Origin of the sequence: Cupriavidus gilardii (assembly GCF_017598945.1) — a bacterium.
GTDB classification, from domain to species: domain Bacteria; phylum Pseudomonadota; class Gammaproteobacteria; order Burkholderiales; family Burkholderiaceae; genus Cupriavidus; species Cupriavidus gilardii_E.
This window is the reverse complement of the sequence record NZ_JAGFTW010000055.1, coordinates 1-53,469: the sequence shown is the minus strand read 5'-3', so window position 1 is coordinate 53,469 and position 53,469 is coordinate 1. Positions and strand designations below refer to the sequence as shown.

Here is a 53,469-nt window from a genome sequence, read left to right as displayed (position 1 = left end):
GGCGAATTGATGTGAAGGGGTGGGAGGGGTCAGCCGGCAGCCTTTCTCGAGACGGACCGCTACGCGGTGCTCATGGTGGAAAGCCCCCTACTTCGTCGCGCTCTACGCCAAGCACCTGCGTACGGCCAGGATCGGCGGCCGCCCCTCAAATTCCAGGTGTCCTGTTCCGGCCAGAAAGCGACATTCGCCTCCCTATATTCATGTGCTCGCCATGGGCAGCGATTGGGACCTGCCCTTCGTTCAATGGCGGCCTGACGGAGCCACTTAACTCAAACGTTAGATGCTATGAAGATCATCGCCGCATGCCCAGATTGCATTCAAGAAGCATCAAAGGATGGGAAGCCGCCCAAGTTCAATCCCATAGCTGGCGAACTTAATGACAATGGCATGATTCACGTCACTTGCGACCGAGGACACAGCGGAGTCGTCCTATACAACGCCCGCCGATACGAAGTACTCGTGCGATCAGCCGCTCGTGCAGCGCTCGACGGATATACAAACGAAGTCGTAGCTGTTATGTCCTCGGCACTCGAACGCATATACGAGTTCTACATCCGTGTCTCGTCCCGCGCAAAGGGTATCCCGGAGGAAACGGTTGAGGCGGCTTGGAAAAATGTCGCCGCCCAGTCAGAACGCCAATTTGGTGCATTTCAGTTCCTCTATATGCTTGACCAGAGCCGCCCCTTCAAGCTTGAGACACGCATTACCGAGACGCGTAACAAAGTGGTCCACCGAGGTAAAATTGTGCGGGAGGCGGAGGCCCTCGAATTTGCTGAAAACGTCTACAGCGTAATCCAACACCTTCAGACAGAGCTTCAATCGAAGTTTCCCCAATTCGTAGCTGAAGAAGTCGACCGGGAGATGAAAGTCCAGCAGTCGCAAGTTCCAGAGGGTGTTAACCACATCAAATTGTCCACTGTCACCGTGAACGTGGACAAGTCTAAGAACGAGGTCGCCGGAGTCGTGACAAAGTTCATTGAGCATGTTGCAGCCATACATCAGACGCGCGAGCGCGGTTTTCCTGCATAGCATCAAAAATTCGTCCGAGTCGACCACTACTTCGTGATGGTGGTTTTTCTCAGGCGTTAGTTGAATGTCTGCAATGGGTCGAAATCGGTCGCTCCGGAGGGTCCTAACCACGCGTACCGCCGGCCAACGATCATTTAATTCTCAAAGAAGTTTTCCCGACTCCCTAAAGTTTTCCGTGCCCTTGCCGTCAACCCTCGTTGGGGCAAGAAAGACCGCAGTCCGCCTCATCATGCCGCCAGCTCTAATGGCGTCAACAACAAACGGGGAGCGGAGAGAGAAATGCATATCGGAAACTGGTCCATCCGAGCAAGACTCGGGGCATCTTTCGGCGCAGTGCTGCTGGTATCGGCAATCGCCTTGGGAATCGGCGTGACGCAGCTGCGATCCATCGGCGAAGCAGCCCATTCGGTCGACACCGTCGCCAAGAACAGCCCAGCGCTGACCCAATTGGATCAACAAATCACCACCACCACCGAATGGATGATCGGCCTGGGCATTGCAGCCCTGCTCCTTTCAGTGGCATGCGTCCAAGCCCTATCCAGGAGCATCCAGCAACCGCTAGCCGAAGCCGAACTAATCGCCGAGACAGTAGCCGCCGGCGACCTCAGCCAGGAATTCGAAACCGAGCGCACTGGCCCCTTTGGCGCCCTGCTCGGCGGTCTTGGTCGGATGGAAGACATGCTGACTGACCTCATCGCGAGGATCAAGACGTCCACCGACTCCATCACCGAAGCTTCGCACCGGATTGCCGCCGGCAATACCGATCTGTCGCAGCGCACCGAGCAGCAGGCAGCGACGCTGGAGGAAACGGCATCGAGCATGAGCGAACTGACGGCCATGGTGCAGCAGAACACCGAGCGCGCCCGCGAAGCGAACCGCTTTGCGCAGTCGGCGTCGGGCATCGCCGAGCGCGGTGGCGAGGTAATGACCGCGGTGGTCGACACGATGCAAGCGATCGACACGAGTTCGAAGAAGGTCGCCGATATCGTGGACGTCATTCAAGGCATCGCGTTCCAGACCAATATCCTGGCGCTCAATGCCGCCGTGGAGGCGGCTCGGGCAGGAGAACAAGGGCGCGGGTTCGCCGTAGTCGCTGGCGAAGTGCGGACGTTGGCCCAACGCAGTGCCGCCGCGGCACGCGAGATCAAGGCCTTGATCGACGATTCGGTGCAGCAGGTGGGGAGCGGCTCGGATCTGGTGGGCAAGGCGGGTCATACCATGCATGAAATCGTCGGGGCGGTCCGGCATGTCACCACGCTGCTGAGCGAAATCGGCGCCGCGTCGGAAGAGCAAAGCACCGGCATCGCGCAGGTCGCCGTGGCGGTGACGCAGATGGATACGGTGACGCAGCAGAATGCCGCGCTCGTCGAACAGGCCGCCGCCGCGTCGAATGCGCTGGCCGACGAGGCGCGCGAGTTGCAGAGCGTGGTGGCGCGGTTCCGGCTGGAGGCTGGTCCTGCTCCGATGTCATCGTCGCGGGAGCCATCCCTTCGATTGGCCGCGGCCCGATAACCGGCGACCTGGCCTTACAAGCCCAGCCCGAGGCGGATCGCGGACTCGACGGGCGAATAGGCGCCATCCTCGCGCGCGATCTGCAGCGGCTCTCGCGGCAGCAACGGCGGCTGCGCCATGAAGCGTGGCGTCGTGCCGCGGTGCGGCTGGGCGGAATGCACGAGGAAGGGGTGGCACAGGTACACCGTTCCTGCTTCGCCGGTAGCCAGTGCCTCCGGGCGCCCTTCCGTCTCCGGCAACCTGCCGACGATCTCGCGCAAGGTCAGGCCGGCCTCACCGGCCGGCGCCAGCATCCTCGCGACATCGAGATGCGAGCCGATACGGATTCGGGTCGGTGCGTCGCGCTCGCCGACGTCCGAGAACAGGAACAGCATCAGCAGCGCTCTGCCCTTCGAGTGGACGTTGACGCGCCAGTCCATGAAATCCGGTTGTTCCCAGCCGAAACTGACATCGACATGCCAGCCGGCGTCGCCGGGATCGTCTGCCGACGGGAAGCGCACGGGGAATGTGCCCATCGCCATGCAAGGCAACCAGCGCCCTGCCCCAGCCAGTTGATCGAAGGCATGCCGCAGGGTCGGCGTATTGGCGGCCTGCACGAACGGCGGCTGCGAATACATGCCGAGGCGAACCACCGGTTTTGTCCAGCTGGAGGGATCGTCCGGATCGCAGCCGGTATCGCGCCACAGGATCGCCCGCGCTTCGTCGGCCAGCGCGCGGGGAAAAGCGCCGTCGAGTCTGACGAATCCGCGCTCGATGAAATCGCGGACCTGCCCTTCGTCCAGCGCTCCCTCTCGACGATGGTCGCTTTGCATCTGGCTCCCTCCACCCGGTCGTCATGCCATAGCCCGGCATGGTACCGAAACCGGTGATGAGGGATCGACGTCAATTCAAGCGCTGTCCGGATGCCGCATCGAACAGATGCACATGCTCGACCCGTGGCCGGAGCCTGAGCGCGCTGCCGGGACGGGCATCGACCCGCTCGCGGAATGCCGCCACCAGTTGATGCCTGCCGAGTTTCGCGGCGATCAGCGTTTCCGACCCGGTCGGTTCGACCACCACGACACCGGCCTCCAGCGCGTCGCGCTCCTCCAGCGTGAAATGCTCGGGCCGCACGCCATACAGGACCTCATGGCCGTGCGCTGCCTCGGGAGCACGGTCGAGCGGCAGCGGCAGGCGCAGCCCATCGTCGGTCAGGATCGACGGCGCGCCATCGCGCTGCACGCGCCCGCGGAAGAAGTTCATGGCCGGCGAGCCGATAAAGCCGGCGACAAAGGCATTGCGCGGGCGATCGTACAGTTCCAGCGGCACGCCCGATTGCTCGACCACACCATCCTTGAGCACGACGATGCGGTCGGCCATCGTCATGGCCTCGACCTGGTCGTGGGTCACATACAGCGTGGTGGTCCCCAGCCGCTGGTGCAGCGCCTTGATCTCCGTGCGCATCTGCACGCGCAGCTTGGCGTCGAGGTTCGACAGCGGCTCGTCGAACAGGAAGGCTTCGGGCTGGCGCACGATGGCGCGTCCCATCGCCACACGCTGGCGCTGGCCGCCCGACAGGCGGCGCGGCGTGCGGTCGAGTACGGCGGACAGGCCCAGCGTTTCGGCAACGGCCTGCACGCGCCGCTCGATCTCGGCCTTGGGCAGACCCTGCAGCTTCAGAGAAAAGCCCAGGTTCTGCGCCACCGTCATATGCGGATACAGCGCGTAGTTCTGGAACACCATCGCGATATTGCGGTCGCGTGGCGCCACGTCGTTGATCAGCCGGTCGCCCAGGCGGATTTCGCCGCCGCTGATCGGCTCGAGGCCCGCCACCATGCGCAGCAGCGTGGATTTGCCGCAGCCGGACGGGCCGACCAGCGCGACGAACTCGCCGTCGCGGATGTCGATCGACAAGTCGTGGATGACGTCGGTGCTGCCGTAGGCCTTGCGCAGGTGTCGGAGAGAGATGGAAGCCATGAATCCGTCGAAATTGAAAGGCCAGCCAGCCGTCAGTCCTTGACGCCGCCTGCCGTCAGCCCGCGCACCAGATACTTGCGCACCAGCAGCGTGAACGCCACCACCGGCAGCATCACCAGCGTGCCGCCGGCGGCGATCTTGGTCCATTCCCATCCTTCGTATTGCAGGAAATTGACGATGGCGACCGGCGCGGTGACGGCATGGGTCCGGGTCAGGATCAGCGCGTAGAAGAAGTCGTTCCACGAGAAGATGAAGCACAGTACGGCGGTGGCGGCCACGCCCGGCGCTGCGAGCGGCAGCGTGACGCGCCAGAACGCACTCCAGACGCCGCAGCCATCGATCCAGGCGGCCTCTTCCAGCGCGGCCGGTACCGCCTCGAAGAAGCCCTGCATCAGCCAGATCACCACGGCCAGGTTGAAGGTCAGGTAGACCAGCGCCAGTCCCCATACGGTATCGAGCAGGCCGATCCAGCGATACGCGAGAAAGAACGGGATCGTGAAGGCGATCGGCGGCGCCATCCGCGTGATCAGGATCCACAGCGCCACGCGGCCACGCGAGCGAAAGCGCCAGCGGGTCAGCGCATAGGCAGCCGGTACCCCGATCGCGAGCGACAGCACCGTCGACAGCGTGCTGACCACCAGGCTGTTGGCGAACGAGCGGGCAAAGTTGCCCTCCAGCAGCGCGCGGAACGCATCCAGCGTGGGCGCAAACAGCAGGCTGTCGTCGAACGCGCCCTCGGCCGGCCGGAAGGCGATCTGCACCAGCCACAGGAAGGGGAACATCAGCACCAGCAGCAAGGCCAGCGCCACCGCGGCACGTGCATGGCGGCGCAGCCAGCTCAGCGGCCTTGCACGCGACTGCGGCAGCGTTGGCGTATCGGCTCGTGCGCCGCCGCCATGGCGCGGCAATCGCAGCGTGTCAGTCGTCGCGTTCATTGGCATTGCTCCCCTTGAACCGGCTGATCGACCAGCTGATGACAAAGACCGCCGCCAGCATCACCACGGCAATCGCGCTGGCGTAGCCCCAATACGAGAAATTGAAGGCCTGGATAAAGCCATAGAAGTTGGTGACCTCGGTGACCGTGCCCGGACCGCCGTTGGTCAGCACATAGATCAGCGGAAACGCCTTGAAGCTGTCGATCAGCCGGAACAACGCACACACCACCAGCACCGGCCGGATATAGGGCAGCACGATGTAGCGGAACAGCTGCCAGCGGTTGGCGCCATCGATGCGCGCGGCTTCGAGCGGCTCGTCGGGAATCATCTGCAACGCCGCCAGCACCATCAGCATCGTGAACGGGAACCACTGCCACGTCTCGGCAATGCTGATCGCCCACAGCGCAGTATCGGGATTGGCGATCAGCGAGCGCAGCGGCAAGCCGATCTGCTCCAGCGCGCGATGCAGCGGGCTGACGTCGGGCGTGTAGAGGATTTTCCAGATCAGCGCAACCACGATCGGCGGCAGCACCATCGGGATCAGGAAGACCGAACGGATCGCGGCCAGCAAGCGGGAATGCGCGTTCAGCAGCAGCGCAATGGCCAACCCAAGCGCCAATTGCAGCGTCACGCTGGACAGCGACAGCCGCACCTGCACCCACAGCGAACCGGTAAAGCGCGGGTCGTCGAGCAACTGCCGGTAGTTGACCAGCGGATCGTCGAATCGGAACGTTCCCACCGGGTCGAGCAGGTTCAGCGGCGTCAGGCTGATCACCAGCAAGGCCGCCGCGGGAACCAGCGTGATCGCGCCGAGAATCAGCAGCGAAGGCGCGAGGCCGAACAGGAAGGCACGGCGCCGCTCGGCTTCCCAGCCGGGCGGCGACGCAGCGTGCCGGGTAGAAATGGAGCTCGCCATCAGACTGCCACGCCCGCCCGCTTCAGCTCGGCGATCGCCGCAACCTGCGCCTGCTTCATCGCGCTGGCCGCGCTCTGCTGGCCGGAGACGATCAGCTCGATCGCCTTGTTCAGTTGCTGGTCGATCTGCGGATAGACCGAAACCGTGCGGTACTTCATATGGCCCTGCTTGCCGGACAGCTCGATCGAATCGGTGCACAGCCTGGCGATGTCGTAGCCATTGACGACCTGGCGCTTGCGGAACACCTCGGCGTCGATGTCCGAGCGGCGCGACGGCGAACCGTACCCGGCCGCAACCGCGCGACGTGTGATCGTTTTCGAGGTCGCCCACACGATGAACTGCCAGGCGGCTTCCTTGTTCTTGCTGCCGATCGGGATGCCGTAGCCGTGCACCGCAGTCCCCGGGAAACGACCGGCCGGTCCCTTCGGCACCAGGCCCCACGCCGCGGTCTGCGCGGCCTTGCTCGACGCCGGATCGCCGACCTGCGACAGATAGATCTGGCCCAGCGTGCTGAAGTTGCTGCGGCCGGCCTTCAGCGCTTGCACCGCCTGGTCTGGCGTATACGAAACGGCGCCGTCGGGACCGAACTCGCGCAGCAGCCGCGCGAAGTAGTCGGCGGCGGCGATCGCTTCGGGTGTATCCAGCGTCGGATAGAGCTCGTCCGGCGCCTTGCGGAAGACGTCCCCGCCGAAGGCATGCAGATACGGCGGGAAGTTCCAGCCGTAGTGATTGTCGGTGACGAAGCCCGCCACGCGATCCTTGCGGTTGACGGCTTTCAGCGTCTTGACCAGATCGTCGGTGGTATCCGGATAGGCGAGCCCCGCTGCCTTGACCAGATCGAAGCGGGACGAGGCGCTGATGGTCACCTCGGCGGTCCACGGCACGCCGTAGAGCTTGCCGTCGCGGCCCGTCTCCGGCGCGCGGGCGCCAGGCAGGAAGTCGTTGATGTCGAACTCGGCCGGCGTCCGGCCCGGGTCCTTGATGAAATCGTCGAGCGGCGTCAGCCAACCCGACTGGATCCACCGGCTCGAATAGATAAAGGTCACGTTGACCACGTCGAAGCCCGAACCCTTGGTCGACAGCTCCAGATCGACACGCTGGTTGTAGACCGGAAAGGACGGCGTGTCGAAGTTGACCTTGATACCGGTCTGCGCCTCGAACTCGGGCAGCCATTGCCGCAGTAGCTTCTGGTACGGCGCGCTGAAAGCGGAAACGTTTAGCACCACGCCGGCGTACTTCTTTGCACCCTGGGCGAACGCTGGCGCGCCAAACACGGCGCCCGCGCCGAGCGCGGCGCCGGCACGCAGCACCCGGCGGCGGCCCAGGTCGGGCGCCAGCGTGCCATCGTCAGCAGTGACGGCCGATACTGCCGCGGAAACGTCAGACTCGATTGCAGTGGTCATGTCATGTCCTGATGCATTGGCATGAATCACTGCGGCGCGGCGGCAGTCAGATCGACACTGCGGCGGCCATCGACGCCGACCGGCACGTCGCCGCTGACGGTCACGCGTCGCACCACGCGGTGCTGGTCGCCGTAATCGTTCAGCGCGTAGTGCTGCGTGGCGCGGTTGTCCCAGATGGCGACGTCGCCCGGCGACCAGCGCCAGCGCACGGTGTTCTCCAGCCGCACCACGCGGTTTTGCAGCACCTCGAGCAGATGGCGCGATTCGCTGGTGGACAGCCGCGACAGCCGCTTGATGAAATGCCCCAGCAACAGCGCGCGTTCGCCGGTTTCCGGATGGACACGCACGACCGGATGCTCGGCCTCGATGACCTTGCGGGTGAAGACCGCACGATACTTCTTGCGCCCTTCCGCCTCCTGCTCGCTGGCACCGTCGTCGACACGGGTCTCGGCATAGTCGAAGTCGTTGCCGTGGATGGCCCACAGCCGGTCGGCAATTGCTTTCAGCTCGTCCGGCAGCGCATCATAGGCGGCCACGGTGTTGGCCCACACCGTATCGCCACCGACCGGCGGCAATACCACCGCACGCAGAATGCAGACCTTGGGCGGGGCGACCTTGAACGTCACGTCGGTATGCCAGGAATCGGCGCGGCCGCCGTGGCGCGAATCGAGTTCGAGAAAGGTGGTGCCATCCGGAGCGGGCACGGTGGGATGCGATTCGATCTCGCCCCACAGTCGTCCGAACGCCTGGTGCGTGGCGTCGTCCAGATTTTGTTGCCCGCGCAGAAACAGCACGCGATGCCGCAGCAAGGCAGCCTTGAGCGCCTCCAGCGTGCTGGGATCAAGCGTGCCGGACAGGCGCAGTCCGCGCACTTCTGCCCCGATGCGGGGCGAAACCGGAACGATGTCCAGTTGAGTGGACGTGGTGTCGGGGCGATCCTGGATGACGGCGCTCATCGGTTCTCCGTGGCAATGAATGGGACCGAACCATGTTATTGGTCCCATTCCGCCAGGAGAACGAAGTAAAACGTATGTCGATATTCGCGGTGAGAGCGGGTGATAGCGAGCGGCATGCGCGGTGTTGCGGCACCGCGCGTGGCGTTCGCGCGCTACTGCCTAGCGACCGACAAAGCGCGGCACCCGCTTTTCCTTCCACGCAAGCGCGCCTTCCTTGATGTCCTCCGACTGCACCGAGCGCTGCATGTCCACGGCCAGCGCTTCCACGTCCAGCACGCCGCGGGCGATCGCATTCAGATGTTTTTTCATGCCGAACACCGAGATCGGAGCCAACGCCGCGATGGTCGAAGACAGCTGTTCGACGCGCTCGCGCAGCGCACCGGCGGGCAGCAGTTCCGTCAGGAAGCCGCAGCGGTACATCGCCTCGGCATCGATCTTCTCCGCGGTCAGGAACAGATGCTTGGCCGCATTCAGTCCGAGCCGGGACACGTAGCGCTCCATGCCGCGCTGATAGAAATGCAAACCCAGGCGGGCGGCAGGCATGAACATCTCGGTGGCGTGCGTCCCGATCCGGAAGTCGCAGGCGAGCGCGAGATCGGTGCCGCCGCCATAGACGCCACCATGAATCTCGGCAAGCGTCACCGGACGGCAGTCCTCGAGCGCATTGACCAGCGGCTCGAATCCCGCGCCGCGCTGCCCTGCGGCCAGCTTGCCGATATCGAAGCCGCTGCAGAAATACTTGCCGCTGCCGCGCAGGCGCAGCACCAGCACGTCGCTGCCATTGACTGTTTCGACATGCTGGCGCAGCGCGGCGAGGTCGTCCGGCCCGAGCCGATTGGCGACGTCCGGCCGGCTCAGCGTGATGGTGGCGATGCGGTCTTCGATCTCGAGGATGGGGAGCGATCCGGTGTCTGACATGAGCTGACCTTGCGATGGGAAGGGGTGGTCCAGGAAACAGGAAACAGAAGAATGAATGCCGCCTCGCACTTGCCAGCGCGGCGTCGAAGCGATCGATTCGCGCTTGCGCAAAGGCGGGACGGGCCTGCACCCGCCGCCACCAGTCGGCAACGGCCGGGGCAGAGTCCGGCGATAGCGCGTCGGCATCGAGCTCCGCCAGGCGCGCGACGAACGGAACGGCCGCGATATCGGCCAGCGTGTAGCGATCGCCGAGCAGCCATGGGCCGCCATCCGCCAGCATCGCTTCCATCTTCGGCACGATGGCCTTCAGCTGGTCCAGCGCGGCGCGCTTCTCGTCGTCGGTATAGGGCTGCCGCGCGACGCGTAGCCAGGCCTCGCGCCGCTGCGCGGTCGGCACCCGCGCCAGCCGCTCGGCCAACTCGGCGTCGGTCCATTGCGACGCCTGGGTTTGGAACACCAGGCTCCAGTTCAGGATCAGCAGATTCGGCAGCGCGCGCTCGTCGGTCCAGCGAATGAAATTGCGCATCACGGCGCGCCGATAGGGATCATCCGGGCGCAGCGGCGGCTCCGGATGCGTATCGTCGAGGTATTCGCAGATCGTGCTGCTTTCATGCAGCGCCCGCCCGTCGTCGAGCACCAGCCCCGGCACCACGCCGTTGGGATTGACGGCCAGATACGCTGCGGAGTGATGCTCCTGGCGGCGCATGTCGACCGGCAAGCTGTCGTAGGCAATGCCCTTCTCCGCCAGGCACAGGCGCACGCGGCGCGAGGCGCTGGACAGCCAGCTGTGATAGAGCTTCATGCCGGTTCTCCTGGGATACGGTGCGAAATGCCGGTTGGAAGGATCGGTTGGAATGGCCGGTCGAACTACGGAATCAGCACCACGGCGCCGCTGGTCTGCCGCGCCTCAAGCTGGCGGTGGGCCTCGCGCACATCCTCGAATGCGAAGCGCTGGCCGACTTCGAGCCGGACGTGCCCCGCCGACACCGCCTCGGACAGCGCGGCCATGCCCTGGCGCAGCGAGGCGGCATCCGCAATAAAGGTGCGCAGCGTGGGACGGCAGACCATCAGCGACTTTGCATGCAGCAGCTGCAGGTCGAACGCTTCGACGTCGCCCGATGCGGTGCCATAGTTGATCGCCATGCCGAGCGGACGCAGGCACGACAACGACGGCACGAACACGTCCTTGCCGACCGCGTCATAGACGACCGCCACGCCCCTTCCCTCCGTCAATTCCAGCGTGCGGGCGACGAAGTCCTCGCTGCGGTAATCGATCACGTGATGACAGCCATGGGCCAGCGCAATCTCGCGCTTTGCCTCCGAGCCAACGGTACCGATCACGGTGGCGCCCAGCGCGCGCGCCCATTGGCTCAGGATCACGCCCATGCCGCCGGCGGCCGCATGCACCAGCACCGCGTCTCCGTGACGGACCGGCGAAATTCGGCGCAACAGATATTCGGCGGTCAGCCCGCGCAGCAGCGTGGCGCCCGCCACGTCTGCGGGTATCTCGGCGGGCAACGGCACCACGCGCGCCGCGGGAACATTGCGGACGACCTGATAGGCCCCCGGCTGAAAACACCCGACCGCCTGGCCGAGCTCCAGCCCGGTGACGCCCGGTCCTACCGCTTCGATACGGCCGGCACCCTGCGAGCCGAGGATGACCGGAAACGACGTCGGCTGATGCGGGCCATGGCTGCCACGCCGCTGATAGATGTCGGCGAAATTGACGCCGATGGCGCTCTGCCGGATTTGCACCTCACCCTCGCCAGGCGGGGGCACGGCGACTTCGATCCGCTCCAGCACGTCGGGGCCGCCATTTGTTTGTATTTGTATTGCCACCGTATGCATACGAAGCCTTCGTGATGGTGTGTGCCGTATGGACCCGCCGCCGCTCGGCGCCCGCCCTTCGAGCCAAGGAATGTACTTTTTGACATTTCTGGCGGCTCAGTTCAGCGCGAATTCTAGGACACCGCGCCCCGCATCGCATCCATATAACCACCTATTCGTATACATACGATTGTTGTGCGTATACTCGCCACACCAATTCAACGCCCTCCCCCCACGATGACCCAGTCCGATCCCCAACTCCCCCTGCACGGCATCAACGTCCTCGACCTGACCGTGGCCCGAGCGGGCCCGGCCGCGGTACGGCTGCTGTCCGACTGGGGCGCCAATGTCATCCGGCTCGAGCCGCCACCGCCGAAGGACCACGGCTCGGTGACCGGGCAGCGCCGCGGCTCCGACGAGCAGAACCTGCATCGCAACAAGCGCAGCATGTGCGTGGACCTGAAAACCCCGGAGGGCGCGCAGATCCTGGCGCGGCTGCTGGACAAGACCGACGTGGTGGTCGAGAACTTCCGCTCGGTGGTCAAGGCACGGCTGGGGCTGACGTACGAGGCACTGAGCGAGCGCAATCCCCGCGTGATCCTGGCCAGCATCTCGGGCTTCGGCCAGGATGGTCCGTACAGCGAACGGCCGGGCGTCGATCAGATCGTCCAGGGCATGTGCGGCCTGAGCTCGGTGACCGGCGAGCCGGGACGCGGTCCGGTGCGCGTCGGCATCGCGATCTCCGACACCACGGCCGGCATGTTCCTGGGCCAGGGGATTCTGCTGGCGCTGTTCCATCGCGAACGGACCGGCCGCGGCCAATGGGTCCATACGTCGCTGATCGAGGCGATGCTGAACAAGCTGGATTTCCAGGCGGCGCGCTACACGGTCGACGGCGTGGTTCCTTCGCAGCAGGGCAATTCGCATCCGACGCTGGTACCGATGGGCACCTATCGCGCCAGCGATGGCCTGGTCAATATCGCGGCCAGTACCCAGCGGATGTGGGCGAACTTCTGCCAGGCGCTGGAGGCGCACGATCTGCTCGATCATCCCGACTATCGCGACGCGCGTTCGCGCGCGCGCAACCGCGTGAGCCTCGACGAAGCGATCCAGGCCCACACCTCGCGCTTTACCTGCGCCGAGCTGATGGCGCGGCTCAATCCCGCCGGCGTGCCGTGCGGTCCGATTCTCGATATCGGCCAGGCGTTCGAGGACCCGCAGGTGCGGCATCTCGGCATGACCCGTACCGCGCGCCATCCCGTACTGGGCGAACTGGACCTGCTGCGATCGCCGATCAATCTGTCCGCCGCGCCCCACCCCGAGCGCTTTGCACGCGCCGCGCCGGACCCCGGCGAGCAAACCGACGAGCTGCTCGGCGAACTGGGCTACGCACCGGAGCTCATCGCACAGTGGCGCGACAAAGGCGCGATCGCCTGACCGGCAACGCGGGACCGCAGCGTCCGATCGCCAACGAGGACGACAACGACGCCAACGACAACGACAACACGACAAGGAGACATCGATGCACAGCCGTTCCACTGCGACCCTCGCGGCCCTGGCGGCCGCGGGTCTGATCGCGGCCACCGTGCCTGCCGCCGGCCTGGCCCAGGGCTACCCGAACAAGCCGATCCGTCTGGTAATCGGCTACACGCCCGCAGGCGCGGCAGACTTCGTCGCCCGCGTCGTCGGCGAGGCGATGTCCAAGGAGCTGGGGCAGCCGGTTGTGGTCGAGAACAAGCCGGGCGCGGGCAGCACGCTGGCATCCGCATGGCTGGCGCAGGCACCGGCGGACGGCTACACGCTCGGGCTGGCCACCGCGACGATCTACGGCATGGACCAGCATCTGTACAAGGTCAAATACAAGCCCGACAGCTTCACGCCGATCACGCGGTTGACCATCTCGCCGCTGATCCTGGCGGTCAACAAGGACCTGGGGATCAGCGACGTCAAAACGCTGGCCGCCAAGGCCAAGGCAAATCCCGGCAAGTTCAACTACTCGTCGTCGGGCATCGGCGGCTCGCCGCACGTGGCCGGGCTGTCGTTCGCCAATGCGGTCGGCGTCAACATGACGCACGTGCCGTACAAGGGCGGCGCGCCGGCCCTGCAGGCGGTGGCCGCTGGCGAGGTGGAGTTTTCCTTCGGCACCGCGTCGTCGGTGCTGCCGCTGGGCACGCAGGGCGTGGTCAAGATGATCGGTGTCACGACGCCGCAGCGCTCGGCCGTGGCGCCGGGGCTGCCGACCATTGCCGAGCTCGGATTGCCCGGCTTCGACTACACCTTCTGGTTTGGCCTGTTCGGACCGGCGGGACTGCCGAAGGAGGTGACAGACAAGCTCTATGCCGTCGCCACCAAGGTGCTGGCCGATCCCGCCATCCGTACCCGGCTGGTCGACAACGGCAGCGAACCCTCTCCGTCGCGCTCGCCGGCCGAGTTCAAGGAATGGGCGCAGGAGGACGGCAAGAAGGCGCTGCAACGCACGGTACAGGCGGGCGTGAAGATCGAGTGAAGGGTGCGGCCGTCGACCGCCCTTATCGCTGCGCTAGCGCTGCCGTAGCGCTGCCCTACCGCTGCCCTACCGCTGCCCCTTGGCGCCGACCGCTTCGTCCGGCATCGACGCAATCATGTCCGCATAGACATTGCCGCCGGTCGAGATGTGCTCGACCATCGCCCGCGCCGCCGACTCCTCATCGCCGCGCAGGATCGCTTCGAGCACCGCGCCATGCTCCTGCAGCGAGGCGCGGATGCGCGCGGGCTTTTCGAAGCGGTAGTCGCGCATGCCGCGCATGCGGGCCCGCATGGTGCGAATCTGCGCGCTGAGGATGTCGTTGCGACAAGCCTCGTAGATGACCGCGTGGAAGCGATCGTTGGCCTCGCGATAGCGATCGGCGCTGGCTTGCGCCGCAGCCTCCTCGCAGGCCGCGTAGGCCGCGCGCAGGGCTTCCCGTTCGGACTCGGTGATGCGCCGCGCCGCCAGTTGCGCGGCCAGTGCCTCGAGCTGAACCAGGATCTCGCTCATCGCGACGTATTCGCGCAGCGTGATGGCCGATACGATGGCGCCGCGCCGCGGCACCAGATCCACCAGCCCGGCCGACGCCAGCCGGATCAACGCCTCCCGCACCGGCGTACGCGATACCGAGAAACGCGACAGCAATTGCTGTTCGTCGAGTTGCGCGCCGCTGGCCAGCTTGCCGGAAAGGATCTCCTGTTCGATGGTGGCGCGGATCGTTTCCGCCAGACTCGTTCGCTCTTCGGGCATGCGGCAGGGGCATCGGTTTGAGTGGCGCAATTCTACTACGGCGTCCATCGAAAAGCCGTTTTTGCATGCGTTGCGCGGCGTTCTGTGTACGGAGACGATTCCGCACGGTTCATCCACCGGCCAGACACGGACCTGCGCCGAGCGTTTTTACCGTCGCATGCAATTTTTTCGCCGCTGCGCTTCGCGGGTGGCCATCCGACTGGCAGATCGAATCCCTTGGCAGGCTGCCCTGCGCCGCTGCCGCGAAATCATCCCCCTCTGGGCGTGGATATTGCTGAAAGACCGTACCCATCCACCGTCAAGGGAGAATGTGCCATGTCGATTCGTACCGCCACACTGAGTGTCCTCAGTACTGCCGCCTGTTCCCTGCTGCTGTCATCCGCGGTGATGGCACAAGGCACCAGCACCGCGCCCAGGAACACGGCACCGAGCAATATGCCGGCCACCACCGCGACGGATGAGACCACCACACGGGGCACCACCCGCGATGCGGCCCGCGATACCAGCAAGCTGGTGCGCGCCGACCGCAGCTTCCTCGAGAACGCCGCGCAAGGCGGCCTGGCCGAGGTCGAAGGCAGCAAGCTGGCCGAACAGAAAGCGTCCAGCGCCGACGTCAAGTCTTTCGCCGCCCGCATGATCAAGGACCATACCAAAGTCAACGAGGAACTGACCAAGCTCGCTTCGAGCAAGGGCTATACGCCGCCCACCGAACCTTCGGTCGTGCAGCGCACCGAACTGAAGGCACTGAGCGCGCTCGACGGCGAACGCTTCGACAAGATGTACAGCAGCCGGATCGGTGTCGCCGCCCACGAGAACACCGTCAAGCTGTTCAAGGAAGCCGCGCAGAACGCCAAGGATCCGGACATCAAGGCCTTCGCGGCCAAGCATGTGCCCGATCTGGAGGAGCATCTGAAGATGGCGCGCGACCTGAACAAGAAGGTCGGCAACGACAAGTAAGCGCTGCCGGGCGCAGCGAGACCGGGAATTCGCTGGTCTCGCCGCGCCTTACAGCATATGCGCCAGAAACTCCCGCGTGCGCGGGTGTTGCGGTGCGTGGAAGAACTCCGCGGAGGGCGCGCTCTCGACGATGCGGCCCTGATCCATGAAGACGACGCGGTGCGCGACTTCGCGCGCGAAGCCCATTTCGTGCGTGACCACCAGCATCGTCATCTGGTCGTCCGCGAGCTGACGCATGGTGCGCAGCACCTCGCCGGTCAGCTCGGGATCGAGCGCCGAGGTCGGTTCGTCGAACAGCATGATGTCGGGCTCCATCGCCAGCGCACGCGCGATCGCGACACGCTGCTTCTGCCCGCCCGACAGCCGCGACGGGTAGTTGTCGCGCTTCTCCAGCAGGCCGACCTTGCGCAGCAGCGCATCGGCGGTCGGCACGATGGCCTCGCGCGCGATGCCCTTGACCGTCATTGGCGCCTCGATGATGTTCTGCAGCACCGTCATGTGCGGGAACAGATTGAACGACTGGAACACCATGCCCATCTTGCGGCAGATGCGCCGTACCTCGGCATCGGGCACATAGCGGCTGCGCTGGTCTGGGCCGAGCGCGGCCAGCGTCTCGCCTTCGATCTCGATGCTGCCGCCGTCGATCGTCTCCAGATGATTCAGGCAGCGCAGCAGCGTGCTTTTGCCCGAGCCGGAGGGTCCGATGACCGCGACCACCTCGCCCTTGCGCAGCGTCAGCGAAACGCCATGCAGCACGCGGTTGGCGCCGAACGACTTGACGATATCGGTCGCGCGGATCATCACGGGGCGCTCCTGCCCTTCGCTCCCGTTGCTCACGGGATCATTGATCGTGTGCGGCATAGCGTTTTTCCAGGCTTTGGAACATCCAGGTCAGCAGCAGCGTCATCAGCAGATAGAAGGCCGCGGCGACGAGGAAAGGCGTGGTGGTGAAGTCGCGCTGCACGATGCCGCGGGCGGTGCGCAGGATGTCGTTGAGCGCCAGCACGTAGATCAGCGAGGTGTCCTTGACGAGCGTGATGGTCTCGTTGCTGACCGGCGGCAGCACGCGCCGCACCATCTGCGGCAGCACGACGCGGCGCATCGTCTGCAGGTATGTCATGCCGAGCGCCTTGCTCGCTTCGTACTGGCCGCGGTCCACCGACTGGATGCCGGCGCGGAAGATCTCGGCAAAGTAGGCGGCGTAGTTCAGGGCGAAGGCCACCACCGCCGCCGGGAAGTCGGGCAGGCGCACGCCGACGACCGGCAGCAACGGCAGCGCGAAATAGACGAACAGCAGCTGCAGCATCAGCGGCGTGCCGCGCATCAGCCAGATATAGCCGTTGACGGCCACGCTCAGCGGCCGCCATGCCGACAGGCGCGCCAACGCCAGCGCCAGGCCGAGGGGCACCGACAGCGCCAGCGTGATGAAGAACAGCGAGAGCGTGATCCGCGCGCCCTGCGCCATCGGTCCCAGCAGGGAGAGAACGTAGTCCATGGATCGAAACCCGGCGCGCGGGATCCAGAAAAAAGCGGCGCCCCATGAAGGGGCGCGGCAGGCTTACTTGCTTACTTGATCAGATTCGCGCCGAACCACTGCTGCGCGATGCGGGCGGCCGTGCCGTCCTGCTTCATCTCGGCCAGCGTCTTGTCCAGCTGCGACAGCAGTTCGGTGTCATCCTTGCGCAGGCCGACGCCGTAGTCCTCGGTGCCGAAGTTCTCGTCCAGCACGCGGTACTCGCCGGCACGCTTGCTGACCAGATAGCGGCCCACGACCTCGTCGACCACGATGGCGTCCAGGCGCCCTGCCGACAGATCCATCAGCGCGGTCACGTTGTCGCCGAAGGTCTTCAGTTCCTTGATGCTGGCGGCGACCTGCGCCTCCTTGCGGATCGCGTCGACCGCGCTGCTGCCGTCCTGCGCACCGACGATGCGGCCGGCCAGATCGGCCTTGGCCTTGATCGGCGAGGCGCTGCCGACCACGATGATCTGGTGATTGCTCATGTAGGGCGCGGTGAAGCTGATGTTCTTCTTGCGCTCGTCCGTGATGGTCAGGCCGTTCCACAGCACGTCGACGCGCTTGCCGTTCAGCTCGGCCTCCTTCGCGCTCCAGTCGATGGCCTTGAACTCGACCGTCATGCCGAGCCGGCGTGCGGCTTCCTTGGCCATGTCGATATCGAAGCCGACGATTTCATTGTTGGCATCGCGAAAGCCCATCGGCGGGAAGTTGTCGTCCAGGCCGACCACGACGGTCTTGGCCGCCGCCGCGGGGGCGGTGGCGGCGCCGGCCGCCGCAGGCGCTTGTTCGGACTTGCCGCAGGCGGCGAACAGGGCCACGGCGGAGACGATCAGGAGGGCTTTCAGTGATTTCATGATGTGAGAGGCGCGGAGCGAGAGAGATCAGAGATCAGAGCAAAGGCGGGCGATGCCCGGGAGCCATCCGACATCCCGCATCGGCGCGGTGAGATGGCGGCAAACCCGCCATTATACGAAAGACCGATCCGTCCGGAGAATGTGGCGCACAGGCCCACGTCGTCTGTCCGCGTCGTCTATGCTTTAGCAATGTGCTAAATCCTTTAGCAATGCGAATCCGAAAGGTGACGACATGGCCGCACGCTCCATTGCCTCCCTCTCGCTGAGCTTCGGCTTGGTTTCCATCCCGGTCCGGGTCTTTTCGGCGACCGAAAGCAAGTCCGGCATCGGTTTCAACCTGCTGCACAAGGGCTGCGGCTCGCGGCTGCGGCAGCAGTACATATGCCAGCGCGAGGGCGTGGTGGTGGAGCGCTCCGAGATGGTCAAGGGTTACGAGTTCGAGAAGGACAAGTACGTCATCTTTAGTACCGAGGAGCTCGATGCGCTGGAGACCGGCGCGCGCCACACCATCGACATCGTCGCCTTCATGCCGACCGGCGCCATCGATCCGATCTATTTCGACAAGGCCTACTATCTGGCGCCCGACAAGCGCGGCGCCAAGCCATACAGCCTGCTGACCGAGGCAATGCGCAAGACCGGCACCTGCGCGCTGGCCACCTGGGTATGGAAGGGCAAGCAGTACATGGTGCAGGTGCGCGCCAACGACGACGGCCTGGTGCTGCAGCAATTGCTCTATGCGGACGAGGTCCGCTCGATGGCGGACCTGAACGTGGAGCGCACCGACATCCGCCCCGCCGAGCTGACGCTGGCTGAGCAGCTGATCGAGCAGAGCACGGTGGAGGCCTACGACCCCGCGGCCTATCAGGACGAAGAGAAGCAGCGCGTGCTGGCCGAGATCGACAAGAAGATCGAGGGCAAGAAGATCACGGTATCGGAGACGGCCGAGCGGCCGAGCGAAGGCGGTGAGGTGATCGACCTGATGGCGGCGCTGAAGGCGAGCCTGAGCAAATCGCAGGCGGCCGCGAAAAAGCCCGCGAAAGAGGCGGCGCCGCGCAAGGGCGCCAAGCGCGCCACCGCCGAGGCCGCGACCCCGATCCGACGTACTGCCAGGAAATGAGCGCGGCCGGCAAGGACAGCTTCACGCTGAAGGAGATCGAAACCACGTTCGGCGTCTCGCGCGCGACGGTGGCGAGCCTGACGCGCGCGGGTTTGCTCGAACCGGTCAGGGGCAGCCGCGGCGAGCACAAATTCTCGTTCCAGGACGTCGTGCTGATCCGCACGGCCGATTCGCTGAAGAAGGCCAATGTGCCGCCGCGCCGCGTCACGCGCGCATTGCAGCGTTTGAAGGCGTGGTCGCATGACCGCCCGCTGTCGGGCGTGCGGATCGCCGCGGTCGGCAATGGTGTGGTCGTCTCCGAACCGCATCGGCAGTGGGAGGTGGAGACCGGCCAGCTGGTGATGGAATTGCAGCCGAGCCGGTCGAAGCCGGGCGCGGTGCTGTCGATCCAGTCTGCGAGGAAGGCCGACGACCGTACCGACAATGACCACGACGCAGGCACGTGGTTCCAGCTCGGCTGCCAGCTCGAAGCGCAGGACATGCGCAAGGCCGAGCAGGCCTACCGCCGCGCCATCGCGATCGCGCCCGACTACGCCGATGCCTATCTGAATCTCGGCTGTCTGCTGACGGAGGCGGGCCGCCTGCAGGAGGCCGAATCCCTGTATCGCGACGCGGTCGCCGCTATCGGCGACGAACCCCTGCTCCACTTCAATCTCGGCGTCACGCTCGAAGATCTCGAACGATACGAGGACGCGCTGCGCAGCTATCACCGCTGCATCGACATCGCCCCCGATATGGCCGACGCGCATTTCAATGCGGCGCGGCTGCACGAGCAATTGGGCGACGCGCATCGGGCCATTCGGCATTTCAATCAGTATCGGAAGTACTGTCGCTAAGGACCGTCGCCGGGCCTTCGCCGAGGGCCTGTTGCGGACGCTTGCTGCGCCGCAGGGTTGAGACTTCTCGACGGCTATGGGATACTCGGCCTGCTTTCGCCCCGGGTTTTCCGGGCCGATGGAGCAAACGCTCCACCGAAAGCCCGCCATCCGCACCTCTGCGACTGGCCTGACTCCTTCCCTCGAACACGCGACCGAATGCAAATCGTCCTGCGCCGCACCGTCCATTGCCAGCATGCCCTGCATGCTGTGGCGGCACGCGCGTATGGCGACGCTTGCGGCTTTGCCGCGCGCCAGGCCATGGTCGCCCGCACATCCCATATTCCCGCCGTGCTTCTCTCAGCCGTGCGGGGAGTCAGGGACTAAGACCACACCACAGTCCCACCACGATCTCCCTGGCACGGCACATTGCCCGGGGATCGCCGTCGACGATGGCGATCCACTGTTCAACGTGCAAACGGGAGAGCGTATGTCCGCCAAGACCAGAAAATCCACCGCCGTCTATTACCGCGCTTTGCTCGCCATGGCCGGCATTGCTGTGCTTTATCTGGCGGTTGAATTTCTCGTGATGAATCCGCTGTAGGGCGGTTTGGGTGCGATTTCCCTCTCCCCAGCCCTCTCCCGCAAGCGGGAGAGGGAGCCGGCCGTCGCGGCATCGAAGCGTACGCGTCTGCGGATCGCTCCCCTCTCCCGCCTGCGGGAGAGGGGCCGGGGGAGAGGGCAACTCCCACCGCTCACAGCACCACAGCCCCCCCCTTCACCAACCATCGAGGTCCCGATGTCCATGGAACTCACCCAGAATTTCGTCAAGGCGAAGCGCCCCTGCGCGGACGGCTACAAATGGTTTCTGCGCAACCGGCATGACGGCAGCGATTATCAGCGGCTGCTCGATGCGCTGGTCGATGCCGGCCGTGTCGGCGATGCCTGCTGGCTGCTGGACCAGTTCGGCCCCACCGATGCCGTGCTGACGCTCGATGCGCTGAATGCCGGCGCGCTGGTGTTTGCCGGCACGCTGGTCGTGCGCCGCGGCATCGACGTCGATTCGGTGGTCAGGGCCGGCCGCACGATCCGCGTCGGCGGCGGCATCCGGGCCGGCACCGCGATCATCGCCGGCGAGGATATCGACTGCGCCGGCAATCTTTACAGCGGCGGCGCCATCGAAGCAGGCGGCGACATCAAGGCCGCATGGGGCATCGACGCCGCGACATTCCTCGACGCCAAAGGCAACGTGCGCGCCGGCTGGGACATCAGCGCGGGCGAACACATCCACGTCGGCCGCAATCTGCGCGCAGGCGACTGCATCGCGGCGCAGCACGCCATCCGCTGCGGCGGCACGCTGAAGGCCGATGGCGATCTGCAGGGCCATGGCATTTGGGCGAGCCAGGGCATCGAGGCCGGCGGCAGGATCCGCAGCAGCCACCATATCGAAGCAGGCTGGGGCATCAAGGCGACCGGATCGATCGTGGCCGATGGGGCGATCAAGGCCGGCGAAGGCGTGCAGACCGACGAGGACATCGTCGCCGGGCCGGGATACGGCATTCATGCAGGACTGAACGTGCGAATCGATATCTGGGACGTCAGCGCGCGCATCGTGGCCCGCAGCAAGCCGGAGAACCTGGTTAGCGGCGCCTGGCAGACCGGTTGATGGCAGCCATGTCGTTCATGCTGACCCATGCGGCAGTCGGCCTGGCTTCATGGCCGAAGCTCCCGCGACGGCGGCACGCAAGCCGCCCCACTCTCGCCCGCCTGTTGCGCGCCATGGAACTGCGCATCGACGTCGATCACCCGACCGAGTCGCTGGAGTCGGAACTGCAGACGCTGTACGACCGGCTTTACCAGCCCGGCGACTGCCTGTACGACATCGCGGCGACACCGTCCGCCCTGCCTGGTCTGGTCGTGCGATATCGAGAGGCCGATGGCGAGTATTACTTCTATGTCGAAGATACGGTGCGGCGCTGCCTGGCCGGCTATACCGTGTTCAATCGGCTGGTCGAACTGGGCCGCCGTGCCGACCGCCATCTGCGCGCACCGCATTCGAAATACGCCCCGCCCTACCAGCGCCGCGGCCTGGCCTCGGCGATCTATCGCGCGTATCTCGACGCGGGACACTGCCTGATCACCGGCGCGCGTCAATCGCCCGGCGCGCATGCCCTGTGGGAGGCCCTGTCGCGCAACTACGAGCGCGGCTATGTCGATCTGCGCAGCAAGACGCTGTGCTACCTGGGACCGGAGGTCTCCGAGCCAGTGCTCAGCGATCTGCATACCCGGATGGTGCTGCTGGGACGGGGATGGACCATCGCGGCGCTGGGGGCCGCGACGGGCATGGCGTTTTAGCCGTGAACTACGTGTGGTTGTCGGAAGGTTTCAAAAATGCTGCGATCGACGGGGTCGTAGCGACATACCACCTTTAAGAACCGCCTCGTGACAGCCAGCACGGCCGGCGCGTCGCCGGTATACAGTGAGCGCGCAACGCGACAGGACCTTGTGAAGGCGCTCCCAATGCTCTGATCGCCTTATGTGCGCCGCGATCTCTGGGGCGATCCAGGACGAGATCCAAACAAGTCGCCGCGCGAAGAGCTTCGCGCTTACGACAGTATGGCGAGGTCGGCGCGGGATGAAACCCACATGGCCGTACGCATCGAACTCCGGCATTCCCCAAATGGCATCATGGTGACCAACACGGTTCCGAACATCGCGAACAGCGCGCAGCAGTCTTACCAGCCGGTTTCTGAAATCTTCAGAGCCATACTCGGTGCCAAGAGGCGCGTGTGGAAATGCCGTCTGAAGAACCGACTGTTGCAAGGCGGGCGGATGGTTGGTCCGCCCAAGGCCGTTCACCAATTGCTCCCAAAAGCCGAACGAGACCGATGCGACAACGTCATCCTCGCTTACCGTCTTTCCTTTGCGGGAGCGCCGGTCCACAAACTTGTGGATCTCATGCCTGTCTTGAGGCGACATGGAATGAGGCGTCTTTGGTGTTGGAGCGCCAGCGTGTACCGGGCCTGCGAGAGGGAGCATCCATGGCGCCGAATCCGTGTGCGCATAGAACCGAGACAAAGCTCGATGTAATGCATTGCGCAACGTGACCTCAAAATCATTGAGAAGCGGAAGGAGCGCCGCCGCCAATGCTTGGCACCAGGTGTAGCAGCCCAGGAGATCGCTTTGTGAACTGCATTGGAAGAAGCGACTTACGGCTGCCAGCCGCCGCTCTGTCAAATGGACTTGCATGGCACCGTGCGTTGGGATGAGAAGCCACAAAGATATCTGGCTATCCTGGGCACGGATGTTGATTTTAGACGGGCAGTGCCTGTATTATTTCCGCTTGAGACGGGGGTGGTCCGAGTTCGGACGGGCCTCCGTGATTAGAGTCGAAACCCCGCGCAAGCGGGGTTTCGGCTTTCTAGGGGCAGGACTACGCGATCAGCCCTTTGCGCCCATCACGCCGGCAATCGCCTTCGCCACCACCGCCACATTGCCGTGGTTCAGGCCGGCGACGCACATGCGGCCCGAGCGGACCAGATAGACACCGTGCTCGGCGCGCAGCGTATCGACCTGCTCGGCCGACAGGCCGGTATAGGTGAACATGCCGCGCTGGGCGAGATAGCGCGACAGGTCCGCATCGCCGACCAGGCGCTGCAGATTGTCGTGGATCGCCGTGCGCATCGCCGCGATGCGGTCGCGCATGGCGGCCAGCTCGGCTTCCCACGATTGGCGCAGCGCCGGCGTGGTCAGCACCTTGCCGACGATGCGGGCGCCGTGCGTCGGCGGGTTGCTGTAGTTGGCGCGCACCGCGCCGGTCAGCTGACCCAGCACGCGGCCCGCTTCCTCGGCGTTCGCGCAGACCACCGACAGACCGCCGCAGCGCTCGCCGTACAGCGAGAAATTCTTCGAGAAGGAATTGGCGACCAGGCACGGCACGCCCTCACGCACGAGCTCGTGGATCACGAAGGCGTCGTCGTCCAGGCTGGTGCCGAAGCCCTGATAGGCCATGTCGACGAACGGCAGCAGGCCGCGCGACTTCAGCACGGCGATGACTTCGCGCCATTGCGACGCGTTCAGGTCCACGCCGGTCGGGTTGTGGCAGCAGGCGTGCAGCAGCACCACATGGCCCTTCGGCACCTGACGCAGCGCGTCGATCATCGCGTCGAAGCGCAAGCCGCCGGTGGCGTCGTCGTAGTAGGGATAGCTGTTGACCTGGAAGCCGGCGCGTTCGAACACCACGCGGTGGTTGTCCCAGCTCGGATCGCTGATCCACAGCTGCGCGTCGGGGAAATAGCGCTTCAGAAAATCGGCGCCGACGCGCAGCGCGCCCGAGCCGCCCAGCGTTTGAATCGTCGCGACGCGGCCCTCGGCCAGCGCCGCGCTGTTCTCGCCGAACACCAGCCGCTGCACGGCCTGGCGATAGCCGGGAATGCCTGCCATCGGCAGATACGGGCGCGGCCCCTGATCCGCGATCAGCGCGGCTTCGGCCTCGCGCACCGCTGCCATCAGCGGCAAGCGGCCTTCGTCGTCGAAGCAGACGCCGATCGTCAGATTGACCTTGTCCTGACGCGGATCTTGCGCGAAGTTCTCGTTCAGGGACAGGATGGGGTCGCCGGGATAGGCGTCGATATGAGCAAACATGAAAACCTCAGGCCAGATTGAGACCGATGCAAAATCGAATGGGATGTCCGGGGAGATGACATGCGGCGTTGCGAGCGGCGTTTCGCGCCGCATCGCCTCGCCTTGGCTGCCTCAGCGCACCGGTGCGCCCTGCGGCAGCGCCTGCGCCGCGTCCTTGTTCCGCAGCCGGTAGCACACGGCCAGCACGCCCAGCCATACCGGGATCAGATAGACCGAGATGCGCAGGTCCGGCGTCAGGTACATGATCACCAGGATGCCGGCCATGAAGACCAGGCACAGGTAATTGGTCAGCGGATAACCGAAGCTCTGGAAACGCGTGGTCAGGCCGGCGCTGCGCTTGTGGGCGCGGAACTTCAGATGGATCACGCTGATCATTGCCCAGTTGATGATCAGGGCCGATACCACCAGACCCATCAGCAGCTGGAAGGCCTTGCCCGGGATCAGGTAGTTGATCAGCACGCAGACCGCGGTGGCGGCCGCCGAGGCGCCCAGTGCCACGACCGGAATGCCGCGCCGATTCACCTTGAGCAGCGCCCTGGGGGCATTGCCCTGGCGCGCCAGGCCGAACAACATGCGGCTGTTGCAGTAAACCCCGCTATTGTAGACGGACAGCGCCGCGGTCAGCACCACCACGTTCAGCACGTTGGCGACCCAGTTGCTGTTGAGCGCGTGGAAGATCAGCACGAAGGGGCTGCCGCCGCTGGCGACGTTTTCCCACGGGTACAGCGACAGCAGCACGCCGAGCGCGCCCACATAGAAGATCAGGATGCGATAGATGACCTGATTGGTCGCCTTGGGGATGGTCTTCTCGGGGGAATCGGCTTCGGCCGCGGTGATGCCGACCAGCTCGAGACCGCCGAACGAGAACATGATCACCGCCATCGCCATCACCAGACCGGACACGCCGTTCGGGAAGAAGCCGCCGTGCTGCCACAGGTTGGCCACGGTGGCCTGCGGGCCGGCCTCGCCGGACACCAGCAGATAGCCGCCGAAGCCGATCATGCCGATGATCGCCGCGACCTTGACGATCGAGAACCAGAACTCGGTCTCGCCGAAGGACTTGACGCTGGCCAGGTTGACCGCGTTGATGATCAGGAAGAAAGCCAGTGCCGACATCCAGGTCGGAATTTCGGGCCACCAGTACTGGACGTAGATGCCGACCGCCGACAGCTCCGCCATGCTGACCAGGATATAGAGCACCCAGTAGTTCCAGCCCGACATGAAGCCGGCGAAATTGCCGTAGTACTTGTTGGCGAAATAGCTGAAGGAGCCGGCCACCGGCTCGTCCACCACCATTTCGCCGAGCTGGCGCATGATGAAAAAGGCGACGATGCCGGCGACGGCATAGCCCAGCAATACCGAGGGGCCCGCCATCTTGATGGTCTGGGCGATACCCAGGAACAGGCCCGTGCCAATGGCACCGCCCAGCGCGATCAGCTGGATGTGCCGGTTCTTCAGGCCGCGCTGCAGCGAGCGGTCCGTGTTGTCTGCATGCATGAAGTGTTTCCTCTACCCATTCTTTTGGAATGATAGCCGGGCGCCTCTATGGGGGCGGGCGCTTATGGCTGTGCGCTGCCGCGGCGCGGGTAGCGCCGGGCAGTCGGTGGATATGACCCTGTGAAGAATCCCGACGCGATCGGTCGGGGGCGCCGCCGGCTGAAGCAGCCGACGGATCGGACCGGTCAGAACATCAGACGGTCAGCACGCCCCGCTCGATCTGGTCACGCTCGAGCGATTCGAACAGCGCCTTGAAGTTGCCTTCGCCGAAGCCTTCGTCGCCTTCGCGCTGGATGAATTCGAAGAACACGGGGCCCAGCAGCGGCTTGGAGAAGATCTGCAGCAGCAGGCGGCGCTGGCCGCCCTCGGTGGTGCCGTCGAGCAGGATGCCGCGCGCCTGCAGCTGATCGACCGGCTGGCCATGGCCTGGCAGGCGCTTGGCGAGGTTGTCGTAGTAGTACTGGTTCGGCGCGGTGGCCAGCGGCACGCCCGACATCTGCAGGTTGTCGATGACCTCGATCAGGTTGTCGCACAGGAAGGCGATGTGCTGGATGCCTTCGCCGTTGAAGGCCATCAGGAATTCCTCGATCTGGCCACCGCCCTTCTGCGATTCCTCGTTCAGCGGAATGCGGATCTTGCCGTCCGGCGCGGTCATCGCCTTCGAGGTCAGGCCGGTGTATTCGCCCTTGATGTCGAAGTAGCGGATCTCGCGGAAGTTGAACAGCTTCTCGTAGAAGTCAGCCCAGTACGCCATCCGGCCACGGTAGACGTTGTGCGTCAGGTGGTCGATCAGCTTCAGGCCGTGGCCGACCGGGCGGCGGTCGACGCCTTCGACGAATTCGAAGTCGATGTCGTAGATGCTCTTGCCGTCCTCGAAGCGGTCGATCAGGTAGAGCGGCGCGCCGCCGATACCCTTGATCGCCGGCAGACGCAGCTCCATCGGGCCGGTCGGGATCTCGATCGGCTGGGCGCCGAGTTCGAGCGCGCGGGCATAGGCCTTGTGCGAGTCCTTCACGCGGAACGCCATGCCGCAGGCGCTGGGGCCGTGCTCGGCCGCGAAATACGCCGCCTGGCTGTGGGGCTCGCGATTGACGATGAAGTTGACGTCGCCCTGGCGATACAGCACCACGTCCTTGGAGCGGTGGCGGGCCACCAGCGTGAAGCCCATCTGTTCGAACAGGGGCTCCAGCACGTTCGGCGTGGGCGAGGCGAATTCGACGAATTCAAAGCCCATCAGCTGCATCGGGTTGTCAAAGAGATCGCTCATATCGTCTTCTGGCAAGTGGGTTGTGGGTCCGGGATGCCGGGGCATCCCCCGGGGAAATATTATTTCAGCTGCGCATACGTCCGACACGGCTGTGGCGCGTCGGCCTCCGGGGGCCGTGGCAGCGGCCGGGCAGTGCGCACGCATGCGGCAATGCAATGCAGTTTATATTTCGCGGCGCCAAATTGGATTTCGTTAAAAGCACAGGGAAACCCTAGGATGTGAGATAACATTTCGTCCATCCGCGTCTTGGAGAAATAAAGATGCATTCGATCGAACTGGACCGTACCGACCGCCGCCTGCTGGACGTTCTGCAGGAGCACGGCCGCGCCTCCAACCTGGAGCTGGCCGAGGCCATCAACCTGTCGCCGGCGCAGACGTTGCGGCGCCACCGCCGCCTGGAGGAAAGCGGCATCATCAAGCGCTACGAGGCGCGCCTGGACGGCACCATGCTGGGGTTCGGCGTGGTGGCCTTTATCCATGTGACGATGGAGCGTGGGCATATCCGGGACCTGTCGAAGTTCAAGGGCCTGGTGACCGAGCTGGCGCAGATCCAGGAGTGCTTTTCCGTCACGGGCGATATCGACTATGTATTGAAGGTGGTCGCGCGGGATCTGAAGTCGCTGTCGGATTTCCTGCTCGATACGCTGATGCGGATTCCCGGCGTCAGCGGGGTCCGATCCAGTGTATGCCTCGACGAGATCAAGTGCACCAGCGCGATGCCGCTGGAGCTATAGACGCTGCAGGCGGGCCGGCAACCGCGATGCCGCAATTTCCTGCCGCGAAACAGGGTTAGCCCGAGCCGCAATCGCAACATCCTGTTGGGCGCGTCGCCATACACTGGGCGCCGACCGCATCGGCGCCGACGTCATCGGCGCGATGGAACAAAGAACCCAGGAGATCCGACATGGCATTCGACTTCCACGACAAGACCGTCCTCATCACCGGCGCGGCCGGAAACCTCGGCCGCGCGGTCGCCGACGCCTTTGCGCGGGCCGGCGCCCGGCTGGTGCTGGTCGACCGCCCCGGCGTCAGCCCCGCCCTTCCGGCTGGTCAGCACGTGGCGGTGGAAGCGGACCTGCTGGACGCCGGCGCCGTCAAGCGTGCGGTCGAACAGGCGATCGGCAGCAGCAAACGCATCGACGTGGTGTGCAATCTGGCGGGCGGGTTCGGCATGGGTCCGGTCGTCGGCGAAGGTGCCGATGCCCAGTGGGAGCGGATGTTCGACCTGAACGTGCGCACCGTGCTGAACGTCTCGCGCGCGGTGGTCCCGCACATGATTGCGGCCGGCGGCGGCAAGATCGTCAATGTCGGCGCCAACTCGGCCGCGCGCGGGCTGGCGCAGATGGGCGCCTACTGCGCGTCGAAGGACGCGCTCGCGCGGCTGACCGAGGCGCTGTCGGCCGAGGTCCGCGACCAGGGCATCCACGTCAACGCCGTGCTGCCCAGTGTGCTGGATACCCCCGAAAACCGTGCGGCGATGCCGAACGCCGATGCCTCGCGCTGGGTCGATCCCGCGGCGTTGGCCGACGCGATCCTGTTTCTGGCATCGGACGCGGCCCGCGCGATTCATGGGGCGCTGCTGCCGGTGGTGAATCGGGCTTGAAGATCGGGCACGGGGTGGCTTGGCGGTGGGCCGTAGCTCTGCGGTAGATTGCACCGCCCTGCCCTCTCCCCAACCCTCTCCCGCAAGCGGGAGAGGGAGCCGCATATCCCCTTGCCCGGCTGCGGTCGGTCTCTGACGGTTTTCTCCCCTCTCCCGCTTGCGGGAGAGGGGCGGGGGAGAGGGCACCGGCGATCGCCATCGCCACCGTCCTTCGCTCAACCCCGAGCCTGCCCCGGCCCGGCAAGCAAGCCTACTTCAGCGGCCCGAATCGCTCCGCATACAGCGCCGCGACCCAATCGACGAAGACCCGGACGCGGGGCGCCAACTGACGCTGCGACGTGTACATGACCGAGATCGGCAGCTCGGGGCACGGCCAGTCCGCCAGTACCTGCACCAGCCGTCCCGCGCGCAGATGCTCCTCGAGACGAAAGCGCGGCACCTGAATCAGCCCGCATCCGGCCAGGCCAGCCTGCGTATAGCACTCGGCGTCGCTGACGGTGATCCAGCCTCGCGGCACGTATTCGACCACCTCGCCGTCGATCCGCACGGTAAACGGGTAGCGGTAATCGTGATTGCGCGAGAAGAAGCCCACGCCCTGATGCTGCGCGAGTTCGTCGGGATGCCGGGGCGTACCGTGACGCTCCAGATAGGCCGGGCTGGCACAGATGATCTCGGGCAGATTGGCCAGGCGGCGCGCCACCAGCGACGACTCACGCGGCACGCCGGCCCGCACCACGCAATCGATGCCCTCTCCGACCAGATCGACCAGGCGATCGCCGCTGCTGATCGCCAGCTCGATATGCGGATAGCGCCGATGGAATTCGTCGATCCGCGGCAGGATGATCATCGCCGCGTGGATGCCATGCAGATCGAGCCGCAGCGTGCCGCGCGGATCGGCGGCGTGGCTGCTCAGCGAGGTCTCGGCATTCTCGAGCTCGGCCAGCACGCGCTTGCTGCGCTCGTAGAACGCCTGGCCGTCGAGCGTGGGCCGGACCTGGCGCGTGGTGCGTTCCAGCAGCCGGACGCCGAGTCGCGCCTCCAGTTCCTTGATCGCATACGTGGCGGTGGCACGCGGAATATTGAGCGCGTTGGCGGCACCGGAGAAGGTGCCCAGTTCCACGATGCGCGTAAACAGTTGCAAGGCGTCGAAGCGGTCCATGCCGTTGGGATCGATCTGCATTGAAGGTCCGGCAGAATTAACAGATCGATCCGCGCCGCGTCAATCCCGCCGTGCCGGCCGGACCCGCATCGCACCCGTCCTGCCTAGGACCGGCGGCGCGCCGCCAGTATCGCGTCCAGCGACCAGGCCCCACCTCCGCGTGCCGCAATCAGCAACGCCACCGACAGCAGCACCAGCGGATACTCCATGCCGCGGTCGATCCACGCGAAGTGCTGCCGGTGGATATAGCAGATCGCGATCATCTGCAGCGTCATCAGCGCGGCCAGCGGCCGGGTGAAAACGCCGGCGATCAGCATCGCGCCACCGAAGGTCTCGAGCACCGCAACCAGCCAGGCCAGCACCGGCGCACCAGGCAAGTGCAGAACTTCGGCGATCAGGCGCGTCGCACCGGCCATCGGGTCGGCCATCGAGCCGTGACTGGTTCCCAGCAGCTTGGGCAGGCCGTGGGTCATCATCACGATGCCAAAAACGACACGCATCAGCAGATAGGCAGGCGCTTCCAACCGGGAGGTGGAGACGGACAGGCTGGACATATTGCTGCTCGGCGAATCGGCATGCGAGGGAAAGCGGTTGGGCATACAGGACTCCTTGGGGGTCGTGCGTCAGGCGTCAGGCGTCACGTGTCAGGTGCTCGATCGCGTCCGCCGCGGTTGCGGCAATTGCAGAGGCAGCTCGCGCAGCCGGGTGCCGGTCAGCTGGAACACCGCATTCGCAACCGCCGGCGCGATCGGCGGCGTGCCGGGCTCGCCCGCCCCGCCCGGGCTTTCCCCGCTGTCGACGACATGCGCCTCGATCACCGGCATCTGCGCCATCCGCAATGCCGGGTAATCGTGGAAGTTGGACTCGCGCACCGCGCCGCGCTCGATCGTCACGCGTCCATGCAGCGCTGCGCTCAGGCCGTAGACGATGGCGCTCTCCATCTGCGCGCGTACGTTGTCCGGGTTCACCGCCACGCCGCAGTCGATGGCACAGACCACGCGATGGACGCGAATGGCGCCGTCCTGCAGCGAGACTTCGACGGCCTGCGCTGCCACGCTGCCGAAGCACGCGTGCACGGCAATACCGCGCCCTCGTCCGGCTTGCGGGCGACGATCCCATCCAAAGCGCTGCGCGGCCACCTCCAGCACGCGCCGATGGCGCGGCGCGTCCTTCAGCAACAGCATGCGATAGGCGACCGGATCCTGCCGGCTGGCATGCGCCAGTTCGTCCACCATCGATTCCATCGCGAAGGCCGAATGGCTGTTTCCCACCGAGCGCCAGTACCACACCGGCACCGCGGTGCGCGGCGAATGCGCGACCACGCGGTGCGCAGCGGCGCCCAGAACGTAGGGAGAGTCCACTACGCCTTCGACCGAGCTCGGATGCAAGCCTTCGCGTTCCGGATGATTGGACTGCCCGGCCATGCCGTGACGCCAAACTAGTGGCCGGCCCGCACGGTCGAGGCCGACGCGGATGCGATGAACGAAGCCGGATCGGTAGTAGCCGCCGCGCACGTCGTCCTCGCGCGACCATATCGTCTTGACCGGCGCGCCGGCGGCGCGGGCCACGTGGGTCGCCTCGGCGACGAAGTCCTGCACCGCCCGCCGACCGAAGCCGCCGCCCAGAAAGGTGGTGTGGATCCGTACTTGCGCCGCCTCCTGCCCGGTGATTTGCGCCACGGTACGCTGCGCCAGCGTCTGCATCTGCGTGCCGACCCAGACATCGCAGCCGTCCGGCCCGATCCGCACGGTGCAATTGAGCGGTTCCATCGGTGTGTGCGCCAGATAAGGCAGCCGGTATTCGGCCTCGACCACGCGATGGGCCTGCGCGATAGCGGTGTCGACATCGCCAGCCTCGAGCGCGATCGGTCCCGGCTCGCGCGCCAGCCGCGCGAAATCCCGCAAGAGTCCGGCACTCTCCAGCGCGGTGTCGGCACCCTGCCATTCGACCTTCAACGCATCCCGTCCGCGCTTCGCGGCCCAGTAATGATCGGCCAGCACGGCTACGCCGCTGGGCACGGCGACCACCTGCCGCACGCCGGGCACCGCCCGCGCGGCGCTGTCGTCGAACGACACCATCTTCGCGCCGAACGCCGGCGCGCGGGCAACCACCGCGGTCAGCAGGCCGTCGAGCTTGACGTCGATGCCGAAACGCGCGCGGCCGGTAATCTTGTCGGCGGCGTCCAGGCGCCGCGCGCCCTTGCCGATCCACTTCCAGTCGTGCGCGTCCTTCAAGCGCAGCGCGTCGGCGGCGGGCACTGCCAGCGCCGCGGCTTCATGGACCAGCTCGCCATAGCGCAGGCGCCGCCCATCATGCAGCACCGCACCGCTGTCCGTGCGCAGCGCGTCCACCGGGACCTGCCAACGCGCGGCGGCCGCCTGCACCAGCATCGCGCGCGCCGCGGCGCCGGCCTGCCGGTAGCGCAGGAATTCGGCGCGCACGCTGCGCGAGCCGACCGTTCCCTGCATGCCGCCCAACATGGCGATGCCATAGGCCGGTGCCGCCGGGGCATGCTCGACGCGGATGCGCGTCCAGTCGGCATCGAGCTCTTCGGCGATCAGCAGCGCCAGCGAGGTCCACACGCCTTGTCCCATTTCGGAATGCGCCAGCAATACCGTCACGCTGTCGTCCGCGCCGATGCGCAGAAAAGCGTTGGGTATGAACGGTGCAGGCTCGGCTGCCGTGGCGACCTCGACGGGCTGGCCATCCAACAGCCGGCGCACCGACGGCACGGAAAAGCCGATCACCAGACCGCCGCCCAGCACCGCGCCGGCGGCGAGGAAACGGCGCCGCGAGACATCGAGCGGGGGCCTCACGATGTCCGCTCCCGCGACAGCTCGGCCGCGCGGTGGACCGCCGCACGGATGCGCTGGTAGGTTCCGCATCGGCACAGATTGCCCGACATCGCCGCATCGATGTCCGCGTCCGTCGGCGCCGGGTTCTGTCGCAGCAGCGCGGACGCCGACATGATCTGACCCGACTGGCAATAGCCGCACTGCACCACGTCCAGCTCGGACCAGGCCCGCTGCACCGGATGGTCGCCACCCGCCGACAGCCCTTCGATCGTCGTGATCCGTGCCCCTTGCACCGCCGAGACCGGCAACACGCAGCTGCGCTGCGCCACGCCGTCGACATGAACCGTGCAGGCGCCGCACTGCGCCATGCCGCAACCGAACTTGGTGCCGGTCAGGCCGGCCGCGTCGCGCAACACCCACAGCAAGGGCATGTCCGGCTCGATCGGCAAGTCGTGCTCGGTGTCGTTGATGATCAGTTTCATGGTTCCGTTCTCCGCCGCGGCATTGGGCCGTCGTTGGCGCATTCTGTCGGCTGCGCCGCGGGCCCGCAATCCGGCTGCCATTGGCAGGTCTATTCAATGGGGACGAACAATGGCGACGAGCAATGGCGGGCGACATCGGATGACACCGATGTCAGGAAGCGGATATCCCGATCTGGCGGACATTCACAAGATGCGTCGTTGTGTTTCGCGAAGGATCTCCTCCGAGGCGGAGACCCTTCCCGCCTTTCAAGCCGACTGAGGCACCGCCGTTGCCGGCGCCGCTTGATCTCGCCGATGCGCCAATCGGTACAGCACCGGCAGCACCAGCAAGGTCAGCGCGGTCGACGACAGGATGCCGCCGATCACCACGGTGGCCAGCGGCCGCTGTACCTCCGCCCCCGTGCCCGTAGCGATCGCCATCGGCACGAACCCGAGCGAGGCCACCAGCGCGGTCATCAGCACCGGCCGCAGCCGTGTCAGCGCACCGAGGCGGATCGCCTCGTCCAGCGGCTTGCCTTCCTCGCGCAGCGTCCGAATGAACGACAGCATCACCAGCCCGTTCAGCACCGCGACACCCGACAGCGCGATAAAGCCCACCGCCGCAGTGATCGACAGCGGCAAGCCCCGCAGCCACAAGGCGAGGATGCCGCCTGTCAGCGCGAACGGAATGCCGGTGAACACCAGCATGCCGTCCTTGATGTTGTTGAACATCGCGAACAGCAGCACAAGGACCAGCAGCAAGGCGACCGGCACGACGATCTGCAGCCGCTGCGTGGCGGAGCGCAACTGCTCGTAGGTGCCGCCCCAGTTCAGCCAGTAGCCGGCCGGCATGCTGACGGCACGCTCGATCGCCGCCTGCGCTTCCGGCACGAAGCTGCCGATATCGCGGCCGCGGACATTGGCGCTGACGACGACGCGCCGCTTGCCGTTCTCGCGCGATATCTGATTGGGGCCGGGTGCAATCTCCAGTGAAGCCACCTCCGCCAGCGGGATATAGCTGACCCGTGCATCGGCCCCGCCGCCCTTCGGCAAGGCGATCGGCAGGCGGCGCAGCGCCTCGATATCCTGCCGGACCGCATCGGGCAACCGCACCGTGATGTCGAAGCGGCGATCGCCCTGGTAGAAGATGCCGGCCTCCTTGCCGCCGATCGCGATGGCCACGGCGTCCTGGATATCGGCCAGATTGAGCCCGTAGCGCGCCGCCTTGTGCCGGTCGATATGGATCGTCAGCATCGGCAGGCCGGTGGTCTGCTCCACCTTGACCTCGGACGCGCCCGGCACCTCCCGCAGCACTGCCGCAATGCGTTCCCCGGTCCGGTCGAGCACCGCCTGATCGTCGCCGAACACCTTGACCGCCACGTCGGACCGCACGCCCGAGATCAGTTCGTTGAAGCGCAGCTGGATCGGCTGCGAGAACTCGTAGCGGTTGCCGGGCAATTTGGCGACCTCCGCCTGCATCGCTGCGAGCAGCGCCTCCCGGCTCTTGACCGGTTTCGGCCATTCCGACTGGGGCTTGAGCATGATGTAGCCATCGGAGATATTGGGCGGCATCGGATCCGAGGCCACCTCCGCCGTGCCGGTACGCGCGAACACCCGTTCGATCTCCGGGAATTTCGCCATCAGCGTACGTTCGAGCTGCTTCTGCATCTCGACCGACTGCGACAGGCTGGTGCCCGGGATGCGCAGCGTCTGAATCGCGATGTCGCCTTCGTTCAGGTTGGGGATGAACTCGCTGCCGAGCCGGGACGCGATGGCCAGGCACAGCACCACGGCCACGCCAGCGAAGGTCAGCACGACCGGCGCGTTCGCCAGCGAGCGCTCCAGCCAGACCGCATAGCGCCGCCCGGCCCACGCCATCAGCCGGTTTTCCTTCTCGGCGACGCGCTCGCCGATAAACAACGCGACGGCGGCGGGCACGAACGTCACCGACAGCAGCATCGCGCCCAGCAGCGCCAGCACCACGGTGAAGGCCATCGGGTGGAACATCTTGCCTTCCACGCCGGTCAAGGCAAAGATCGGCAGATAGACGATCATGATGATCAGCTGGCCGAACAGCAGCGGCCGCCGGGCCTCGCGCGCCGCCGCAAAGACCTCGTCGAAGCGTTCGGACCGGGTCAGCGGCCTGCCGCGATGCGCCTGCGCATGGGATAGCCGGCGCACGCAGTTCTCGACGATGACCACCGCGCCGTCGACGATGATGCCGAAGTCCAATGCCCCCAGGCTCATCAGATTCGCGCTGATCCGGTAGCCCACCATGCCGGTGAAGGTGAACAGCATCGACAACGGGATCACCAGCGCCGTGATGACGGCCGCGCGAATATTGCCCAGGAACAGGAACAGCACCACTATCACCAGCACCGCGCCTTCGAGCAGGTTCTTCTTGACGGTGGCGATCGCCTTGTCGACCAGCCGGGTCCGATCGTAGACCGGCACGATGCGCACGCCCTTCGGCAAGGTGCGATTGATCGCGTCGACGCGCGCGTCCACGGCCTGTGCCACCGCGCGGCTGTTCTCCCCCATCAGCATGAAGACGGTACCCAGCACCACTTCCCTGCCGTTCTCGGTGGCGGCGCCGCTGCGCAGCTCCCTGCCGATGCCCACCTCGGCGATATCGCGGACCCGAATCGGCTGCCCTTGCGCGCTGCCGACGATCACGTCGCCGATATCGGCCTCGCTGCGAACCTGGCCCGGCGCGCGCACCAGATACTGTTCGCCGCTGCGCTCGATATAGCCGGCGCCGACATTGTCGTTGTTGCGGTCCAGCGCGGTGACGATGTCCGCCAACGTCAGACCATACGAGGCGAGCTTCTCCAGGCTCGGCGCGACCAGATATTCCTTGTCAAAGCCGCCGATCGAATTGACTTCGGTCACGCCGGGCACATTGCGCAGTTGCGGCTTGACGACCCAGTCCTGCAGCTCGCGCAGATCGGTCGACGTGTACGGCGAGCCGTCCGGCTTGCGGGCGCCCTCCTCGGCTTCGACGGTCCACAGATAGATTTCGCCCAGTCCCGTCGAGATCGGCCCCATGGCCGGCGACACGCCGGCGGGCAGCCGCTCCCTTGCCTCCTGGATGCGCTGGTTGACCAGTTGGCGTGCGAAATGGATGTCCGTGCCTTCGTTGAAGATCACGGTGACCTGCGACAGTCCGTAGCGCGACAGTGAGCGGGTCTGCTCGAGGCCCGGCAAGCCGGCCATTGCAGTTTCGATCGGATAGGTGATTCGCTGCTCGGCCTCCAGCGGCGAATAGCCCGGTGCCGAGGTATTGATCTGGACCTGGACATTGGTAATGTCGGGCACGGCATCGATCGGCAGACGCGTGTAGCTGAGCGCGCCCAATGCCGCCATGCCCAGCACGGCGAGCAGCACCAGCCAGCGCTGCGCGATCGCAAGACGGATGACACGTTCGAACATGGCGATCTCCCGTGTCAGTGCTCGTGCCCGGCAGCGTCCTTGCCGAGATCGGACTTCAGCACGAAGCTGTTGCGTGCGGCATAGCGTGCGCCCGGGCGAAGGCCGTCGCGGATCTCGACCAGATGGCCGTCGCTGCGTCCCGGCACGACGCGCTGCGCGACAAACCCCGTCGGGCCGGCGACGAACACCACGCTGTTGCCGTCCACGTCCTGGATCGCATCGGCCTGCACCGCGACCGGCACCGCCACCTTGGCGGTCAGCACCTCGACCGTGACGAACAGTCCCGGGCGCCAGGCCAGATTCGGGTTCGTCAGCGTGACGCGGGCCTTGGCGGTGCGGGTCTGCTCGCCCAGCAGCGAGCCGACATACGAGACCTTCCCTTCCGCCTTGCCGTCGGACGCGGCAGAACGGATCCGCGCCGTCTCGCCGACGCGCACCTGCTCCAGATCCTTGGCGGCGACGACGAATTCCGCCCAGACGGTCGACAGGTCCGAGATCGTGAAGATATTGGCGTTGTCCGCGACGGCCTCGCCCAGCGCCAGGTGCTTTTCGACGATGACGCCATCGAATGGCGCGCGCAGCTCGAACTGATTGAGGCGGGAAGCAGAGGCCGTCGCGCCAACCGCCGTCAGCTTCTGCTGAGCGTTCTGCACGGCGATGCGGGCCTCCTCCAGCGCCGCCTTTGCCTGCAGGTAGTCCTGCTCGGCGGAGATTTTCTCCTCCCACAGCTTGCGTTCGCGCTGATAGGTCGCGCGAGCCAGCTCCATGCGGCGTTGCGCGGCCAGCAGCTCGCTGCGCTGATCCGACAGCGCGGTGCTGGCGATCACCGCCAGCAGCTGCCCCTTCTTCACCTGCTGGCCGAGCGTGGCCGGCACGCTCTCCGCAACACCGGCCAGGCGCGGCACGACGTGGGCGGTGCGGTCCTCGTTGAAGCGGATTTCGCCGGGGAACTGCAGGGTGGACTGGATCGTCGCCGGGCCCGCCGTTTCGATCGCGATGCCGGCGCGCTGAATCTGTTCGTCGGTCAGCGCCATGGGTGCGTTGCCGTCGGCATGCTTGCGTGCGGCCGGCGTTGCGGCCGATGCGGATGCGGATGCGGATGCGGAAACGGATGACTGCTCGGCGCCATGTCCATGCGCGTCGCCGTGGTCCCCGTGCGGGTCCGCGGAGCCCGAGCGGCCGGTCAGCAGCACGGCCGCCGTCGCCAGCGTGCCGACCGCGAGAATGGCCGCGATGGCGGCCTTTTGCTTCGGTGTGATTGCCATGATCGAAATCGGTCTGGGTTAGCGGCCGACGATGCGGTCGATGATGGTGGCCGCCTGATAGGCGCGGCCCAGCACGCCGAGGTAGCGGATGCGTGCCTGGAACAGCGTGCGCTGGGCGTCCAGCACGTTCAGGAAGTCGAATTTGCCGGCCTCGAAGCCGCGCGTGGCGGCCTCGTAGGCGCGCTCTGCCGCGGGCAGCACGGTGCTTTTGAGCGTCTGCGCCGAGGTTCGCGATACCGCCAGCTCGTTGCTCGCCTGTTGCAGCGCGTTGGTCAGCCGGATCCGTTCGGCGAGCAGTTCGTCCGCGGCCTTGTCGGCCCGGCGGATCGATTCGTACAGATTGCCCTGGTTGCGGTCGAACAGCGGCAGCGGGAGCGCCACGCCGAGCACCGGCATCGTCCGATTGGCCTCGTTGTCGCGCTTCGTCCCCACGCTGACGGTGATATCGGGATAGCGGCGGCTGCGTTCGACATCGACCAGCGCCTGCCGCCGCCCCACTTCGAGACGGCTCGCCAGCAGCAGCGGCGAGTCCTCCAGCGCGGCCAGCAACTGCTCCGGCGCGGGACGGGACGGCAGCGCATCGAGATCGCCGCGAACTTCGGTGAATTGCGGCGCGGCATTGCCCCACAGCGCGGCCAGCGCCTGCCGGGACGACTGCAGTTCCGCGCTGGCATCGGCCAGTTCGAGTTCGGCATTGGCCTGCTCGACCGCGGCGCGGGTCTCCTCGAGCGGCGAGACCTTGCCCGCGGCGACCCGCCTGGCCGCGGCGTCGGCGCCCTTGCGCGCGATGTCCACCGAGGCGCTGGCCAGCCTGACCCGCTCCTGCGCCACCAGCACGCCGAAGAAGGCGGCGATCACGGTGGCACGCAGATCGGCCTGGGTGCTGCGCCATTGCGCCTGGGCGACATCGCGCCCCCGTTCGGCGGCGGATATCCGCGCGGCGCGCTTGCCTCCCAGTTCGATCGGCAGATTGATCTGGGCCGTGGTGGCGCGGGTCTCGCGCCGCGTGTCCTCGACGGCGACCGCCACTTCGGGATTGCGGAAGGTCCGCGCTTGCAGGATCGCGCCCTCGGTGGCATCGACCTCCCTGGTCGCGGCGGAAAGCGAGAAATTGCCCGCAGCGGCGAGCGCCAGGGCCGTGTCGAGCGTCAGCGGCTCAGCGGCCTCGCGTGGCCATGCGGATGGGTCCGGCGCGGGCGGGTGTGGCCGCGGCTGTGCGCCCGTCCAACCGGGGACATAAAGAATGGCCGCCATACATAGCGGCGCGATAAATCGTCGCATCGAATTGCACCTGGAAAAGAGACCAAGGGAATCCGGCGAGACGGGAATTCAGCGGGGAATCAAATGGAACCGGTCGTCTCGCCGCTCAAGCGAGACGAAGCCACTGCGGGCGATCGGGGGCGCGGGGATGCAGCGAGGTGTAGTGCAAATCGTGCGCGGCCAGCACGGTCCGAGGCAGGCGCAGCGCCGGCAGGACCGCCGCCTCGGGACAGGCGAATGGCAGCGAAGCGAGATGGCAGGTACCGCAGTCGGGGTCGAACAGGCCCTTGGCGTCGGTGCCGCGATCGGCGTCGGCCTTGTTGTCGGCCTTGCTGTCGGCCTCGCCCGCGGCTGAGGCACTGCCTTCGCCGCGATGCTCGTGCTGATGATGGCCCAGATGCCATGTTGCCGCCGGCCGCTGCTCGTGCTGGCAATACGCGGTAGCCGCGGCCCAGGCGGACTGGAGCGGCAACAGCAATACCAGCAGGATCAGGAAAAATCGGCGCATCGACGATTGGGCAAAGGCTGCGGGCGGCGGAGGACAAGGCGCCTCCGCGAGCGGCACAGTGTACCAAACACCCGCCCGCCCCTGCCGATGCGCTGCTGCAGGACGGCATCAAGCCTGCGCGTCCGGATCTCCGTGTACCGCCCAGGCGCGCAGCTTGCCAAGAAAGATGTCGACGACCCTGGCCGCGTTGCCATCGGAAAACCCGGCGCTATGCGGCGTCACGATGACGTTGGGCATGCCCCACAGCGGCGAATCGGCCGGCAGGGGCTCGTGGGCGAACACATCGAGGTAGGCCCCGGCGAGCCTGCCCGCGCGCAGCGCCGCAATCATGGCCGGCTCGTCGACGACTTCGCCGCGGGCGACGTTGATCAGGTGTGCACCCTCCGGCAAGCGGGCCAGCGCGTCGGTGCCGATCAGGCCCCGTGTCTCGTCGCTCAATGGACAGGCCAGCACCACCCAGTCGGTGCGCGGCAGTACCTCGGCCAGCGTCCGATATGTCACGGTCCGATAGTCGGGGCCGGCGGATTCGGGGCGCTGCCGCACCGCCACCACCTGCATGCCGAGGGCGTGCAGCACCGCGCCGATCTGCCGGCCGATCGGTCCCCAGCCGACGACGGCGGCGGTCTGCCCGTGCAGGTCGCGCGGCATGCCGGTGGCGATCAGCGGCGCCCATTGCCGTTCCCGCTGCGCTGCCTGCATCCGCGGAAAATGTCGCGCCAGCGCCAGCAGGCCGGCCAGCGCGGTCTGCGCCACCACGCCGGCATTGGCACCGGACGACGTGGTCACCTTGACGCCGCGTTGCCGCAACTGGATGTAGACCGGCCGGTCGGCACCGGCGGAATGCACATGGGTCCAGCGCAGCGACGGCGCCTCGAGCAACGCGGTGTAGAAGCGCTGCGTCGACGGCAATACCTCGTGCTTGGTCGACAGGCCCGTGATATCGCGCGAGACGAACGCGATATCGGCGTCGACCGTGCGGGGCTCATCGATGGCGGGCGCAAGCACCGCGGTCCAGGGACGGTCCTGCAGCACCGCGGCGATGGCGTCGCCATGAGCCCGCAGGGCCGGCTCGGACAACAGGATGCGCAGGGGCGCGGGACGCGAAGAGGCGGTCATGGTGTCGGCGTATCGAATGGAGGCCTCAGTCTACCGACGCGCCCGACGCACGCACGACGACCTTCCACTTCTCGTATTCGGCGCGGGTGAACTTGCCGAACTGCTGCGGGGACCCGCCGACCGGATCGGCGCCTTCGCGGATCATCTGTGCCTGCAGCGACGGCAGCACCTCGTTGACCGCGCGGTTGATCTGCATCACGACGGCCTCTGGCGTGCCCTTGGGCGCGAAGAAGCCAAACCACGAACCGGCCTCGAAGCCGGGGAAGCCCTTCTCGGCGACCGTCGGCAGCTCGGGCAGCGAGCGCGAACGCTTGGCGCTGGTCACCGCCAGCGCGCGCAGCTTGCCGCTCTGGATGTGCGAGATCACCGACGGGATAGTGGCGAACATGAATTGCACGCGGCCCGACAGCAGGTCGTTCAGCGCGTCGGCGCCCTTGTAAGGAATGTGCGTGGCCGGTGCGCCGATCCGTTCGGTCAGCATGAACCCGGACAGGTGCGAGGACGTGCCCACGCCCGTCGAGCTGTAGTTGAGCTTGCCGGGGTTGGCCTTCAGATAGGCGACGAATTCGTCGAGGTTCTTGACGGGCAAGGACGGATGCACCACCAGCACGTTCGGCACATCGGCGATCTGCACGATCGGCACCAGATCGGTCAGCGGGTCGTAGCTCAACCGCTTGTACAGCGTCTGGTTGATCGAGATCGGCCCGACCGAATTGACCAGCAGCGTATAGCCGTCGGCCGGCGCGCGGACGACGAACTCCGTGCCGATATTGCCGCCGGCGCCGGGACGGTTATCGACGACGAACGACTGCTTGAAACGCTGCGCCAGCTGCTGGCTGACATTGCGCGCCAGGATGTCGGTGGTGCCGCCCGGGGTAAAGGCCACCACCACGCGCACCGGCTTGGTGGGATAGTCGGCCGCCTGCGCTTGCGGGGCCAGCGCCGCGGCGGCGGCGATCAGCGCCGGCGCGATGGCGCGGACGATTGGTTGGGTCAAGCGAAACATCGTTTGTCTCCTCGTTGCTTGTGTTTGTGGCAGCGCGATGTGGGTGGCGGGCGTGAAGCGGTTGGTGGCGTCAGGCGGCAGCGGCACGTCGGGCGCTGTGGCTGCCCTCTCCCCGGCCCTCTCCCGCAAGCGGGAGAGGGAGTACACCTAAGGCATGCGACAGGCGCCACTCCCCTGCAAGCCGGAGCGGGAATACACCTCCGGCGTGCGATACGTGGCTCCCCTCTCCCGCTTGCGGGAGAGGGGTTGGGGGAGAGGGCAACCCCGTCACCTGGGACGTCGCTCATTCCCGATAGCTCGGATCGATCCGATCCAGCTTGCGCAGCAGCGCGGGCCACTCCATCACGCCATAGGGCCGCCGCGTGCCGGGCTGGTAGTTGTTCCAGGTCGCCTCCAGCACGTCCTGGCCGACCTCCCGCAGCGGCGTGTTGCACGACAGCGCACCGATCTGCGCGCGGCAGGCCAGTTCGAGCCGGTGCATCCAGTTGAACGCCTCGCCGACGGTGTTGCCGACGGTCAGTGCGCCGTGGTTGCGCAGGATCAGCGCCTCGCTCTTGCCCAGGTCCTCGATCAGCGAGGCCTGCTCGGCGGTATCGAGCACCACGCCCTGGTAGTCGTGGTAGCCGATCTTCAGGAAGCGCATCGCGGTCTGCGTGATCGGCAGCAGCCCGCATTCCAGCGCGGACACCGCCATCGAGGCCCAGCTGTGGGTGTGAATGACACAGGCCACTTCCGGCCGTGCCTCGTGCACGGCGCTGTGAATCACATAGCCCGCCTTGTTGATGCCGTAGTTCAGTGCGCCGAAATCGGGCCTGGAAAGGATGTTGCCGTCGTGATCGACCTTGATCAGGCTCGATGCGGTGATCTCCTCGTACATCATGCCGTAGGCGTTGATCAGGAACGCGTTCTCCTCGTCGGGCACGCGCACCGAGATATGGTTGGCCATCATGTCGGCCATGCCGTAGAGCTCCACCAGCCGATAGCACGCCGCCAGATCGACGCGCGCCTGCCATTCGGCATCGCTGCAACGGTCGCGCATCGAGGGGATGTTCAACACGCCAGGTTTGGTCATGGTCTGTCTCTCCTTGTGTTCTTTCTTGCGTACTTTCGATCGCCGGATCAGTCCGACCCCAAGGCCAGATCGCTGGGCCGGCGTTTTTCGATATGCCATTTGAGCAGCGCGGCGCTGCGATAGATGCCATGTGCGAACTTGCCATAGGGCAGCGTCAGGAACAGCGCCATCACGATCCCCAGATGCACCGCCAGCAGCGCCGCCATCGCGCCGGTATCGCGCCAGGCCAGCAGCGCCAGGCCGCTCGCGCTGGTCAGGAACAGCAGCGCGATGAAGCCGCGGTCCATCGGACGCTGGTCCGGATCGCCGGTACGCGGATCGCGCCGCAGGTTCAACCACAGCAGCCCCGCCGGACCGATCAACAGGCCGATGCCGCCCAGCGTGCCGAGCACCACCGGCAGACTGGTATACGCATACGGCGCGTGCAGGCCAAGCGCATAGTGATAGAACGTTGCCACCGTCGTCGCGGCGAAGCACAGCATGAAGCCGTAGAAGGTGAAATGGTGGAAGCGCCGGCGTGCCAGCGTGAAGGCGTCGTCCTCGTTGTTGCAGCCCTCGCCGTGGCCGCCGTCGAGATAGCGCAGCCGCAGCGCGTCATTGGCGGCGCCGGTGGCCGCCGCGGCGCGCGATTCGCCCGGACGCGTGCCCGGGGAAACCTGGCGCCAGAAGCGCGTCACGCCCACGCCAAGCGCAAGGATCGCGAACAGGAAGACGATGCCGAACATCGTCGCCAGCAGGTTGTGCGGGAAGATCGCGTAGAAGTTGCCGGCCAGCGGCTCGTGCCACAGGCCGCCGCCCATCGCCACCGCCATCAGTAGAAACAGCGCGAGGCCAGCGGCCAGCGCCAATGACGTGGTCAGCCCTGCGCGGCGATACAAGCCGCCGAGAACGGCAGGAAACGCGTAATCGCCATAGGTCTGCACGCGGACCTTGGACATCGCCTGCGGAATATTGACCGCGAACTCGTGCGGCGGCGCGTACTGGCACGCATGGAAACAGGCGCCGCAGTTGTGGCACAGGTTCGACAGGTAGTGGATATCGGCCTTGCCGAATTCGAGCCGGCGTGTCATCGCCGGAAACACCGCGCAAAAGCCCTCGCAATAGCGGCAGGCATTGCAGATCTGCAGCGTTCGCGCGACTTCGCTCTCATCGGCGGTCAGCGGCACCGCGGCCTGCGCCAGCGCCGCGGCTTCGCGCGTCAGGGCTTCAAGATGTTGCATGTTGCTGTTCCAGGGATTCGGTACGGGCGGGCGGGGCGGCGCTGCGTTGCGCGGCGGCGGCCTGGGCCGCCTGCGTGCCGGCGATGCGGCCGAACGCGGTGCCGATCGACATGCCGACGCCGGCGGTATAGCCCTTGCCGAGCACGTTGCCTGCCATCATCTCGCCCGCCACGAACAAATTGGCGCTCGGCTTGCCGCCGAAGTGCACGGCGGCCTTGTCGTCGACCTTCAGGCCGAGGTAGGTGAACGTGATGCCCGGCCGCAGCGCGTAACCGTAGAACGGCGGCGTGTCGATCGGGCGCGCCCAGTGCGTCTTCGCGGGCGTCAGGCCCTCGGTGTGGCAATCGTCGAGCACCGTGTGGTCGAAGGTGCCGACGCGGCAGGCCGCGTTGTAGTCGCCGACGGTGCGCATGAAGGTCGCCTCGTCGAGGCTGAGCTTGCGTGCCAGCTCGGGCAGCGTGCGGGCCGTGACGCCAGGGAATACGGGCGGCATGAAGCGTCCGATCGCCTTCGCATCGATGATCGAGTAGCCGATCTGCCCGGGCTGTTGCGCCACCAGACGCCCCCAGATGGCGTAGCGCTTGGGCCAGAAGTCCTCGCCCTCGTCGTAGAAGCGCTGGGCATTGGCATTGAGCACTACGCCCAGCGAGACGCAATCGATGCGCGTGCAGATGCCGCCGTCGTACAGCGGCGCGCGCGCGTCGATCGCCACGCAGTGCGATTGCGAGGGATCGCCGATGGCGTCCGCGCCGGCGTCGATCATGTACTTGAGCAGCACGCCCTGATTGAAGCGCGTGCCGCGGATCAGGAAATTGTCGGCCGGCCATTCGCCGCGCTCGTTCTGACCCCAGGCCTCGCGCAGCCACTCGCGGTTCGATTCGAAGCCCCCGGCAGCCAGCACGCAGGCGCGCGCCTCGATGCGCTCGCTGCCGATACGTGCCGCGACGAAGCGATCGCCGTCGAGCTCGACGGCATCGACCGGCGCCTCATAGCGGATCCGCACACCAAGCTTCTCTGCGCTGCGGTAATAGGCATTGACCAGCGCCTTGCCGCCGCCCATGAAGAAGGCGTTGGTGCGGGCCACATGCAGCGCGCCCGACAGCGGCGGCTGGAAGCGAACGCCATGGCGCCGCATCCAGTCCCGGCAGCTCGACGAGGCGCGGATGACCAGGCGGGCCAGGTGCTCGTCGGTGATGCCGCCGGTCACTTTCAGCAGATCCTGCCAGTATTCCTCTTCGGGATAGGCGTCGACCAGCACGTCCTGCGGCGCGTCATGCATGCAGCGCAGATTGCGGGTGTGCTGCGAATTGCCGCCACGCCATTCGCGCGGCGCGGCCTCGAGCAGCAGCACGGAGGCACCGGCTTCGCGCGCCATCAGCGCGGCGCACAAGGCGGCATTGCCGCCGCCAATGACCAGGACGTCGATCATGCGGCGTCCTCGGATAAGGGCATGGGGAAGAAAGGCACGGTTCGGTCGTATCGATGTTTGACGCGACTCTACCGATACCTTCGGGCGCTGCTAAGGCGCCGGATGGAATGGGGGGTTCACGATTTGTGAAGAGTGCGGCTGGACGCCGCTGCAAAGCCTTGCAGGACCGGGAATCGGCGAGTCAGACCGTCGCATGTGCCGTTCCGGATATCCGCTTCTGGTCAGCTTTCCTCGACATTGTATTTGGCAGAACCGGACACTAAGCTCGACCTACGCATGCATGTCGGCACAAGCCCCAAGCGGCTTGCAATCCCCCACGACTCACTACGAACGAGGAGTCGACGACATGAACATCCTACGGCGATGGCCCAGGATGGCGCTCGCGTGCGCCATGCTTGCGGCCCTGACAGCATGCGGCGGCGGCCACGACGATGACGACGGTCCCGAAGCGGCACCGACCATCCAGCTGCTCTCATCCTCCCCCGACTACGTGACCGGCGGCAACGCGTTGATCGATATCACCGTGCCGCGTCACATCAAGCTCGATCGCCGCCCGCTGCAGATCCAGCTCAACGGCGACGACGTGACGCGGGAATTCCGCCCGCTGCTGGACGACCTGCGCCATTTGCAGGCGGTAGTGACCGGCCTACGCAATGGCGAGAATACGCTGACGGCGAAGATCGGCCGCGAAACGGCCACGCTGAAGATGACCAACTACCCGATCACCGGCCCGGTGATCTCGGGGCCGTGGCAAACGCCGTTCATCTGCCAGACCGACAGCTTCGTGCTACCGGATGGCTCGCGTCTCGGTCCGCCGCTCGACGCCAATTGCAGCGTGACCACGCGCGTGCACTACGTCTACCAGAAGAACACCGGCGGCGCGCTGGTGCCGATGCCGAGCACCACGTCCCTGCCCGCCGATGTCGCCAGCACGACCACGCTGGATGGCCGCACCGTGCCCTTCGTGGTGCGCGTGGAAACCGGCACGGTCAATCGCGGCATCTACCAGAATGCGGTGCTGCACGATCCCACCAGGGAGTCGGCCCCCACGCCGCTCAAGCCGCCGAAGGCGTGGAACAAGCGGCTGATCGCGGTCGAGGGCTTCGGCTGTCCGGGCGGCTGGTACATCCAGGGCGCGGCGCAGGGGAATATCTCGGTCGCGGGGTTCGACTTCACGCTGCTCAATGTCAGGCGGCTCGGCGAGGGCTACGCCATGTTCGCCAATACGCTGCAGCACGCGTCGAACAACTGCAACGCGGTGCTGGCCAGCGAGGCGGCGATGATGTCGAAGGAGGCGGTGATCGAGACCTTCGGTGTGCCGGTCTTCACCGTCAGCGCCGGCTGCTCGGGCGGTTCCTACGGCAGCTCGCAACCGGCCGACCGCATTCCCGGCCTGTTCGACGGCGTGCTGATCGCCTGCACCTTCCCCGACCCGCTGTCGATCGCGCTGTCGGGCTCGGACGGGCATCTGATTACCCACTACCTGATGGGCAATCCGAACGCGATGACGGACGCGCAGATCGCCGCGGTGACCGGCTACAAGAGCCGCAAGGCCTTCGAGGATGCCGCCAATCAGGCCGGCCGTACCGATCCGGTGCCGGCGCGTCAGGACTTCCCGGGCTACAACTCGGGCGTGTTCAATGCCGCCGTGCCGCAGGAGCTGCGCTATCACCCGGTCAACAATCCGACCGGCGCGCGGCCGACGGTGTACGACGCCGCCAGGAACATCTACGGCATCGACAAGGCCACCGGCTTCGCGCTGCGTCCGTTCGACAACGTCGGCGTGCAGTACGGGCTCGCGGCGCTGAACGGCGGCGCGATCACGGTCGATCAGTTCCTCGACCTGAACGAAAAGGTGGGCGGCTACGATCAGGATGCCAACTATGTCCCCGCCCGCTCGCTCGGCGACCTGGGTGCCATCCTTCGGGCGCAGCAGTCCGGCCTGCAACTGGGCGGCAACGGCGGTCTCGCGACGATTCCCGTGTTCGACGTGACGGGGACCTATAACGAGGACACCGCCTATCACTACCAGTGGTTCCATTTCGCGCAGCGCGAGCGGATGCTCAAAGCCAACGGCGATACCGCCAACCACGTGATGTGGCGCGGCAACCCGGTGCCGGCCGATACCGCATGGGACACCTTCATCCGCTGGGTCGCGGCCTACAAGGACGACAAGTCGCCGACGCCGCAGAAGCAACGGGTCGTTGCCCACAAGCCCCAGAACGCGGTCGACGGCTGCTGGCGGTCCCAGACCGATTTCGTGGCCGAACCGCAGACCCTGAGCAGCGCCCCGGATACGACCTGCAACTCGCTGTTCCCCTCGTGGACCGCGCCCCGCATCGCAGCGGGCGGCCCGATTTCGGGCGACGTGATGAAGTGCACGTTGAAGCCGGTCAATCCTGCCGACTACAGCGTGCCGTTCACGCCCGACCAGCTGAACCGGCTGCGCGCGATCTTCCCCACCGGTGTCTGCGATTGGAGCCAGCGCGGGGTCAATCAGACTGGCGTGGTGCCGAATGGGTCGTTCGGACCTTCGCCGGTGAATCTGGTGTTTGATATTACGAAGTCTTGAGTCTTGAGAGGTGGCAGTGCGTACGGGAGCAGGCCGGTTCGGCCGCTCCCGTACCGAGCGGCATGCCGAGGCTCAGCACCGCTCTGCGTCAATGCCATGGGCGGTACGACGCAGCCGCCGCCCCTGAACAACACGACTAAGATCGCCGGTAAGCGCCTCTTCAACGCACTTCTCTACCGTTTCAATTGCGTAACGCTCGCAGATCGCCGCCCAGCATCCCGTTCGGAACGCTTCCAGGATGATGTTGGTGTCGACGAACACCCTGACCTTGGCCATGCGATGTCGGCCCTCATAGCTCGAACGGTGCAGACAGCGAATGCTCGACGAACAGGTCGCTCAGCATCGGCAGGCTCATGCCCATCGCCTTGGCCGCCTTGCGTGCAGAGAGTTGGCCGCGGTCGATGGCGCTGTGCAGCATGCTGACGAAGCTGTCGGAGAATCGCTTCGGTGCACGACCTGAACAAGGCCGCTGACGCTGCTTGCGAAGCTCGTCCCGCGTAGCAGCGTCGATACGCTTCATGTTGTACAAACGCCAGGCCAGCGCCATGGGACAAACGCGCAATTCAGCTGCGACATCGACGAGATGGCCGATATCCGAGCATCGCCTCGGGTCGATCAGTTGCTGCAGAGACTGGCTCGGCATCAGCAACGCCGCGGCGAAATTGTCCGCGAGTTGTTCGATGCGTTTTGCCCGGCCGCGTGCTTCGAACGAGTTCGACTCTCGGTGATCGGGCTTCATGGCGTCCCATGTCAGCGCATGGAACAGTTCGTGAGCGAGATCGAAGAAGCGACGAGCCTCGGATTCGTTGCGATTGATCAGGATCACGCCAAGGTCCTGCAAGTGGCAGGTGGCGCCGGAAATGGAATCGCCTGCCGACGTTTCGACGGCGTCAACGTACAGGACCGGAATATCCAGCTCGCGTTCGATCCGCTCTGCAAGCCGCTCGGCCGGAACCTTGCCGAGGTCCAGCGCGACCACCAATGCCTCGGCGCGGGCGATGGCATCCTCGAAGGAGGACTGCGCACCAAGACGCAAACTGTGCTTGAGCGGATTCGGCCGGCCGCCCTGCCCCTCGCGCAACCAGCGCAGCAGACCAATCCATTTCCCTGCTTTGGACTCGAATCCATCGAGCCCTTCTTCGGGCACACCTGGCGCTGCCCGCCAGGAGAACTGTGCCTCCCCCGCGACGGCAAACGGGTCGAGAAAAAAATCGAGGTCGCGGTGGAGCAGTTCGGACAGGGCGAGCATCTCGTCGGACTTCACCGCACGCTTGCCGTTTTCGATATCGGACACCGACTGTCGATCGTTCAAGCCTAGTGCCTGCGTCAGCTGGTCCTGCGTCCAGCCCTTCGCCTCGCGTGCCGCCTTGACGCGGTAGCCGATCAGCTTCTGCGAGATTCGTTCGAGCATCGCGATTCCCCCGGTGAGCTCAAATCCTACTCTTGCGAAATTGGTTTCGCAAGATATAGTCGCACATTCCATTTCGCAACCGGCATTAAAGCGCTTTACTCGGCGCTTATGACGCATCGCCATGACTTGATGGAACATCGGGGTGCTATCGTCAGCACTTGGCGTCAATTGCCACAGGCACTACATGTTGGAGGAGACAATCTTGAAGCCACGCATTATCTGGGTCGCAGCCATCGCCCTGGCGGCCAGCGCCGCGGCACATGCCGCCTACCCCGAACGTCCGATCAAGCTGATCGTCCCGTTCCCGCCGGGCCAGGCGACCGACATCTTTGCGCGGGCGCTTGGCGAGCGGCTGGGCAAGCAACTGGGGCAATCGGTAGTGGTGGAGAACCGCGCCGGCGCCGGCAGCAACATCGGGATGGAACTGGCCGCTCGCGCGGCGCCCGATGGCTATACGCTGGTGATGGCCGGCAGCGCGATGGCGATCAATCAGACGCTCTATGCGTCGATCGGCTACGATCCGCGCCGCGATTTCCAGGCGATCTCGGGTGTGTTCTCCGTGCCGTTGGTCTTCCTGTCGACGCCGCAGTCCGGCATCGCCTCGCTGCGCGATCTGATCGGCAAGGCGAAGGCGGCGCCGGGCAAGCTGAGCTACGCCAGCGCCGGCATCGGCGGCACGCAGCATCTGTCGGCCGAGATGTTGAAGGCGCGCGCCGGCATCTTCATGGTCCATATCCCGTACAAGGGCAGCGGCCCCGCGCAGGCGGACTTTCTCGGCAATCAGATTCCCGTGATGGTCGACTCGATCACCGCGGCCCTGCCGCTGATTCAGTCGAAGAAGGCCGTACCGCTGGCGGTCACGGCGGGCAAGCGGGTACCGCAGCTGCCGAATGTGCCGACCGTGCAGGAACAAGGGGTGGCCGACTTCGAGGCCCTGGGCTGGGCGGTGCTGATGGCGCCGGCCGGCACGCCGCCGGCCATCGTGTCGCAACTGAACGCCGAAACGGTGAAGGCGCTGCAATCGCCGGAGCTGCAGAAATTCATCGTCGACCGCGGCTCGGAGCCGATGCCGATGTCGCCGGAGCAGACCGCGCGTTTTGTCGACAGCGAGATCCGCAAATGGTCGACGGTGGTCAAGCGTTCGGGGGCGAAGGTCGATTGATACGGTTGCAGCGATGTCCCGCGCGGGGCGACAAGCGCCCGCGCGGGACGTGACGCATCAGTTCTGCGCGATCGCGGAACCGTGCTGCGCCAGCGGGGTGACCTTCATTTCCATATACGGATACAGCGGCAGCGAAGTCAGCAGCGCGTGCAGCTCGTCGTTGTCCTTGACATCGAAGATGCTGACATTGGCGTACTGGCCCACCACGCGCCACAGATGGCGCCACTTGCCTTCGCGCTGCAGCTGTTGCGACAGCGCCTTCTCGTCGGCCTTGAGCTTGTCGACGAACTGCGGGTCGGCCGACTGGGGAATGCGGACGGTCATTTCGACCATGAACAGCATGGCCATCTCCTGCGGGTAGCGATAGGATCAGAGACAGCAGACGCCGTCGAGATAGGCCTTGCGCCAGCGCGTGATCCGCACTTCGGCAAACAGCCCGGCCCGGTGAAACGGATCGGCTTCGATCAGCGCCTGTGCGGCCTCGCGCGTATCGACATCGACGATATAGAGGCCGCCGCCCGCATCGCTGCCATCGTCGTTCAGCTTGGCGCCGCAAGCCAGCAGCAGCGACTTGTTGGCCTCGAGAAACTCCAGATGCGCCGGCCGCTGCGCCTTGCGCACGTGCAGGTGATCGGGCTTGTCGAACGTCTCGATGATGTAGGGCATGGTGTCTCCTGTTGTGTTGTCGGGAAGTGCGGCCGCGGATCGTCAAGCAGATCGTCAGGCAGGATGATGCCTGAAATCGTCCCGATACTCAGCGCACGGGTCGATGCGCGCCTCCGGGGCATGGGCCCATGCGACCTCGATCCATCGGCGCGCTATCGCAGGCCCAGCATCCGCTCGATGTCGAGCATCAACGCCCGCAACTGGGGCCCCGCCTGCTTCTCGACGGCGGCGAAGCTGCCCTGCCCGACCGGCACGCCGCAGTTCAGCACGAACAACTGCGAACCGACCGGCTGGGACATCGGCACCGCAAAGCCGTAGACCTCCGGCCGCCATTCGGCGCGGTTGGCACAGTAGCCTTGCCGCTCGAGATCGCGGCGGGCGTCGGCGAGCCGCGACTGGGCGCGCGCGAAGGCCTCGCGGTCCTGCAGCCGCAGCTGGTTCAGCACCGCATCGCGTTCGTGCGCCGGGGCGCGGCACAGCCAGGCGCGGCCGATGGCGGTCGTCAGCATCGGCAGCGCGGCCCCGATCTCGGGCGTCACGATCAGGCTGTCGGTCGAGCGTGCGGTCTCGACGTAGATCATCTGCGTGCGATCCCGGATGCCGAGCGACACCGCGCCGGCCAGCCGGTCGGCCAGCGCCTTCATCAGCGGGCGCGCCAACTGCCGCAGGTGCATGCTGGCCAATAGCGGATAACCCATCGACAGCACCGCCGCCCCGAGACGGTATTTGCGCAGCGCCGTGTCATGACGCAGATAGCCGAGCGCCGTCAGCGTGTGCGTGAGCCGGGCAACGGTGGTCTTCGACAGCCCGGTGCGCTGCACGAAATCTCCGTTGCCGAGCATCGCATCGCCGCTGTCGAAGGCAAGCAGAATGTCGATGCCGTTCGCCAGCGTGGCCGCGAACTGCCGATCCTTCTCGGCCGGTTCGCCTGAGCGGAACGGAGACTGCGCGGCGGTGGCACGGGCGCCGGGGCGCGTCATCGGGACTTCCCCACTGCGGCCTCGACCTTGGCGATCATCCTCAGCAGGCGCGGCCCCATCTGCCGCTCGAGCTTGCGCGGGGTCATCCGCACGCCAAGCACGCCGCAATTGAACACCATGACTTCTCCATCGATGCGCGTGGGCAGCGGCGCCGCAACGGCATGGATGTCGCTCTGCCATTCGCCGCGCGACGTGCAAAAGCCGAGGTCCGCCATCTCTACCCGCGCGCGTTCCAGTGCTGGCGACTGATGTCGAAATTCCGCCGGATCGGTCTTGCGCAGTGCAGCCAGCACCGGCCCGCTTTCCTGCGGCGACGCCTGGCATAACCACGCCCTGCCGATCGCGGTCGGCAGCATCGGCAGCGTCGCGCCGATATCGGGGCGAAACGCCAGCGCATCGTGGCCGCGGCTGGTCTCCACATAGACCATTTGCGTGCGGTCGCGCAGGCCCAGCGATACCGATCCGTCGATCTCGTCTGCGAGCTGCTTCATCAGCGGCCGCGCCAATTGCCGGATGCGCAGCGTGGCAAGCAGCGGGTAGCCCAGCGCCAGCGTCGTCGAGCCGAGGCGATAGCGGCGCAACTGCGCGTCGTAGCGCAGCAGACCGCGCGCCGCCAGCGTGCAGGTCAGCCGGCTGACCGTCGCCGGCGACAGCCCGGTGCGCTCGGCCAGTTCCTTGTTGCTGAGCACGCTGTCGCCGATGCCGAAGCACTGCAGCAACGACAGTCCGTGCGCCAGCGTGGTGGCGAAGGCCGGGTCGGGGTGATGAGGGCGTAAGGCCATCGTGGGCGGCGATGCGGGGATGCGTTGGGGACAGTGGCGGTGCGCCGCGCGCATCGCCTCGTTGGGCTCGATCATAGCGCGCCGCGCCGCCGGGCTAACGCGCCGTTGTTCAAGATAGCGAAACAACGATCCACTATTTGCCGCTGCATTGCTACGCTGCCTTCCACCCGATACCGGCCCGCCCGTATGTCCCCC

General features: G+C 66.0%; 47 protein-coding genes and 1 pseudogene. 13 read left to right on the top strand and 35 right to left on the bottom strand.

Annotated features, from left to right (window positions below):
• The first annotated feature begins 285 nt into the window (after positions 1-285).
• Together J5T34_RS20195 and J5T34_RS20190 are read left to right on the top strand one after the other, a co-directional pair.
• A complete protein-coding gene (locus tag J5T34_RS20195) occupies positions 286-1,029 on the top strand; it encodes a hypothetical protein (RefSeq protein WP_208582370.1) in 744 nt (247 codons plus the stop codon).
• Positions 1,030-1,308: 279 nt separating this feature from the next.
• A complete protein-coding gene (locus tag J5T34_RS20190; protein WP_208582368.1) occupies positions 1,309-2,541 on the top strand; it encodes a methyl-accepting chemotaxis protein in 1,233 nt (410 codons plus the stop codon).
• 14 nt (positions 2,542-2,555) lie between these two features.
• On the opposite strand, the gene J5T34_RS20185 is transcribed toward J5T34_RS20190, so the two are convergent.
• The 9 genes and pseudogenes from J5T34_RS20185 to J5T34_RS20145 form a co-directional block, all read right to left on the bottom strand.
• Positions 2,556-3,353 carry a phytanoyl-CoA dioxygenase family protein gene (locus J5T34_RS20185; RefSeq protein WP_208582366.1) on the bottom strand — a complete coding sequence of 266 codons (798 nt, stop codon included), beginning with the start codon at positions 3,351-3,353 and terminating at the stop codon, positions 2,556-2,558.
• A gap of 70 nt (positions 3,354-3,423) precedes the next feature.
• Positions 3,424-4,497: an ABC transporter ATP-binding protein gene (locus J5T34_RS20180; protein ID WP_208582364.1), complete on the bottom strand. Its 1,074-nt coding sequence runs from the start codon at positions 4,495-4,497 to the stop codon at positions 3,424-3,426.
• 32 nt (positions 4,498-4,529) lie between these two features.
• A complete protein-coding gene (locus J5T34_RS20175; RefSeq protein WP_208582362.1) occupies positions 4,530-5,432 on the bottom strand; it encodes a carbohydrate ABC transporter permease in 903 nt (300 codons plus the stop codon).
• Complete coding sequence (locus tag J5T34_RS20170; RefSeq protein WP_208582360.1) at positions 5,416-6,348, bottom strand: carbohydrate ABC transporter permease; 933 nt, start codon at positions 6,346-6,348, stop codon at positions 5,416-5,418. The genes J5T34_RS20175 and J5T34_RS20170 overlap by 17 nt, the downstream gene beginning before the upstream one ends.
• Complete coding sequence (locus J5T34_RS20165) at positions 6,348-7,751, bottom strand: ABC transporter substrate-binding protein (protein ID WP_244259100.1); 1,404 nt, start codon at positions 7,749-7,751, stop codon at positions 6,348-6,350. Before J5T34_RS20165 ends, J5T34_RS20170 begins: the two co-directional genes overlap by 1 nt.
• 26 nt (positions 7,752-7,777) lie before the next feature.
• Entirely contained in the window at positions 7,778-8,707 is a 930-nt protein-coding gene (locus J5T34_RS20160; RefSeq protein WP_208582358.1) for a TauD/TfdA dioxygenase family protein, read from the bottom strand.
• 159 nt (positions 8,708-8,866) lie between these two features.
• Positions 8,867-9,625 (bottom strand): enoyl-CoA hydratase/isomerase family protein, encoded by a 759-nt coding sequence (locus J5T34_RS20155; protein WP_208582356.1) that lies wholly within the window; start codon positions 9,623-9,625, stop codon positions 8,867-8,869.
• Positions 9,626-9,746: 121 nt separating this feature from the next.
• A pseudogene (locus tag J5T34_RS20150) lies at positions 9,747-10,427 on the bottom strand (glutathione S-transferase family protein); the annotation flags it as partial.
• A 65-nt stretch (positions 10,428-10,492) separates the two neighbouring features.
• On the bottom strand, positions 10,493-11,473 hold the full coding sequence (locus J5T34_RS20145) for a quinone oxidoreductase family protein (RefSeq protein WP_208582354.1): 981 nt from the start codon (positions 11,471-11,473) through the stop codon (positions 10,493-10,495).
• A gap of 216 nt (positions 11,474-11,689) precedes the next feature.
• On the opposite strand from J5T34_RS20145, the gene J5T34_RS20140 reads away from it, so the two are divergent.
• Positions 11,690-12,889 carry a CaiB/BaiF CoA transferase family protein gene (locus tag J5T34_RS20140; RefSeq protein ID WP_208582352.1) on the top strand — a complete coding sequence of 400 codons (1,200 nt, stop codon included), beginning with the start codon at positions 11,690-11,692 and terminating at the stop codon, positions 12,887-12,889.
• Between the two features lie 85 nt (positions 12,890-12,974).
• The gene (locus J5T34_RS20135; RefSeq protein WP_208582350.1) at positions 12,975-13,958 is read left to right on the top strand and encodes a Bug family tripartite tricarboxylate transporter substrate binding protein; all 984 of its coding nucleotides are present in this window, start codon (positions 12,975-12,977) and stop codon (positions 13,956-13,958) included.
• Positions 13,959-14,024: 66 nt separating this feature from the next.
• Here the strand turns inward: J5T34_RS20135 and J5T34_RS20130 are convergent, their stop codons facing one another.
• Positions 14,025-14,708: a GntR family transcriptional regulator gene (locus J5T34_RS20130; protein ID WP_208582348.1), complete on the bottom strand. Its 684-nt coding sequence runs from the start codon at positions 14,706-14,708 to the stop codon at positions 14,025-14,027.
• Positions 14,709-15,023: 315 nt separating this feature from the next.
• Between J5T34_RS20130 and J5T34_RS20125 the strand changes: the two genes are divergently transcribed.
• Positions 15,024-15,665, top strand: a complete 642-nt coding sequence (locus J5T34_RS20125; RefSeq protein ID WP_244259099.1) for a DUF4142 domain-containing protein — start codon at positions 15,024-15,026, stop codon at positions 15,663-15,665.
• 48 nt (positions 15,666-15,713) lie between these two features.
• On the opposite strand, the gene J5T34_RS20120 is transcribed toward J5T34_RS20125, so the two are convergent.
• The 3 genes from J5T34_RS20120 to J5T34_RS20110 all read right to left on the bottom strand — a co-directional run bounded on the left by J5T34_RS20120 (position 15,714) and on the right by J5T34_RS20110 (position 18,035).
• On the bottom strand, positions 15,714-16,466 hold the full coding sequence (locus J5T34_RS20120; RefSeq protein ID WP_208582378.1) for an amino acid ABC transporter ATP-binding protein: 753 nt from the start codon (positions 16,464-16,466) through the stop codon (positions 15,714-15,716).
• Between the two features lie 40 nt (positions 16,467-16,506).
• Complete coding sequence (locus tag J5T34_RS20115) at positions 16,507-17,160, bottom strand: amino acid ABC transporter permease (protein WP_006576339.1); 654 nt, start codon at positions 17,158-17,160, stop codon at positions 16,507-16,509.
• Between the two features lie 71 nt (positions 17,161-17,231).
• The gene (locus J5T34_RS20110) at positions 17,232-18,035 is read right to left on the bottom strand and encodes an amino acid ABC transporter substrate-binding protein (RefSeq protein ID WP_208582346.1); all 804 of its coding nucleotides are present in this window, start codon (positions 18,033-18,035) and stop codon (positions 17,232-17,234) included.
• 232 nt (positions 18,036-18,267) lie between these two features.
• Here J5T34_RS20110 and J5T34_RS20105 point away from each other — a divergent pair, with 232 nt between their 5' ends.
• The 4 genes from J5T34_RS20105 to J5T34_RS20090 all read left to right on the top strand — a co-directional run bounded on the left by J5T34_RS20105 (position 18,268) and on the right by J5T34_RS20090 (position 22,322).
• Positions 18,268-19,152 carry a Ku protein gene (locus J5T34_RS20105; RefSeq protein ID WP_208582344.1) on the top strand — a complete coding sequence of 295 codons (885 nt, stop codon included), beginning with the start codon at positions 18,268-18,270 and terminating at the stop codon, positions 19,150-19,152.
• On the top strand, positions 19,149-19,988 hold the full coding sequence (locus J5T34_RS20100) for a tetratricopeptide repeat protein (protein WP_208582335.1): 840 nt from the start codon (positions 19,149-19,151) through the stop codon (positions 19,986-19,988). Before J5T34_RS20105 ends, J5T34_RS20100 begins: the two co-directional genes overlap by 4 nt.
• Before the next feature lie 784 nt (positions 19,989-20,772).
• A complete protein-coding gene (locus J5T34_RS20095) occupies positions 20,773-21,633 on the top strand; it encodes a hypothetical protein (RefSeq protein WP_208582328.1) in 861 nt (286 codons plus the stop codon).
• Between the two features lie 113 nt (positions 21,634-21,746).
• Entirely contained in the window at positions 21,747-22,322 is a 576-nt protein-coding gene (locus J5T34_RS20090; RefSeq protein ID WP_208582326.1) for an N-acetyltransferase, read from the top strand.
• Between the two features lie 1,086 nt (positions 22,323-23,408).
• Here the strand turns inward: J5T34_RS20090 and J5T34_RS20080 are convergent.
• The 3 genes from J5T34_RS20080 to hppD all read right to left on the bottom strand — a co-directional run bounded on the left by J5T34_RS20080 (position 23,409) and on the right by hppD (position 27,375).
• Positions 23,409-24,611: an aromatic amino acid transaminase gene (locus J5T34_RS20080; RefSeq protein WP_208582315.1), complete on the bottom strand. Its 1,203-nt coding sequence runs from the start codon at positions 24,609-24,611 to the stop codon at positions 23,409-23,411.
• Between the two features lie 111 nt (positions 24,612-24,722).
• On the bottom strand, positions 24,723-26,108 hold the full coding sequence (locus J5T34_RS20075) for an amino acid permease (protein ID WP_208582313.1): 1,386 nt from the start codon (positions 26,106-26,108) through the stop codon (positions 24,723-24,725).
• Between the two features lie 193 nt (positions 26,109-26,301).
• Positions 26,302-27,375, bottom strand: a complete 1,074-nt coding sequence (gene hppD, locus J5T34_RS20070) for a 4-hydroxyphenylpyruvate dioxygenase (RefSeq protein WP_208582311.1) — start codon at positions 27,373-27,375, stop codon at positions 26,302-26,304.
• 260 nt (positions 27,376-27,635) lie between these two features.
• On the opposite strand from hppD, the gene J5T34_RS20065 reads away from it, so the two are divergent.
• Positions 27,636-28,109 (top strand): Lrp/AsnC family transcriptional regulator, encoded by a 474-nt coding sequence (locus J5T34_RS20065; RefSeq protein ID WP_174105403.1) that lies wholly within the window; start codon positions 27,636-27,638, stop codon positions 28,107-28,109.
• 170 nt (positions 28,110-28,279) lie between these two features.
• Positions 28,280-28,978: an SDR family NAD(P)-dependent oxidoreductase gene (locus J5T34_RS20060; protein WP_208582309.1), complete on the top strand. Its 699-nt coding sequence runs from the start codon at positions 28,280-28,282 to the stop codon at positions 28,976-28,978.
• 250 nt (positions 28,979-29,228) lie between these two features.
• Here the strand turns inward: J5T34_RS20060 and J5T34_RS20055 are convergent, their stop codons facing one another.
• The 13 genes from J5T34_RS20055 to tcuA form a co-directional block, all read right to left on the bottom strand.
• Positions 29,229-30,137: a LysR family transcriptional regulator gene (locus J5T34_RS20055; RefSeq protein WP_208582376.1), complete on the bottom strand. Its 909-nt coding sequence runs from the start codon at positions 30,135-30,137 to the stop codon at positions 29,229-29,231.
• 104 nt (positions 30,138-30,241) lie between these two features.
• A complete protein-coding gene (locus J5T34_RS20050; RefSeq protein WP_208582301.1) occupies positions 30,242-30,736 on the bottom strand; it encodes a DoxX family protein in 495 nt (164 codons plus the stop codon).
• A gap of 45 nt (positions 30,737-30,781) precedes the next feature.
• Positions 30,782-32,953, bottom strand: a complete 2,172-nt coding sequence (locus J5T34_RS20045; protein WP_208582299.1) for a xanthine dehydrogenase family protein molybdopterin-binding subunit — start codon at positions 32,951-32,953, stop codon at positions 30,782-30,784.
• A complete protein-coding gene (locus J5T34_RS20040; protein ID WP_208582297.1) occupies positions 32,950-33,414 on the bottom strand; it encodes a (2Fe-2S)-binding protein in 465 nt (154 codons plus the stop codon). The genes J5T34_RS20045 and J5T34_RS20040 overlap by 4 nt, the downstream gene beginning before the upstream one ends.
• A gap of 246 nt (positions 33,415-33,660) precedes the next feature.
• The gene (locus J5T34_RS20035; RefSeq protein WP_208582294.1) at positions 33,661-36,825 is read right to left on the bottom strand and encodes a CusA/CzcA family heavy metal efflux RND transporter; all 3,165 of its coding nucleotides are present in this window, start codon (positions 36,823-36,825) and stop codon (positions 33,661-33,663) included.
• A gap of 14 nt (positions 36,826-36,839) precedes the next feature.
• Positions 36,840-38,090 (bottom strand): efflux RND transporter periplasmic adaptor subunit, encoded by a 1,251-nt coding sequence (locus J5T34_RS20030; RefSeq protein WP_208582292.1) that lies wholly within the window; start codon positions 38,088-38,090, stop codon positions 36,840-36,842.
• Positions 38,091-38,108: 18 nt separating this feature from the next.
• Entirely contained in the window at positions 38,109-39,371 is a 1,263-nt protein-coding gene (locus J5T34_RS20025) for a TolC family protein (RefSeq protein WP_208582290.1), read from the bottom strand.
• An 85-nt stretch (positions 39,372-39,456) separates the two neighbouring features.
• A complete protein-coding gene (gene czcI / locus J5T34_RS20020; protein WP_208582288.1) occupies positions 39,457-39,858 on the bottom strand; it encodes a cation efflux protein, CzcI family in 402 nt (133 codons plus the stop codon).
• A gap of 108 nt (positions 39,859-39,966) precedes the next feature.
• Positions 39,967-40,974 (bottom strand): D-2-hydroxyacid dehydrogenase, encoded by a 1,008-nt coding sequence (locus J5T34_RS20015; protein ID WP_208582286.1) that lies wholly within the window; start codon positions 40,972-40,974, stop codon positions 39,967-39,969.
• 25 nt (positions 40,975-40,999) lie between these two features.
• Positions 41,000-41,980 carry a tripartite tricarboxylate transporter substrate binding protein gene (locus J5T34_RS20010; RefSeq protein ID WP_208582284.1) on the bottom strand — a complete coding sequence of 327 codons (981 nt, stop codon included), beginning with the start codon at positions 41,978-41,980 and terminating at the stop codon, positions 41,000-41,002.
• Positions 41,981-42,263: 283 nt separating this feature from the next.
• The gene (locus tag J5T34_RS20005) at positions 42,264-43,052 is read right to left on the bottom strand and encodes a class II aldolase/adducin family protein (protein ID WP_208582282.1); all 789 of its coding nucleotides are present in this window, start codon (positions 43,050-43,052) and stop codon (positions 42,264-42,266) included.
• A 47-nt stretch (positions 43,053-43,099) separates the two neighbouring features.
• A complete protein-coding gene (tcuB, locus tag J5T34_RS20000) occupies positions 43,100-44,272 on the bottom strand; it encodes a tricarballylate utilization 4Fe-4S protein TcuB (protein ID WP_208582279.1) in 1,173 nt (390 codons plus the stop codon).
• A complete protein-coding gene (gene tcuA, locus J5T34_RS19995; protein WP_208582271.1) occupies positions 44,259-45,701 on the bottom strand; it encodes an FAD-dependent tricarballylate dehydrogenase TcuA in 1,443 nt (480 codons plus the stop codon). Before tcuA ends, tcuB begins: the two co-directional genes overlap by 14 nt.
• 391 nt (positions 45,702-46,092) lie before the next feature.
• Between tcuA and J5T34_RS19990 the strand changes: the two genes are divergently transcribed.
• A complete protein-coding gene (locus J5T34_RS19990; protein ID WP_208582269.1) occupies positions 46,093-48,273 on the top strand; it encodes a DUF6351 family protein in 2,181 nt (726 codons plus the stop codon).
• A 72-nt stretch (positions 48,274-48,345) separates the two neighbouring features.
• On the opposite strand, the gene J5T34_RS19985 is transcribed toward J5T34_RS19990, so the two are convergent.
• Entirely contained in the window at positions 48,346-48,549 is a 204-nt protein-coding gene (locus J5T34_RS19985; RefSeq protein WP_208582392.1) for a hypothetical protein, read from the bottom strand.
• Between the two features lie 13 nt (positions 48,550-48,562).
• Entirely contained in the window at positions 48,563-49,684 is a 1,122-nt protein-coding gene (locus J5T34_RS19980) for a helix-turn-helix domain-containing protein (RefSeq protein WP_208582267.1), read from the bottom strand.
• Between the two features lie 184 nt (positions 49,685-49,868).
• Between J5T34_RS19980 and J5T34_RS19975 the strand changes: the two genes are divergently transcribed.
• A complete protein-coding gene (locus tag J5T34_RS19975; RefSeq protein ID WP_208582265.1) occupies positions 49,869-50,846 on the top strand; it encodes a tripartite tricarboxylate transporter substrate binding protein in 978 nt (325 codons plus the stop codon).
• Between the two features lie 57 nt (positions 50,847-50,903).
• On the opposite strand, the gene catC is transcribed toward J5T34_RS19975, so the two are convergent.
• From catC to J5T34_RS19955, 4 genes are all read right to left on the bottom strand, one after another.
• Positions 50,904-51,188, bottom strand: a complete 285-nt coding sequence (catC, locus tag J5T34_RS19970; protein WP_208582263.1) for a muconolactone Delta-isomerase — start codon at positions 51,186-51,188, stop codon at positions 50,904-50,906.
• A 27-nt stretch (positions 51,189-51,215) separates the two neighbouring features.
• Entirely contained in the window at positions 51,216-51,512 is a 297-nt protein-coding gene (locus J5T34_RS19965; RefSeq protein WP_208582260.1) for a YciI family protein, read from the bottom strand.
• Positions 51,513-51,664: 152 nt separating this feature from the next.
• Complete coding sequence (locus tag J5T34_RS19960; RefSeq protein ID WP_244259098.1) at positions 51,665-52,492, bottom strand: IclR family transcriptional regulator; 828 nt, start codon at positions 52,490-52,492, stop codon at positions 51,665-51,667.
• A complete protein-coding gene (locus J5T34_RS19955; protein WP_208582372.1) occupies positions 52,489-53,274 on the bottom strand; it encodes an IclR family transcriptional regulator in 786 nt (261 codons plus the stop codon). The genes J5T34_RS19960 and J5T34_RS19955 overlap by 4 nt, the downstream gene beginning before the upstream one ends.
• Positions 53,275-53,469: the final 195 nt, after the last annotated feature.

Excerpts from the sequence above, each read along its gene's own strand:
- J5T34_RS20195 (WP_208582370.1), top strand. The coding sequence starts at position 286 with ATGAAGATCATCGCCGCATGCCCAGATTGCATTCAAGAAGCATCAAAG.
- J5T34_RS20190 (WP_208582368.1), top strand. The coding sequence starts at position 1,309 with ATGCATATCGGAAACTGGTCCATCCGAGCAAGACTCGGGGCATCTTTC.
- J5T34_RS20185 (WP_208582366.1), bottom strand. The coding sequence starts at position 3,353 with ATGCAAAGCGACCATCGTCGAGAGGGAGCGCTGGACGAAGGGCAGGTC.
- J5T34_RS20180 (WP_208582364.1), bottom strand. The coding sequence starts at position 4,497 with ATGGCTTCCATCTCTCTCCGACACCTGCGCAAGGCCTACGGCAGCACC.
- J5T34_RS20175 (WP_208582362.1), bottom strand. The coding sequence starts at position 5,432 with ATGAACGCGACGACTGACACGCTGCGATTGCCGCGCCATGGCGGCGGC.
- J5T34_RS20170 (WP_208582360.1), bottom strand. The coding sequence starts at position 6,348 with ATGGCGAGCTCCATTTCTACCCGGCACGCTGCGTCGCCGCCCGGCTGG.
- J5T34_RS20165 (WP_244259100.1), bottom strand. The coding sequence starts at position 7,751 with ATGACCACTGCAATCGAGTCTGACGTTTCCGCGGCAGTATCGGCCGTC.
- J5T34_RS20160 (WP_208582358.1), bottom strand. The coding sequence starts at position 8,707 with ATGAGCGCCGTCATCCAGGATCGCCCCGACACCACGTCCACTCAACTG.
- J5T34_RS20155 (WP_208582356.1), bottom strand. The coding sequence starts at position 9,625 with ATGTCAGACACCGGATCGCTCCCCATCCTCGAGATCGAAGACCGCATC.
- J5T34_RS20145 (WP_208582354.1), bottom strand. The coding sequence starts at position 11,473 with ATGCATACGGTGGCAATACAAATACAAACAAATGGCGGCCCCGACGTG.
- J5T34_RS20140 (WP_208582352.1), top strand. The coding sequence starts at position 11,690 with ATGACCCAGTCCGATCCCCAACTCCCCCTGCACGGCATCAACGTCCTC.
- J5T34_RS20135 (WP_208582350.1), top strand. The coding sequence starts at position 12,975 with ATGCACAGCCGTTCCACTGCGACCCTCGCGGCCCTGGCGGCCGCGGGT.
- J5T34_RS20130 (WP_208582348.1), bottom strand. The coding sequence starts at position 14,708 with ATGCCCGAAGAGCGAACGAGTCTGGCGGAAACGATCCGCGCCACCATC.
- J5T34_RS20125 (WP_244259099.1), top strand. The coding sequence starts at position 15,024 with ATGTCGATTCGTACCGCCACACTGAGTGTCCTCAGTACTGCCGCCTGT.
- J5T34_RS20120 (WP_208582378.1), bottom strand. The coding sequence starts at position 16,466 with ATGATCCGCGCGACCGATATCGTCAAGTCGTTCGGCGCCAACCGCGTG.
- J5T34_RS20115 (WP_006576339.1), bottom strand. The coding sequence starts at position 17,160 with ATGGACTACGTTCTCTCCCTGCTGGGACCGATGGCGCAGGGCGCGCGG.
- J5T34_RS20110 (WP_208582346.1), bottom strand. The coding sequence starts at position 18,035 with ATGAAATCACTGAAAGCCCTCCTGATCGTCTCCGCCGTGGCCCTGTTC.
- J5T34_RS20105 (WP_208582344.1), top strand. The coding sequence starts at position 18,268 with ATGGCCGCACGCTCCATTGCCTCCCTCTCGCTGAGCTTCGGCTTGGTT.
- J5T34_RS20100 (WP_208582335.1), top strand. The coding sequence starts at position 19,149 with ATGAGCGCGGCCGGCAAGGACAGCTTCACGCTGAAGGAGATCGAAACC.
- J5T34_RS20095 (WP_208582328.1), top strand. The coding sequence starts at position 20,773 with ATGGAACTCACCCAGAATTTCGTCAAGGCGAAGCGCCCCTGCGCGGAC.
- J5T34_RS20090 (WP_208582326.1), top strand. The coding sequence starts at position 21,747 with ATGGAACTGCGCATCGACGTCGATCACCCGACCGAGTCGCTGGAGTCG.
- J5T34_RS20080 (WP_208582315.1), bottom strand. The coding sequence starts at position 24,611 with ATGTTTGCTCATATCGACGCCTATCCCGGCGACCCCATCCTGTCCCTG.
- J5T34_RS20075 (WP_208582313.1), bottom strand. The coding sequence starts at position 26,108 with ATGCATGCAGACAACACGGACCGCTCGCTGCAGCGCGGCCTGAAGAAC.
- hppD (WP_208582311.1), bottom strand. The coding sequence starts at position 27,375 with ATGAGCGATCTCTTTGACAACCCGATGCAGCTGATGGGCTTTGAATTC.
- J5T34_RS20065 (WP_174105403.1), top strand. The coding sequence starts at position 27,636 with ATGCATTCGATCGAACTGGACCGTACCGACCGCCGCCTGCTGGACGTT.
- J5T34_RS20060 (WP_208582309.1), top strand. The coding sequence starts at position 28,280 with ATGGCATTCGACTTCCACGACAAGACCGTCCTCATCACCGGCGCGGCC.
- J5T34_RS20055 (WP_208582376.1), bottom strand. The coding sequence starts at position 30,137 with ATGGACCGCTTCGACGCCTTGCAACTGTTTACGCGCATCGTGGAACTG.
- J5T34_RS20050 (WP_208582301.1), bottom strand. The coding sequence starts at position 30,736 with ATGCCCAACCGCTTTCCCTCGCATGCCGATTCGCCGAGCAGCAATATG.
- J5T34_RS20040 (WP_208582297.1), bottom strand. The coding sequence starts at position 33,414 with ATGAAACTGATCATCAACGACACCGAGCACGACTTGCCGATCGAGCCG.
- J5T34_RS20035 (WP_208582294.1), bottom strand. The coding sequence starts at position 36,825 with ATGTTCGAACGTGTCATCCGTCTTGCGATCGCGCAGCGCTGGCTGGTG.
- J5T34_RS20030 (WP_208582292.1), bottom strand. The coding sequence starts at position 38,090 with ATGGCAATCACACCGAAGCAAAAGGCCGCCATCGCGGCCATTCTCGCG.
- J5T34_RS20025 (WP_208582290.1), bottom strand. The coding sequence starts at position 39,371 with ATGCGACGATTTATCGCGCCGCTATGTATGGCGGCCATTCTTTATGTC.
- czcI (WP_208582288.1), bottom strand. The coding sequence starts at position 39,858 with ATGCGCCGATTTTTCCTGATCCTGCTGGTATTGCTGTTGCCGCTCCAG.
- J5T34_RS20015 (WP_208582286.1), bottom strand. The coding sequence starts at position 40,974 with ATGACCGCCTCTTCGCGTCCCGCGCCCCTGCGCATCCTGTTGTCCGAG.
- J5T34_RS20010 (WP_208582284.1), bottom strand. The coding sequence starts at position 41,980 with ATGTTTCGCTTGACCCAACCAATCGTCCGCGCCATCGCGCCGGCGCTG.
- J5T34_RS20005 (WP_208582282.1), bottom strand. The coding sequence starts at position 43,052 with ATGACCAAACCTGGCGTGTTGAACATCCCCTCGATGCGCGACCGTTGC.
- tcuB (WP_208582279.1), bottom strand. The coding sequence starts at position 44,272 with ATGCAACATCTTGAAGCCCTGACGCGCGAAGCCGCGGCGCTGGCGCAG.
- tcuA (WP_208582271.1), bottom strand. The coding sequence starts at position 45,701 with ATGATCGACGTCCTGGTCATTGGCGGCGGCAATGCCGCCTTGTGCGCC.
- J5T34_RS19990 (WP_208582269.1), top strand. The coding sequence starts at position 46,093 with ATGCTTGCGGCCCTGACAGCATGCGGCGGCGGCCACGACGATGACGAC.
- J5T34_RS19985 (WP_208582392.1), bottom strand. The coding sequence starts at position 48,549 with ATGGCCAAGGTCAGGGTGTTCGTCGACACCAACATCATCCTGGAAGCG.
- J5T34_RS19980 (WP_208582267.1), bottom strand. The coding sequence starts at position 49,684 with ATGCTCGAACGAATCTCGCAGAAGCTGATCGGCTACCGCGTCAAGGCG.
- J5T34_RS19975 (WP_208582265.1), top strand. The coding sequence starts at position 49,869 with ATGTTGGAGGAGACAATCTTGAAGCCACGCATTATCTGGGTCGCAGCC.
- catC (WP_208582263.1), bottom strand. The coding sequence starts at position 51,188 with ATGCTGTTCATGGTCGAAATGACCGTCCGCATTCCCCAGTCGGCCGAC.
- J5T34_RS19965 (WP_208582260.1), bottom strand. The coding sequence starts at position 51,512 with ATGCCCTACATCATCGAGACGTTCGACAAGCCCGATCACCTGCACGTG.
- J5T34_RS19960 (WP_244259098.1), bottom strand. The coding sequence starts at position 52,492 with ATGACGCGCCCCGGCGCCCGTGCCACCGCCGCGCAGTCTCCGTTCCGC.
- J5T34_RS19955 (WP_208582372.1), bottom strand. The coding sequence starts at position 53,274 with ATGGCCTTACGCCCTCATCACCCCGACCCGGCCTTCGCCACCACGCTG.